This window comes from Streptomyces sp. NPDC050485, assembly GCF_044458185.1.
GTDB lineage: Bacteria > Actinomycetota > Actinomycetes > Streptomycetales > Streptomycetaceae > Streptomyces.
On record NZ_JBITHR010000003.1, the window covers coordinates 109,891 to 166,715 of the forward strand.

Annotated in this window: 52 protein-coding genes (1 of these 52 running past the window's edge); 15 read left to right on the plus strand and 37 right to left on the minus strand. The window is 70.6% G+C overall.

Translation table 11 applies throughout. The features are described 5' to 3' along the window. On the minus strand, positions 1–260 hold the beginning of the coding sequence (locus tag ACIBK6_RS07110; protein ID WP_399049508.1) for a TetR/AcrR family transcriptional regulator. Its footprint begins 331 nt before the window's first position; the window shows 260 of its 591 coding nt (coding positions 1–260); the start codon lies at positions 258–260; the stop codon falls past the left edge of the window. Positions 261–387: 127 nt separating this feature from the next. Here ACIBK6_RS07110 and ACIBK6_RS07115 point away from each other — a divergent pair, with 127 nt between their 5' ends. Then, on the plus strand, positions 388–1,827 hold the full coding sequence (locus ACIBK6_RS07115) for an MFS transporter (protein WP_399049510.1): 1,440 nt from the start codon (positions 388–390) through the stop codon (positions 1,825–1,827). Between the two features lie 105 nt (positions 1,828–1,932). On the opposite strand, the gene ACIBK6_RS07120 is transcribed toward ACIBK6_RS07115, so the two are convergent. The 5 genes from ACIBK6_RS07120 to ACIBK6_RS07140 form a co-directional block, all read right to left on the minus strand. Beyond that, entirely contained in the window at positions 1,933–3,510 is a 1,578-nt protein-coding gene (locus tag ACIBK6_RS07120; protein ID WP_399049512.1) for a TROVE domain-containing protein, read from the minus strand. A 414-nt stretch (positions 3,511–3,924) separates the two neighbouring features. Beyond that, positions 3,925–5,388: a hypothetical protein gene (locus ACIBK6_RS07125; protein ID WP_399049513.1), complete on the minus strand. Its 1,464-nt coding sequence runs from the start codon at positions 5,386–5,388 to the stop codon at positions 3,925–3,927. Between the two features lie 275 nt (positions 5,389–5,663). Beyond that, entirely contained in the window at positions 5,664–6,392 is a 729-nt protein-coding gene (locus ACIBK6_RS07130) for an antibiotic biosynthesis monooxygenase (protein ID WP_399049514.1), read from the minus strand. A gap of 69 nt (positions 6,393–6,461) precedes the next feature. Further along, on the minus strand, positions 6,462–6,800 hold the full coding sequence (locus ACIBK6_RS07135; protein ID WP_399049516.1) for a MarR family winged helix-turn-helix transcriptional regulator: 339 nt from the start codon (positions 6,798–6,800) through the stop codon (positions 6,462–6,464). 168 nt (positions 6,801–6,968) lie between these two features. Further along, entirely contained in the window at positions 6,969–7,703 is a 735-nt protein-coding gene (locus tag ACIBK6_RS07140; protein ID WP_399049517.1) for an SDR family NAD(P)-dependent oxidoreductase, read from the minus strand. Between the two features lie 123 nt (positions 7,704–7,826). Here ACIBK6_RS07140 and ACIBK6_RS07145 point away from each other — a divergent pair, with 123 nt between their 5' ends. Together ACIBK6_RS07145 and dapA are read left to right on the plus strand one after the other, a co-directional pair. Next, entirely contained in the window at positions 7,827–9,383 is a 1,557-nt protein-coding gene (locus ACIBK6_RS07145) for a N,N-dimethylformamidase beta subunit family domain-containing protein (RefSeq protein ID WP_399049518.1), read from the plus strand. 104 nt (positions 9,384–9,487) lie between these two features. Then, positions 9,488–10,369 carry a 4-hydroxy-tetrahydrodipicolinate synthase gene (dapA, locus tag ACIBK6_RS07150; RefSeq protein ID WP_399049520.1) on the plus strand — a complete coding sequence of 294 codons (882 nt, stop codon included), beginning with the start codon at positions 9,488–9,490 and terminating at the stop codon, positions 10,367–10,369. A gap of 135 nt (positions 10,370–10,504) precedes the next feature. Here dapA and dapD read toward each other — a convergent pair whose 3' ends face one another. From dapD to ACIBK6_RS07165, 3 genes are all read right to left on the minus strand, one after another. After that, positions 10,505–11,500: a 2,3,4,5-tetrahydropyridine-2,6-dicarboxylate N-succinyltransferase gene (gene dapD / locus ACIBK6_RS07155; RefSeq protein WP_399049521.1), complete on the minus strand. Its 996-nt coding sequence runs from the start codon at positions 11,498–11,500 to the stop codon at positions 10,505–10,507. 90 nt (positions 11,501–11,590) lie between these two features. Then, positions 11,591–11,914: a DMT family transporter gene (locus ACIBK6_RS07160; RefSeq protein WP_399049523.1), complete on the minus strand. Its 324-nt coding sequence runs from the start codon at positions 11,912–11,914 to the stop codon at positions 11,591–11,593. A 65-nt stretch (positions 11,915–11,979) separates the two neighbouring features. Continuing rightward, positions 11,980–12,516: a TetR/AcrR family transcriptional regulator gene (locus tag ACIBK6_RS07165; protein ID WP_399049525.1), complete on the minus strand. Its 537-nt coding sequence runs from the start codon at positions 12,514–12,516 to the stop codon at positions 11,980–11,982. A 212-nt stretch (positions 12,517–12,728) separates the two neighbouring features. Between ACIBK6_RS07165 and ACIBK6_RS07170 the strand changes: the two genes are divergently transcribed. After that, a complete protein-coding gene (locus ACIBK6_RS07170) occupies positions 12,729–13,751 on the plus strand; it encodes a hypothetical protein (protein WP_399049527.1) in 1,023 nt (340 codons plus the stop codon). A 97-nt stretch (positions 13,752–13,848) separates the two neighbouring features. Here ACIBK6_RS07170 and ACIBK6_RS07175 read toward each other — a convergent pair whose 3' ends face one another. The 8 genes from ACIBK6_RS07175 to ACIBK6_RS07210 form a co-directional block, all read right to left on the minus strand. Beyond that, positions 13,849–14,187: a metal-sulfur cluster assembly factor gene (locus tag ACIBK6_RS07175; RefSeq protein WP_399049529.1), complete on the minus strand. Its 339-nt coding sequence runs from the start codon at positions 14,185–14,187 to the stop codon at positions 13,849–13,851. Next, positions 14,184–14,648 carry a Fe-S cluster assembly sulfur transfer protein SufU gene (gene sufU / locus ACIBK6_RS07180; protein WP_399049531.1) on the minus strand — a complete coding sequence of 155 codons (465 nt, stop codon included), beginning with the start codon at positions 14,646–14,648 and terminating at the stop codon, positions 14,184–14,186. Before sufU ends, ACIBK6_RS07175 begins: the two co-directional genes overlap by 4 nt. Before the next feature lie 100 nt (positions 14,649–14,748). Continuing rightward, a complete protein-coding gene (locus ACIBK6_RS07185) occupies positions 14,749–16,005 on the minus strand; it encodes a cysteine desulfurase (protein ID WP_399049532.1) in 1,257 nt (418 codons plus the stop codon). Beyond that, the gene (gene sufC / locus ACIBK6_RS07190) at positions 16,002–16,766 is read right to left on the minus strand and encodes a Fe-S cluster assembly ATPase SufC (protein WP_399049534.1); all 765 of its coding nucleotides are present in this window, start codon (positions 16,764–16,766) and stop codon (positions 16,002–16,004) included. The genes ACIBK6_RS07185 and sufC overlap by 4 nt, the downstream gene beginning before the upstream one ends. Before the next feature lie 7 nt (positions 16,767–16,773). Then, on the minus strand, positions 16,774–17,091 hold the full coding sequence (locus ACIBK6_RS07195) for a bifunctional 3-phenylpropionate/cinnamic acid dioxygenase ferredoxin subunit (RefSeq protein WP_399049535.1): 318 nt from the start codon (positions 17,089–17,091) through the stop codon (positions 16,774–16,776). Beyond that, a complete protein-coding gene (sufD, locus tag ACIBK6_RS07200; protein ID WP_399049536.1) occupies positions 17,091–18,272 on the minus strand; it encodes a Fe-S cluster assembly protein SufD in 1,182 nt (393 codons plus the stop codon). Before sufD ends, ACIBK6_RS07195 begins: the two co-directional genes overlap by 1 nt. 62 nt (positions 18,273–18,334) lie before the next feature. After that, entirely contained in the window at positions 18,335–19,756 is a 1,422-nt protein-coding gene (gene sufB, locus ACIBK6_RS07205; RefSeq protein WP_399049537.1) for a Fe-S cluster assembly protein SufB, read from the minus strand. Next, the gene (locus tag ACIBK6_RS07210; RefSeq protein ID WP_399049539.1) at positions 19,753–20,496 is read right to left on the minus strand and encodes a helix-turn-helix transcriptional regulator; all 744 of its coding nucleotides are present in this window, start codon (positions 20,494–20,496) and stop codon (positions 19,753–19,755) included. Before ACIBK6_RS07210 ends, sufB begins: the two co-directional genes overlap by 4 nt. Before the next feature lie 172 nt (positions 20,497–20,668). Here ACIBK6_RS07210 and ACIBK6_RS07215 point away from each other — a divergent pair, with 172 nt between their 5' ends. Continuing rightward, on the plus strand, positions 20,669–21,481 hold the full coding sequence (locus tag ACIBK6_RS07215; protein WP_399049541.1) for an aminoglycoside N(3)-acetyltransferase: 813 nt from the start codon (positions 20,669–20,671) through the stop codon (positions 21,479–21,481). 65 nt (positions 21,482–21,546) lie between these two features. On the opposite strand, the gene ACIBK6_RS07220 is transcribed toward ACIBK6_RS07215, so the two are convergent. Next, the gene (locus tag ACIBK6_RS07220; RefSeq protein ID WP_399049543.1) at positions 21,547–21,684 is read right to left on the minus strand and encodes a hypothetical protein; all 138 of its coding nucleotides are present in this window, start codon (positions 21,682–21,684) and stop codon (positions 21,547–21,549) included. Between the two features lie 80 nt (positions 21,685–21,764). On the opposite strand from ACIBK6_RS07220, the gene ACIBK6_RS07225 reads away from it, so the two are divergent. The 3 genes from ACIBK6_RS07225 (at position 21,765) to ACIBK6_RS07235 (ending at position 24,557) form a co-directional block, all read left to right on the plus strand. Beyond that, complete coding sequence (locus ACIBK6_RS07225; RefSeq protein ID WP_399049544.1) at positions 21,765–22,691, plus strand: ABC transporter ATP-binding protein; 927 nt, start codon at positions 21,765–21,767, stop codon at positions 22,689–22,691. Then, positions 22,688–23,455: an ABC transporter permease gene (locus ACIBK6_RS07230; RefSeq protein WP_399049546.1), complete on the plus strand. Its 768-nt coding sequence runs from the start codon at positions 22,688–22,690 to the stop codon at positions 23,453–23,455. Before ACIBK6_RS07225 ends, ACIBK6_RS07230 begins: the two co-directional genes overlap by 4 nt. 94 nt (positions 23,456–23,549) lie before the next feature. Then, complete coding sequence (locus ACIBK6_RS07235) at positions 23,550–24,557, plus strand: heme A synthase (RefSeq protein ID WP_399049548.1); 1,008 nt, start codon at positions 23,550–23,552, stop codon at positions 24,555–24,557. Here ACIBK6_RS07235 and ACIBK6_RS07240 read toward each other — a convergent pair. From ACIBK6_RS07240 to ACIBK6_RS07250, 3 genes are all read right to left on the minus strand, one after another. After that, positions 24,554–25,630, minus strand: coding sequence for an amidohydrolase (locus ACIBK6_RS07240; protein ID WP_399049550.1), 1,077 nt, complete (start codon positions 25,628–25,630; stop codon positions 24,554–24,556). The two genes, ACIBK6_RS07235 and ACIBK6_RS07240, sit on opposite strands and share 4 nt — an antisense overlap. Before the next feature lie 119 nt (positions 25,631–25,749). After that, a complete protein-coding gene (locus ACIBK6_RS07245; RefSeq protein WP_399049551.1) occupies positions 25,750–26,091 on the minus strand; it encodes a hypothetical protein in 342 nt (113 codons plus the stop codon). 89 nt (positions 26,092–26,180) lie between these two features. Further along, entirely contained in the window at positions 26,181–27,134 is a 954-nt protein-coding gene (locus ACIBK6_RS07250; protein ID WP_399049553.1) for a heme o synthase, read from the minus strand. A 307-nt stretch (positions 27,135–27,441) separates the two neighbouring features. Here ACIBK6_RS07250 and tkt point away from each other — a divergent pair, with 307 nt between their 5' ends. The 5 genes from tkt to pgl are packed head-to-tail and all read left to right on the plus strand — an operon-like array spanning position 27,442 to position 34,008. Beyond that, positions 27,442–29,529: a transketolase gene (tkt, locus tag ACIBK6_RS07255; protein WP_399049554.1), complete on the plus strand. Its 2,088-nt coding sequence runs from the start codon at positions 27,442–27,444 to the stop codon at positions 29,527–29,529. A 35-nt stretch (positions 29,530–29,564) separates the two neighbouring features. Beyond that, positions 29,565–30,683, plus strand: coding sequence for a transaldolase (gene tal / locus ACIBK6_RS07260; protein ID WP_399049556.1), 1,119 nt, complete (start codon positions 29,565–29,567; stop codon positions 30,681–30,683). Positions 30,684–30,686: 3 nt separating this feature from the next. Then, positions 30,687–32,210, plus strand: a complete 1,524-nt coding sequence (gene zwf, locus ACIBK6_RS07265; RefSeq protein WP_399049557.1) for a glucose-6-phosphate dehydrogenase — start codon at positions 30,687–30,689, stop codon at positions 32,208–32,210. Next, the gene (gene opcA / locus ACIBK6_RS07270; protein WP_399049558.1) at positions 32,207–33,229 is read left to right on the plus strand and encodes a glucose-6-phosphate dehydrogenase assembly protein OpcA; all 1,023 of its coding nucleotides are present in this window, start codon (positions 32,207–32,209) and stop codon (positions 33,227–33,229) included. Before zwf ends, opcA begins: the two co-directional genes overlap by 4 nt. Beyond that, entirely contained in the window at positions 33,226–34,008 is a 783-nt protein-coding gene (gene pgl, locus ACIBK6_RS07275) for a 6-phosphogluconolactonase (RefSeq protein ID WP_399049559.1), read from the plus strand. Before opcA ends, pgl begins: the two co-directional genes overlap by 4 nt. Before the next feature lie 67 nt (positions 34,009–34,075). Here the strand turns inward: pgl and pgi are convergent, their stop codons facing one another. The 14 genes from pgi to ACIBK6_RS07345 form a co-directional block, all read right to left on the minus strand. Continuing rightward, the gene (gene pgi, locus ACIBK6_RS07280; RefSeq protein ID WP_399050155.1) at positions 34,076–35,728 is read right to left on the minus strand and encodes a glucose-6-phosphate isomerase; all 1,653 of its coding nucleotides are present in this window, start codon (positions 35,726–35,728) and stop codon (positions 34,076–34,078) included. Between the two features lie 66 nt (positions 35,729–35,794). Continuing rightward, positions 35,795–37,021, minus strand: a complete 1,227-nt coding sequence (locus ACIBK6_RS07285) for an MFS transporter (protein WP_399049560.1) — start codon at positions 37,019–37,021, stop codon at positions 35,795–35,797. Between the two features lie 166 nt (positions 37,022–37,187). Beyond that, positions 37,188–37,523 carry an RNA polymerase-binding protein RbpA gene (locus tag ACIBK6_RS07290; RefSeq protein WP_003976875.1) on the minus strand — a complete coding sequence of 112 codons (336 nt, stop codon included), beginning with the start codon at positions 37,521–37,523 and terminating at the stop codon, positions 37,188–37,190. A gap of 113 nt (positions 37,524–37,636) precedes the next feature. Beyond that, positions 37,637–37,870 (minus strand): preprotein translocase subunit SecG, encoded by a 234-nt coding sequence (secG, locus tag ACIBK6_RS07295; protein ID WP_399049562.1) that lies wholly within the window; start codon positions 37,868–37,870, stop codon positions 37,637–37,639. A gap of 110 nt (positions 37,871–37,980) precedes the next feature. Then, positions 37,981–38,757 (minus strand): triose-phosphate isomerase, encoded by a 777-nt coding sequence (tpiA, locus tag ACIBK6_RS07300; protein ID WP_399049563.1) that lies wholly within the window; start codon positions 38,755–38,757, stop codon positions 37,981–37,983. A gap of 6 nt (positions 38,758–38,763) precedes the next feature. Then, positions 38,764–39,975, minus strand: a complete 1,212-nt coding sequence (locus ACIBK6_RS07305) for a phosphoglycerate kinase (protein WP_399049565.1) — start codon at positions 39,973–39,975, stop codon at positions 38,764–38,766. Between the two features lie 116 nt (positions 39,976–40,091). Beyond that, complete coding sequence (gap, locus tag ACIBK6_RS07310; protein WP_399049567.1) at positions 40,092–41,096, minus strand: type I glyceraldehyde-3-phosphate dehydrogenase; 1,005 nt, start codon at positions 41,094–41,096, stop codon at positions 40,092–40,094. A gap of 209 nt (positions 41,097–41,305) precedes the next feature. Continuing rightward, entirely contained in the window at positions 41,306–44,254 is a 2,949-nt protein-coding gene (locus ACIBK6_RS07315; RefSeq protein WP_399049569.1) for a M14 family zinc carboxypeptidase, read from the minus strand. Positions 44,255–44,418: 164 nt separating this feature from the next. After that, entirely contained in the window at positions 44,419–45,408 is a 990-nt protein-coding gene (gene whiA, locus ACIBK6_RS07320; protein ID WP_100574436.1) for a DNA-binding protein WhiA, read from the minus strand. After that, positions 45,399–46,421, minus strand: coding sequence for a uridine diphosphate-N-acetylglucosamine-binding protein YvcK (yvcK, locus tag ACIBK6_RS07325; protein ID WP_399049571.1), 1,023 nt, complete (start codon positions 46,419–46,421; stop codon positions 45,399–45,401). The genes whiA and yvcK overlap by 10 nt, the downstream gene beginning before the upstream one ends. Further along, positions 46,418–47,362, minus strand: a complete 945-nt coding sequence (gene rapZ, locus ACIBK6_RS07330) for an RNase adapter RapZ (RefSeq protein WP_399049573.1) — start codon at positions 47,360–47,362, stop codon at positions 46,418–46,420. Before rapZ ends, yvcK begins: the two co-directional genes overlap by 4 nt. Then, a complete protein-coding gene (uvrC, locus tag ACIBK6_RS07335) occupies positions 47,359–49,380 on the minus strand; it encodes an excinuclease ABC subunit UvrC (protein WP_399049574.1) in 2,022 nt (673 codons plus the stop codon). The genes rapZ and uvrC overlap by 4 nt, the downstream gene beginning before the upstream one ends. A 109-nt stretch (positions 49,381–49,489) precedes the next feature. Then, on the minus strand, positions 49,490–50,314 hold the full coding sequence (locus ACIBK6_RS07340; RefSeq protein ID WP_399050157.1) for a hypothetical protein: 825 nt from the start codon (positions 50,312–50,314) through the stop codon (positions 49,490–49,492). 5 nt (positions 50,315–50,319) lie between these two features. Continuing rightward, positions 50,320–50,931 carry a papain-like cysteine protease family protein gene (locus ACIBK6_RS07345; protein ID WP_399049575.1) on the minus strand — a complete coding sequence of 204 codons (612 nt, stop codon included), beginning with the start codon at positions 50,929–50,931 and terminating at the stop codon, positions 50,320–50,322. A gap of 238 nt (positions 50,932–51,169) precedes the next feature. On the opposite strand from ACIBK6_RS07345, the gene ACIBK6_RS07350 reads away from it, so the two are divergent. Further along, entirely contained in the window at positions 51,170–52,093 is a 924-nt protein-coding gene (locus ACIBK6_RS07350; protein ID WP_399049576.1) for a hypothetical protein, read from the plus strand. A gap of 4 nt (positions 52,094–52,097) precedes the next feature. On the opposite strand, the gene ACIBK6_RS07355 is transcribed toward ACIBK6_RS07350, so the two are convergent. Then, positions 52,098–52,526, minus strand: a complete 429-nt coding sequence (locus ACIBK6_RS07355; protein WP_399049577.1) for a Rieske (2Fe-2S) protein — start codon at positions 52,524–52,526, stop codon at positions 52,098–52,100. A 172-nt stretch (positions 52,527–52,698) separates the two neighbouring features. Here ACIBK6_RS07355 and ACIBK6_RS07360 point away from each other — a divergent pair, with 172 nt between their 5' ends. Next, entirely contained in the window at positions 52,699–53,601 is a 903-nt protein-coding gene (locus ACIBK6_RS07360; protein ID WP_399049578.1) for a carbohydrate kinase, read from the plus strand. A gap of 221 nt (positions 53,602–53,822) precedes the next feature. Here ACIBK6_RS07360 and uvrA read toward each other — a convergent pair whose 3' ends face one another. Next, a complete protein-coding gene (gene uvrA / locus ACIBK6_RS07365) occupies positions 53,823–56,813 on the minus strand; it encodes an excinuclease ABC subunit UvrA (protein ID WP_399049579.1) in 2,991 nt (996 codons plus the stop codon). Between the last annotated feature and the right edge of the window lie 12 nt (positions 56,814–56,825).

The window sequence follows — 56,825 nt, forward strand, 5'->3', positions numbered from 1 at the left end:
CCCGCGCCCAACTCGTCGGCGCGGGCGGCGATTTCCTCGATGCTGTCGACGTAGACGCCTTCGAGCAGGGCCTGCCGGTTCGGGAAGTGCCGGTAGAGCGTGCCGGATCCGACGCCCGCCCGCTTGGCGATGTCGTCGAGCGAGGCCTGTTCACCGTGTTCCGCGAAGGCGATCGCGGCCTCTTTCAGGATGGCCTCGTAGTTGCGCCGGGCGTCCGCCCTCATCGGCTTGGCCGCAGCACCCGCTCCCATCTGCGCCATTCCTTTACTCCTTGCCAACCGGGGACTGTCTCCGTATCTTACCTGACATCAAGCGGAGACACTCCCCGGTTTGCGGGCGGTTCATGCTGCCCACAACCAACCGGGGTATTCCTACCGGGAGTTGAATATGCCGACCACGCCCGCCGCCCCTTCCACCGCACCCCCCGGCCAGGCGCCCGCCGGGGCGCGGCGGACCGGGCGCCCCGGCGCCGTACTCGCCGTCATCGTCACCGCCTACCTGATGGTCGGCGTCGACTCCACCGTCGTGAACGTCGCCCTGCCCGACATCCAGCGCGATCTGCACTTCGGCCCCGCCGCGCTGTCCTGGGTGCTCAACGCCTACACCCTCACCTTCGGCGGACTACTGCTGCTCGGCGGCCGGATCGGCGACATCGCGGGGCGCCGCCGCACCCTCACCGTCGGCGTCACCGTCTTCGCCCTCGCCTCCCTGCTCGGCGGAGTCGCGGGCGACAGCGGCTGGCTGCTCGCGGCCCGCGCGCTCCAGGGCGTCGGCTCGGCGCTCACCGCCCCCAGCACGCTCGCCCTGATCACCACCAACTTCGAGGAGGGCCCGCGCCGCAACCACGCCCTCTCGATCTACACCTCGGTCGCCTCCATCGGCGCGTCCCTCGGCCTGGTGCTCGGCGGCGCGCTCACGGCCTGGGCCTCCTGGCGCTGGGCCCTGCTGATCAATGTGCCGATCGGCGCCGCCGTGGCCCTCGCGCTGCCCCGCTTCGTCCGCGAGACCCCGCGCCGCGCGGGCCACTTCGACGCGGCCGGAGCGGTCACCGGCACCGCCGGAATGACCGCCCTCGTGTACGCCTTCGTACGCGTCGCCGAAAGCGGCTGGAGCGATACGCTCGCCCAACTCTCCTTCGCAGCGGCCGGGTTGCTCCTCGCGCTCTTCGTGTACGTCGAGTCGCGGGCCCGCCAGCCCATCGCCCCGCTGAGGCTCTTCGCCGACCGCAACCGCGCGGGTGCCTACCTCGACATCCTGCTGCTGCCCGCGGGGATGTTCGGCGCGTTCTTCTTCCTCACCCAGTACGTCCAACACGTGCTCGGCTACGGCCCGTTGGAGGCGGGGCTCTCCTTCCTGCCGCTCACCGTCGCGATGTTCACCGTGCTGCGGTTCGTGCCCGGACTGCTCCAGCGCCACGGCCCGAAGCCGGTGCTCGTCACCGGGATGACCCTGATCACCGTCGCCGCCCTCTGGCTCACCCGGCTCAGCCCCACCGGCTCGTACGCCACCGGGCTGCTCGGTCCGATGCTGGTGCTCGGGACCGGGGTGGGCCTGAGCTTCATGCCGCTCAACGCGACGATCCTGACCGGGGTCACCCCGGACCAGGCCGGTGCCGCGTCCGGACTGCTCCAGACCCTTCAGTGGCTGGGCGGCACGCTGGGCCTCTCGGTCCTGGTGACGGTCTCGGGCACAGCCACCCGGCACTCGGCCGGCAGCCCGGCGGAGCAGCTGACGCTGGGGGCGACGAGTGCGTTCGGCGTGGGGGCGGGGATAGCGCTCGCCGCGGTGCTGGTGGCCGCGGTGGTGATCCGGGGGCGGCGACGGTAGAGCCTGCGGCGCTATTTCCCCACCCCGCCCCTTCCCGAACTGGGGGCTCTGCCCCCAGACCCCCGCTCCTCAAACGCCGGAGGGGCTTGACTCTGCCGGGCAGCGCTATCCCTGCGCCCAGGGCCAGCGTGCGTCCCGGCCCGCCTCCAGCAGGGGGATCATGCGGAACGCCGCGTCCGTCAGGCCCGCGAAGACGTGCCGGTTCGCGGCGCCCGACGGGCCGTGGCCGACCCGGTGGCCGGCCAGGTTCCAGGTGTAGACGGGCACCTCGGCCGGAACCAGCGCGGTCGGGTCGCCGCCGTACGACGTCTGTTCGTCCGTCACGATCAGCACCCGGTCGTGGCCCCGGTAGTGCCCCCGCACCGCCTCGGCGGTGTTCGTGCCGCCCAGATCGCCGAAGCGGCCCAGGATCTTCAGGACGGACTCCCCCGCCCGGTACTTCACCGGCGCGCTGCCCGTGCCGAACTCCACGAGGTCCGCGTCGGCGGCCCGCAGCGCCAGCGCCGTACCGAAGATCGCGGCGGCGTCCGCCCGGTTGAGCTGGGAACGCTCCGACAGCGGCGACCACATCGAGCCCGAACGGTCCACCAGGACCAGCGTCCGGCCACCGAGCGCGGGCACGTTGGCCAGCGAGTGGCCGAGCGCCTGCTCCAGCGGGTACGCCCAGCGCAGCGACGGCGCGTGGCGGTACGCGGCGAGGTAGCGGAAGGGGAACTGCCGTGATGCCGCGACGACTTCGGGGTCGGAGATCCTCGCGGCCACCTCCGCCGCCACCTCGTCCGAGACACCCGCCTCGTCGAAGTTGCGGAGGTTGCGCAGCAGCGCCATCGCGCCCATCGACGGGATGACCGCCTCCCACGCCGCCCTGTCCATCGGCCCCTGCAGCCAGCCCGCGAGCGCCTCCCAGGTCAGACCCGCCGCGGCGAGCCGCTCCGCGCCGTCGGGGGCGAGGACGACGGCCCGGCGCTCCGCGACGGGCAGTGCCATCAGCGCCCGGTGGGCTGTCAGCACCCGGTCCCCGGCCGGCGGCACCGCGGTGTCGGGGTTGTGCCGACGGTCGAGCGCGTACCGGAACAGTTCGCCCTGCCACGGCTTGGCCGGGTCGGGCGCGGCGTGCACCAGGTTGAGGATGTCGCCGAAGCGGTAGCCCTTCGACGGGGTGTCGTACTTGAGCAGCGACTTCCCGCTGTAGAGGCGGCGTACGGCATCGGCGATGCCCCGCTTCACGGGCTTGGGGACGGCGCGGCCGTACGTCGACGTCCAGTATCCGAGCAGTTCGCCCGGCTCGTCGGGGCGCAGCAGCACCGAGGCGACGACCTGCCGGTTGGCCGGGCCGTCCGAAGTGCCCGCGTCCAGACGTGCCTTGACGTACTCGGCGGCGCCGACGATCGAGGCGGTACGCAGTCCGCCCTCCCCGCGCAGCCAGCCGAGCAGTCCGGCGGTCCACTCCGGATCCTCGACGGCCAGTTTGCGCACCAGCGCCGCGAACCGGTCGTCGCGCGCCGCGCCGGTCTCGTAAAAGGTCTGCTGGGCAACGAAGTTGGCGACGGCAAGGACGAAGAGTTCCGACTTGGCGTCCCGCAGCCGGCCCGCGCCGCCCTCGTGCGTGCGGGCGGTGCGGCCGGTGGACGCCACCGGCGAAGTGGTGTGCGCGCGGGTGGCGCGCAGGTTGAACCGAGCCATGGTGAATGGCCTCCCGAGATCGAATTCGGCGACGGCGGATTTCATGCGAAGAAGTAGCCGCGGCCTGCGCACCGGGAGGTGCACAAACGGATGAAGTGTGGTGTCCGGAGAACTGGGCGGCGGAACCGACGTGTTGGTGCTCTGCCACTGAGCTACACCGGTACGAGCACCGGCGGCGGGATTCGAACCCGCGACCTCCCCATTAACAGTGGAAGTAGGTCCTGCCTGCGCACCTGGACAAGAACGACCTTAGGCGGACGGCCTGACGGCGCGCCAAGTATTTTCGGCGCGGGGTCAGGGCAGGCAAAAGGCCGCCCGGAGGCAACAGCCTCCGGGCGGCCTGGAAACGCAGGCGTGGAATTCAGCCGCGCGATTCAGGGCACGCGGGAATCAGGCTGCTTCAGCCGCGGACATTCACGCGCGCGAGCGGGCCTTGAAGGCCGCCTTGCGGGCCTCCTTGGCCGTGGCCTTGTCCGGGTGCAGCCGCCCCATCGCCTCCAGGACGTCCGCGGTCGCGGGGTGCGCCACCCGCCAGGCCGCGTCGAAGAACCCGCTGTGCTGGCCGACCAGGCCCTCCACGAGCTCCTGGAGTTCCTCCAGATCGCCCTCCACCGCGAGCTGTGCGGCGATCGTGTCGATGGCCAGCCAGAAGATCATCTCCTCGGACGGCGGCGGCACGTCCGGGGCGCCGCGCTCGGCGAGCCAGACCCGGGCGAGGCCGCCCAGCTCGGGGTCGGGCAGCACCTCGCGGACGGCGGGTTCGGCCAAGGCACCGGTCAGAGCGAGGGCCTGCTGGCAGTGCAGCCGGCGCAGCGGTCCGCCCGCGTCGCCGCCCCGGGCCGCGGCGAGCAACTCCCCTGCCGCTTCGGCCGGTTCGCGGCGGGCCAGCCACTGCTCGGTCTCGGCGCGGGCGGCGAGCTCGGGGAAGTAGGCGATGCCGTCGAGCAGCGCGTCCGCGCCCTTGTCGGCCAGGTCGCCGACGGCCGGAGCGTCCACGCCCGCCTCCAGCATCCGGGCGCGCACGCCGTAGAGGCCGAGCGGGGTCAGCCGGACCATTCCGTACCGGGAGACGTCCTCGTCCTCGACCGGTGGCGCGGGCTCGTCGCCCTCCTCGGCCATCAGGGCCTCGTCCACGGGCTCGTACTCGACCAGACCGATCGGCTCAAGCAGCCGGAACTGGTCGTCGAGCCGCATCATCGCGTCGGAGACCTGCTCCAGGATGTCGTCCGTGGGCTCGCCCATGTCGTCGGGGACGATCATCGAGGCGGCGAGCGCGGGCAGCGGCACGGGCCCTTCGGGGGTGCCCGACTCGGTCATGCTCAGGACGTACAGATTGCCCAGGACGCCCTCCAGGAAGTCGGCCTCCTCCTCCGGGTTCCACTCCAGGCGCTCGAAGTCGATCTCGCCGTCCTCGCCGACCAGGTCGGCGAAGTCGTCGATGACCGGAGCGGTGGCGTCCGCGAAGACCACGTCGAAGGCGTCGAGCCAGATGGCGAGGACGTCCTGCGGCGATCCGGAGGTGAGCACGGCGAGGTTCTCGCCGGCGGAGGCGGTGCCTTCGCCGTCTGCGTCCTCTGCGTCCCCTTCACCCGGTCCCCCGGCGTCCTCGATCTCGACCAGGCCGGTGTCGACCGCGACCCGCCAGGCCTCGCTCGCGTAGGCCGGACCGTCCTGGTCGTCGCCGAGGCCGAGCTCGGCGGCGGCCGCGGGCAGCTGCTCCTCGACGAGTTCGCCGCCGGCCCCGACCCGCGTTTCGGGCCCGGCCCAGCGGGCGAGCCGTACGGCGCGGGCGAGCAGCGGGGCGGACAGTGCGTCCCGTGCCAGCTCCGCCTCGGAGTTCAGCCGTACCGGCGGCAGGATGGGGCGGTCTCCGGACATCTGGGGGTACTCCTCGGCCGTACGGTCTGGGCGCTCTGGTCGCGCTGGGTCAGCGATGGTTGAGCGGAACCCAGCGTAGACGCTGTGGGCGGGGTCGCGTCGCGCCCGGTTCCGCGCACCCGTCGCCCGCTCGCGCGCCGGGGTGCGCCCGGCACGGGGCGCCCCCGGTGGTTCACCCATCCGTCGGGCTCCGTCCACCGGCACATCGTGACAACTCCCGTGCGCAGAGCAGAGATGACCACGACCCGCAGATCATCCGCTTGCGCCCGTAGCGGCTACCGGTCGGCCGGGGTGAGGCTCAGCGCCGGAACGTAACGCGCCAGCCGGCTGGTCTTCAGCCCCTCATAGGTGCGCACCCGGTTCCACTGGGGCGTCGGCGAGCCGATGCCCGCGCCGGGTGCGGCCAGGGCGTCGATGTGGGCCCGCTCGCTCTCCCACAGGGCGTAGTTGAGGACGCGGGTGCCGTCCACGCTGGTGTGGAAGTGGGCGGCGATCCCGCCCTGGGGAGGCGTCGGGTCGCTGTCCAGGGCCTCGAAGACGGTGTCCACCCAGGCCCGCTGCCGCTCGGGGTCCGGCCCTTCGAACTCCACGTCCACCACGACGACACAGCCCGGCACCCGCCTCTCGCCCTCGGTCCGCATCCCGCTGCGGTGGAGCTCGTACGAGGTGAGCCCCTCCCGCACGATGCCGGGCACGGCCGCGTCGATCTCGGCGACCCGCTCGTCCCGGGAGCCGCGGAGCAGAAAGTCCTGGTAGACCCGCTCGTCCGTCCACTGCGAGTAGTGCAGCAGGCTGCTGCCGTCGGTGCCGGTGTGGACGCTGTAGGAGAGCAGTCCGGCAGCCGGCCAGTCCCGGGCGCCCCACGCCCTGGCGATGGCCTCGACGGCGGCCTGCTGCAGCTCGGGGGTGCCGACCCGCCAGGTACTGATCTTCACCACGCCGGAGGCCGAACGGGCCGGGTCGGGAAGGGAGTTGAACTGCACGCGGGTGGACGTGGCCGTCATGGCGGGCTCCTCGGTATGCGGTGCGCTGCTTGCGATGACCACATCCTCAGACGTCAAGCCCGCTTGAGGTCAAGCGCTCCCGGCGCCCCGGATCGCGGCGACCGCCCGGCCGAGCAGCGAGCGCAGCAACTCCCGTTCCTGGACGGTGAATTCACCGGCGATGCGGCGCTCGATGGCGACCGCCCGCTCGTCGGCGGCGGCCAGCGCCGTGCGGCCCGGGCCGGTGAGCCGGGTCTCCAGGACGTTGCGGTGCCAGGGGTGCGGGGTGCGCTCGACCAGGCAGCGCTCTTCTAGGTTCTTCAGTACGACGTTCATGGCCTGCGGGGTGACCAGGCAGGACCGGGCCAGCGCGGCCGCCGAGATGCCGGGCGCGCCGGACAGCGCGAAGAGCGCGGCGTACTGCGGCACGGTGAGCCCGGCCACCTTGACCGCCGCGCTCTTCGCGGCGATCAGCTCCTGCTCGGCGCGCTTGATGTCGAGGAGCGCCGGTCGGCGACGCCGAACGCCGCGTCGTCCTGGTCGTACGCCCGGAGCGCACCACCTCGCAGTGAACCCCGGGCGCCGTCGCCACTGCCGTCACACGAGGTTGCCGCCGCCGTCCACGAACACGACTTCGCCCGTGATGTACGGGGCGTTGACGAGGTGGACGATCTCGTCGGCCACGTCATCGGCGGTGCCGGTGCGCTTCAGCGGGACCGCGTTCTCCACGTGGCGCTTGGTGTCGGCGAAGCCGTCGACTCCCTCGTACCACGGGGTCTCGATGAAGCCGGGGGCCACCGCGTTGACGCGGGTCTCCGGTCCGAGCGTCTTGGCGAGCAGCCGGGTCAGGTGGTTCACGGCCGCCTTGGAGACGGCGTACGGGATGGAGCTGCCGTTCGGGCGGATGCCCGCCTGGGAGGACACGTTGACCACGGCGCCCGCGCCGCTCGCCTTCAGGTGCGGGGCGGCCGCCGTGATGGTCTGCCAGAGGCCGAGCACATTGACGTCGAAGATGTCCCGCCACACCTCGGGGCTCGCGGCCGCGAGGTCGTCGTGCGGGATGAACCGGGTGGTACCGGCGCTGTTGACCAGGATGTCGAGCCGCCCGAAGGTCTCGATGACGGCCCCGACCAGCCGCTCGGCCTCGCCGTCCACCGAGACGTCCGCCCGGATGTAGACGGCGCCGGGCAGTTCCGCGGCCAGCTTCTCGCCCGCCTCGGGCGACCGGGAGTTGACCACCACCCGGACGCCGGACGCCGCGAGCCGGCGGGCGGTGGCGGCGCCGATGCCCGAAGAAGAGCCGGTCACCAGCGCAACACGTGCTTCGCTCATACTGCTGTTCCCCACATGCGGTGTTCAGCCGCGCCCGTCGGCGATCATGCCACAGGGCATATCGCGGCCGACTCCCGCACACTGGACCCTGTCAGGGACCGATCAGCAGAGCGGAGTTGTGCGATGGACCGCGCGGCCTTCAGTCGCAGGGCGTTCCTCGGTACGGCGGGGGCCGTCGTCGCCGCGGGCGCGGCGGGGTGCTCCGCCGGCGAGGGGACCGGCAAGGACGGGCCCGCGGCTGCCGACCACGGCTCCTCGAAGCCGCCCGCGAAGGAGAACGACCGGCCCGGCGACGCCGGCTGGCGGCTCAAGGGGCGCGGCGCCGAGCACGAGGTCGAGGGCTACCCGGACCGTACGAGCGTGGCGCCCGGAGAGACCTTCCGGCTGCACGTGCACACCACCGCCAAGACCTTCCGCGCCGAGGCGTTCCGGATGGGCTGGTACGGGGGCGCGCTGGCCCGCAAGGTGTGGGAGTCGGGCTCGGTCAAGGGCACCCGGCAGCCCGCCGCCAAGGTCGAGCCGGGCACGTACACCGTGACCGCCGACTGGTCGGCGAGCACCGAGGTCACCACCAAGGACTGGCCCGAGGGCTCCTATCTGATCCGGCTCACCGCCGACACTGGCGGCCAGCGCTACGTCCCGGTCACCGTCAGGTCGGCCACCACCAAGGGCCGGGTGGTGATCGTCAACGCGGTCGCGACCTGGCAGGCGTACAACGAATGGGGCGGTTACAGCCTCTACAACGGGCCGAGCGGCGACGACGCGGACCGCTCGCGCGCGGTGAGCTGCGACCGCCCCTACCACCGCGACGGCGACGGCCTCTTCCTCACCTACGAGCAGCCCGTCGTCGCGCTCGCCGAGAAGATGGGCCTGGCGCCCGCGTACGTCACCACCATGGACATCGAGCGCGACGCCCAGCTCCTGAACGGCGCGAGTGCCGTGCTGTCGCTCGGCCATGACGAGTACTGGACGCAGTCGATGCGCGAGCGGGTCACGGCCGTCCGCGACCGGGGCACCAACATCGCCTTCCTCGGCGCGAACGCCTGCTTCCGGCGCATCCGTCTGGAGAAGACGGGCCTCGGCGACCACCGGCTGATCGTCTGCTACAAGAACGACTGGGCCAAGGACCCGGGCCGCCGCGAGGGCGAGCCGCCGACCACCAACTTCCGCGAGCCCCCGCACGCCCAGCCGGAGAACTCCCTGACCGGCACGTTGTACGAGTCCAACCCGACCACCGCCGACTACGTGGTCACCTCGCCCGGCCACTGGCTGTTCGAGGGCACCGGTGTCAAGCGGGGCTCGGCGTTCCCGGGTCTGGTCGGCACGGAGTACGACCGCGCCAACGGCGAGGAGACCACGCCCCGGCCGATCGAGGTGATCTCGCACTCCCCGCTGACCTGCCGAGGGGTCCACTCGTACGCCAACTCGGCCTACTACACGGTGAGTTCGGGCGCGGGCGTCTTCAACACCGGCACCATGCGCTGGGTCCAGTCGACCATCGGCGACGGCGGCCACGGCATCGACGCCACCACGGCGAAGTTCACTTCGCGGGTGACGGAGAACCTGCTGCGGGTCTTCGCGGCGGGCCCGGCCGGGCGCACCCACCCGGCCAAGGACAACCTGGACACCTTCCATCCGTACGCGGGCGACCCGACGTGGTCGAAACGCAACCTCTGGTAGCGGACTGGGGCGCGGGCGTCGGGGGCGCGACATTTCAGCGGCACTATCGCCCACCCCCACAAACTCTAAGTAGACGTTAACTCTCCCCCGGGCGAAACTGCCGTATGACGACATCACGCCCACCCCGCCCGTTCGGGCGCGCGCTCTGCGCCATGGTCACACCGTTCACCGCTTCGTACGAGCTCGACCTCGTGGCCGCCCAGCAGCTCGCCGCGCACCTGGTCGACAACGGGTGCGACGGCCTGGTCCTGAACGGCACCACCGGGGAGTCGCCGACCACCTCGGACGAGGAGAAGACCGCACTGGTACGGGCCGTCGTAGAGGCGGTCGGCGACCGTGCCGCGATCGTGGCGGGCGTGGGCAGCGCGTCGACCGCGCACACCGTCGCCCTGGCCCGCGCGGCCGAACAAGCGGGCGCGGACGGCCTGTTGGTGGTGACCCCGTACTACAGCCGGCCGCCGCAGGAAGCCGTGGCGGCGCACTTCCGCACGGTGGCCGACGCGACGGGCCTGCCGGTGATGCTGTACGACATCCCGGGCCGCACGGGCACCCGCATCGAGGTCGACACGATGCTCCGGCTCGCCGCCCACGAGCGCATCGTCGCGGTGAAGGACTGCGCGTACGACCTGCTCGGCTCCACCAAGGTCATCGGCCGCACCTCACTGGCGTACTACTCGGGGTGCGAGGAGCTGAACCTTCCGCTGTACGCGGTGGGCGGGGCGGGGTATGTGAGCACGGTGGCGAACGTGGCGCCGGGGGCGCTGCGGGCGGTCCTGGACGCGTACGACGCGGGCGCCCCCGCCGAGGCCGCCCGCCTCAACCAACTGACCGTCCCGCTCACGGAGTTGATGATGGCATCCGGGTTGCCGGGGGCGGTGACGGCGAAGGCGCTGCTGGGGCATGCGGTGCGGGAGCCGTTGCTGCGGGCGGGGCGGAAGGAGGCGGACCACCTGCGCGGGGCGCTGGAGGCTCTGCTCAGGAATTAGCCCCGCCCCGCCCCTTACCGAAACCCTCCGGGGGTGAGTGGGGCGGGTGCGGCCGGTGGTCCTGGGGCTCTGCCCCAGACCCCGCTCCTCAAGCCCCGGAGTGACTTGAACGGGTTCTGGGGGCGACCCCGGTGACTAGTTGTGGCTGTGCAGGATCTCGTTCAGGCCGCCCCACACCGCGTTGTTCGGACGCGCTTCCACCGTGCCGGTCACCGAGTTCCGGCGGAACAGGATGTTGGACGCGCCGGACAGCTCGCGGGCCTTGACGATCTGGCCGTCGGGCATCGTCACGCGCGTACCCGCCGTGACGTAGAGCCCGGCCTCGACCACGCACTCGTCGCCGAGCGCGATGCCCACGCCCGCCTCTGCGCCCACCAGGCACCGCTCGCCGATGACGATGCGGACGTTGCCGCCGCCGGACAGCGTGCCCATCGTGGACGCGCCGCCGCCGATGTCGGAGCCGTCGCCGACGACGACACCGGCCGAGATGCGGCCCTCGACCATCGACGTGCCGAGCGTGCCCGCGTTGAAGTTCACGAAGCCCTCGTGCATGACCGTGGTGCCCTCGGCGAGGTGCGCGCCGAGGCGCACCCGGTCGGCGTCGGCGATGCGGACGCCCTTGGGCGCGACGTAGTCCGTCATGCGCGGGAACTTGTCGACCGAGGTGACCTGGAGGTGCAGGCCCTCGGCGCGGGCGTTCAGACGGACGGTCTCCACGGAGTCCACGGCGACCGGACCGAGCGAGGTCCAGGCGACGTTGGAGAGCAGCCCGAAGAGGCCGTCGAGGTTCTGGCCGTGCGGCTTGACGAGCCGGTGCGAGAGCAGGTGCAGCCGCAGGTAGGCGTCGTGCGCGTCCAGGGGCTTGTCTTCGAGCGAGGTGATGACCGTACGGACGGCGACGACCTCGACCCCACGGCGCTCGTCCGGGCCGACGGCCTTGAGCGCGGCGGCGCCGAGGAGTTCGGCGGCGCGCTCGGCGGAGAGGCGCTCGGTGCCGGCCGGGCCGGGCTCGGCGACGGTCACGAGCTCGGGGGCGGGGAACCAGGTGTCCAGGATGGTGCCGTCGGCGGCGATGGTGGCGAGTCCGGCGGCCGCGGCGCCGGTCGTAGCAGTAGCAGTCGTGTCGGTCATGACCAAAACCTAACCGGCCGCGCCCCGCCGCGGCGAACCGGTCTCACCTCCCGGTCCCGTGTCCGCCCGACCGGCTGACCTGCGCGGCGTTCAGTGCGCGGCGCCCCCTACGTTGAGCAGGACCACTCCGCCGATGACGAGGGCGATCCCGGCGAGCTTGGCGGCGGTCATCGCCTCGCCCATGAAGACCATGCCCACGGCCGCGATGACGGCCGTCCCGACGCCCGACCAGATCGCGTACGCGGTGCCCACGGACAGGGACTTCAGCGTGAGCGACAGCAGGTAGAAGGCGAGCAGGTAGCCGGTGGCGGTGATCAGCGAGGGCCAGAGCCGGGTGAATCCCTCGCTGTACTTCAGCGCGGACGTGGCGATGATCTCCGAGCCGATGGCGCAGCCGAGCAGGACATAGGGCATGTGTACCAGCGTACCCAAGGATGCGTACGGCCGTACACAACGGCTGTCCCAAGACCTGCCAAGACCTACCGCAGCAGTCGGCCGAGCAGATCGCGCGCGTACTCCTCGTCGTACGCGCCGCCGGTGAGGAGCGACTGGAGGCAGATGCCGTCCATCGCGGCGACCAGTCCGCGCGCGGTGACCGGATCGGTGTGGCGGGCGAGCAGTTCGGCGACGGAGTCGGTCCACTCCGCGGCGACCGGGCGCAGCGCGGGGCGGCGCAGGGCGGCGAGGTAGAGCTCGTACTCCAGCTCGGCGCGCGCCCGGTCCCCGGTCAGCCACTCGCCCATCAGCCGGGCCAGTTCGACGGCCAGGTCCGCGCCGGGTTCACCGAGCCGCGCGCAGTCGCGGACGGCCGCCGCGAAACCCTCGTTGGCCTGGCGCAGCGCCGCTACGAGGAGTTCGTCAAGTGTCTTGAAATGGTACGTGGTCGAGCCCAGCGGCACATCGGCCTCGGCGGCGGCGCTGCGGTGGCTGAGACCGGCGATGCCGCGCTCGGCGACCACCCGGAACGCCGCGTCGATGATGCGCCGACGCCGGTCGGGGTCGTAGCGGCGGGCCATCAGCGGCCTCCGGGGGGTCCGGCCTGGTCACAGAGCATGCCCCCGACCGTACCCGCAGCGGGTGCGGGCTACCGTATGCCGATCGATCAGGGGACGGGACGTACGCGCGACGTACGGGAAGTGCGAGGTTTGCAGTGACGCAGGACATGGGGTGGGGCCCCGGTGCCCAGGGCGGGCCGCCGGGATGGGGGCCCGCCTGGGGAGCGGGCTGGATGCCGCTCCCGCCTAAACCGGGCGTGATCCCGCTGAGTCCGCTGCAGGTCGGCGACGTACTGAGTGGCGCGTTCTCGGCGCTCGGCCGCTACTGGAAGCAGCTCTTCGGCGTGGCCCTGATCGCGTACGGGGCCGCCGCCCTGGTCGTGGTCTCGGCGGGCGCGGGCGCGGTGGCCGCCGTCCACGATCACCTCGATCCGGTCTTCAATCCCCCGTACGGGGAACACCCGGTGCGCTCCGACTGGGAGCCGGTGCTCGTCGCCGGGTGCCTCGTCGCCCTCGTCGCGATGGTGATGTGGCTCGTCTCGGCTGCGCTGATGTACACGGCGGCGCCGGTCGTGCTCCAGGAGGCGGTGCTCGGGCGGCGCACGACGTTCGGCGCGGTGTGGCGCAGGACCTGGTCCCGCTTCCCGGCGGTGCTCGGCGCACTGGCGCTCTCGTGGCTGGCCGGTCTTGGCGCGATGGTCCTGTTCATCGCGCTGTTCATGTCCCTGATACTGACGGACTTCGGCCACGCCGATCCGCCGGCCGCGCTGATCGTGCCGTTCGTGCTCGGCATCCTGGCGCTGATCCCGGTAGGCGTCTGGCTGTGGGTGCGCTTCAGCTTCGCGCCGTCCGCCGTGGTCCTGGAGAACCAGCGGCCCGTCGAGGCGCTGCGCCGCTCGGTCCGGCTGGTCCGGGGCGTCTGGTGGCGGACCTGCGGCATCCTGCTGCTTGTCGGCATGATCAGCGGGATGATGGGCTACGTCGTCCAACTCCCGTTCACCTACGGCGGGATCCTCGCGGCCATGCCGCTGGCGCTGTCGCACTCCACCGGCAGCAGGATCACGGCCGTGGTCGTCGTCGTGGTCCTGTACACGATCGGCATGGCGGTCAGCCAGTTCCTGTCGACCGTCGTGCCCCAGCTCGCCGCCGGCCTGCTCTACGTCGACCAACGCATCCGCCGCGAGAACCTGGCCCCCGCACTGGCCGAAGCAGCCGGCGTCCCGGCGGCGGGAGCACCGCCGGTGGGCGCCTGGTAGCGCAAGGCCGATCCCGCGAAAAACGGCCATGCCCTCCCCCTGCTCACAGAGCTTTGGGGGAGGGCATGGCCGTCAACCGGAGTCGAACGGGTCGGGCTCAGACGTTGAAGCCCAGCGCGCGCAGCTGCTCGCGGCCGTCGTCCGTGATCTTGTCGGGGCCCCACGGCGGCATCCAGACCCAGTTGATCTTCAGCTCGTTGGCGATGCCGTCGGTCGCGGCCTTCGCCTGGTCCTCGATCACATCGGTCAGCGGGCAGGCCGCCGACGTCAGGGTCATGTCCAGCGTGACGACGTTGGAGTCGTCGATGTGGATGCCGTAGATGAGGCCGAGGTTGACGACGTCGATGCCCAGCTCGGGGTCGACCACGTCGTACAGCGCCTCGCGGATCTCTTCTTCGGTCGCCGGCTTGATCGCCGCCTCCGCGTTCTCGGTCATGCCGTCTTCCTTTCGGCGACCTCGCCCAGAGCCTGGGCGGTCGCGTCCTTCCACGCCATCCAGCTCAGCAGAGCACACTTCACACGGGCGGGGTACTTGGAGACGCCGGCGAAAGCCACCGCGTCCTCCAGGATCTCCTCCATCGCGTCGTCCGGCTCCAGCTGGCCCTTGGACTGCATCAGCTCCAGGAAGGTCTCCTGGATCTTCCGGGCCTCGGCCAGCTCCTTACCCACGAGCAGCTCGTTCAGCACGGAGGCGCTCGCCTGGCTGATCGAGCAGCCCTGCCCCTCGTACGACACGTCCTCGATGCGCGAACCCGCGTACTTCACGCGCAGGGTGATCTCGTCACCGCACGTCGGGTTCACGTGGTGCACCTCGGCGTCACCGTCCCGCAAGCCCCGGCCGTGCGGGTGCTTGTAGTGGTCCAGGATGACGTCCTGGTACATCGAATCAAGCTTCACAACGATTAACCTCGCGTCCTGATGTCCGTTGTGTCACGTGCCCTACCGGCCGGGGATCCGGGGGTTGTCCCGCGGGAAGACACAGCACGTCTCGACTCCCCTAGCCGAAGAAGTTCCGTACGTGCTCCAGACCGTCCACCAGGGCGTCGACCTCGGCGGGCGTGGAGTACAGATAGAAAGACGCTCGCGTGGTCGCAGGAATTCCGTAGCGCAGGCAGACCGGGCGCGCGCAGTGGTGGCCGACCCGGACCGCGATGCCCTGCTCGTCCAGGACCTGGCCCACGTCGTGCGGGTGGATGTCGCCGAGCACGAAGGAGATCGCGGCGCCGCGGTCCTCGGCCGTGGTGGGGCCGATGATCCGCAGGTCCGGCACCTCCAGGAGGCGCTTGACCGCGTACTCGGTGATCGCGTGCTCATGCGCGGCGATCTTGTCCATGCCGATCGCCGAGAGGTAGTCCACCGCCGCGCCCAGGCCCACGGCCTGCGCGATCGGGGGCGTGCCCGCCTCGAACTTGTGCGGCGCCGGAGCGTACGTGGAGGAGTGCATCGAGACCGTCTCGATCATCTCGCCGCCGCCCAGGAACGGCGGCAGGTCCTCCAGGAGCTCCTGGCGGCCCCACAGCACGCCGATGCCGGTCGGGGCGCACATCTTGTGACCGGTGAAGGCCACGAAGTCGGCCTGCAGCGCCTGCACGTCCAGCGGCATGTGCGGGGCGGCCTGCGAGGCGTCGATGCAGACCAGCGCGCCGACCTGCTGCGCGCGGCGGACGATCGCCTCGACCGGGTTCTGGGTGCCGAGCAGGTTGGAGACCAGCGTGAAGGAGACGATCTTCGTCTTCTCGGTGATGATCTCGTTGATGTTCGACAGGTCGAGCCGGCCGTCGTCGGTCAGGCCGAACCACTTCAGCTTCGCGCCCGTGCGCTGCGAGAGCAGCTGCCAGGGCACGATGTTGGAGTGGTGCTCCATCTCCGTGATGACGATCTCGGTGTCGCTGTCCACGCGGTAGGGCTCGTCGGCCCAACCCAGCATGTTGGCAACGAGGTTGAGCGACTCCGAGGCGTTCTTGGTGAAGATGACCTCGTCGCGGCTCGGCGCGTTGATGAACGCGGCGACCTTGTCCCGGGCGCCCTCGTACAGCGCCGTGGCCTCCTCGGCGACCAGGTACACGCCACGGTGGACGTTGGCGTTGTGCTGCTCGTAGTACTCGTTGAGCGCGTCGAGCACCTGGCGCGGCTTCTGCGAAGTCGCCGCGCTGTCGAGGTAGACGATCTTCTTCCCGTCGTGGACCACACGGTCCAGCAAGGGGAAGTCCTTGCGGATCGCCTCGGTGTCGAGGAGGCCCGGCAGCTGCGTCACTCGGAAGCGCCACCCTTCGTGTACGACTCGTAGCCCTCGGCCTCGAGCTTGTCGGCGAGCTCGGCGCCGCCGGACTCGACGATGCGGCCGGCCGAGAAGACGTGGACGTAGTCGGGCTTGATGTAGCGCAGGATGCGCGTGTAGTGGGTCACCAGGAGGGTGCCGACCTCGCCGTTCTCACGGACGCGGTTGATGCCCTCGGAGACCTGGCGCAGCGCGTCCACGTCAAGGCCGGAGTCGGTCTCGTCCAGGATCGCGATCTTCGGCTTGAGGAGCTCCAGCTGGAGGATCTCGTGGCGCTTCTTCTCACCGCCGGAGAAGCCCTCGTTCACGTTGCGCTCGGCGAAGGCCGGGTCCATCTGGAGCTGCTCCATCGCGGACTTGACCTCCTTCACCCAGGTGCGCAGCTTGGGGGCCTCGCCGCGGATCGCCGTCGCCGACGTGCGCAGGAAGTTGGAGACCGAGACGCCGGGGACCTCGACCGGGTACTGCATGGCGAGGAACACGCCGGCGCGGGCGCGCTCGTCGACGGTCATCGCCAGGACGTCCTCGCCGTCGAGGGTGACGGTGCCGCTGGTGATCGTGTACTTGGGGTGACCGGCCAGCGAGTACGCGAGGGTGGACTTGCCGGAGCCGTTGGGGCCCATGATGGCGTGGGTCTCGCCCTGCTTCACGATCAGGTCGACGCCCTTGAGGATCTCACGGGGGCCGTTCTCGGCCTCGACGGAGACGTGCAGGTCGCGGATTTCAAGCGTTGCCATGGGGAACTCAGGACTCCTGGGTGACGGAGACGAGCACATCGTCCCCTTCGATCTTGACGGGGTATACGGGGACGGGGCGCGTCGCGGGAAGGCCGGACGGCTTGCCGGTGCGCAGGTCGAAGCTGGAGCCGTGCAGCCAGCACTCGATGGCGCAGTCCTCGACCTCACCTTCCGAGAGGGAGACGTTCGCGTGCGAGCAGATGTCGTTGATCGCGAACACCTCGCCCTCGGTGCGGACGAGGGACACCGGCGTGCCGTCGATCTCCACCCGCTTGGGGGTGTCGCTCTCCAGCTCGCTCAGCGCACAGGCTTTGACGAAGGCCATCAGACGGAAGCCTCCAGCTCCGTCTCGATCTTGGCGAGCAGCCGCTCTTCGACGTCCGGCAGGCCGATCTGCTGGACCAGCTCCGCGAAGAAGCCGCGGACGACCAGGCGGCGGGCCTCGTTCGCCGGGATGCCGCGGGACATCAGATAGAAGAGCTGCTCGTCGTCAAAGCGGCCGGTGGCCGAGGCGTGACCGGCGCCGACGATCTCGCCGGTCTCGATCTCCAGGTTCGGCACCGAGTCGACGCGGGCACCGTCGGTCAGAACCAGGTTGCGGTTCATCTCGTACGTGTCGGTGCCTTCGGCCGCGGCCTGGATGAGCACGTCACCGATCCACACGGCGTGCGCGTTCTCGCCCTGGAGGGCGCCCTTGTACACGGCGTTGGACTTGCAGTGCGGGGTGTTGTGGTCGACAAAGAGGCGGTGCTCCTGGTGCTGGCCCTTGTCGGTGAAGTACAGGCCGAAGAGCTCGGCCTCGCCGCCGGTGCCCGCGTAGGCGACCCGCGGGTGCAGGCGTACGAGATCGCCGCCGAAGGTGATCACGAACGACTTGAAACCGGCGTCCCGGCCGATCAGCGCGTTGTGCTGGCCGACGTGGACGGCCTTGTCGTCCCAGTCCTGGACGGAGACGACGGTGAGCTTGGCACCGTCGCCCAGGATGTAGTCGACGTTGGCGGCGAGCACCGCGTCACCGGTGTGGTCGATGACCACGACGGCTTCGGCGAACGCGGCGAGCTCCACGACCAGGTGGCCGTAGGCGACGCCGCCCTCGCCGTGCACCGCGATGCGGATCGGCTCGGTGAGCACCGTGTCCTTGGGGACGGTCACGACGGAGGCCTTCTCGAAGGACGAGTACGCCTGGGCTGCCACCCGGTCCACCGGCGTGCCGGCCCTGCCGAGCCGGGCGTCGTCGCGCCCGACGGTCTCCACGACGACGCCCTCGGGCGCGTCGACGGCGACCTTCACACCGTCACCGGTCGCGACGGCGGTGCCGTCGTGCAGCCCGCGCAGCCGCTCGAGCGGCGTGAAGCGCCACTCCTCCTCGCGGCCGTGCGGGACCGGGAAGTCGGCCGCGTCGAAGGACGGGGGGGCGCTCATGCGGGTGGCGACGGTGGACTCGGCGGCCACCGCGATCGACCCGGCGGTGGTGGAGCCCACCGGAATGTTCTGAGCCTCAGCCATGGCTGTCGTAGTGCTCTCTTCCTAGATCAGAATCTGCTCAACTGCCGGACGGGGGACGGTCGTTATCCGACCGAGCCCTCCATCTGCAGCTCGATCAGCCGGTTGAGCTCCAGGGCGTACTCCATGGGCAGCTCCTTGGCGATCGGCTCGACGAAGCCGCGCACGATCATGGCCATGGCCTCGAACTCGGTCAGACCGCGGCTCATCAGGTAGAAGAGCTGGTCGTCGGAGACCTTGGAGACGGTGGCCTCGTGGCCCATGGACACGTCGTCCTCGCGGACGTCCACGTAGGGGTAGGTGTCCGAGCGGGAGATCGTGTCGACCAGGAGCGCGTCGCACAGCACGTTGGACTTGGAGCCGTGCGCGCCCTCGCCGATCTCGACCAGGCCGCGGTAGGAGGTGCGGCCGCCGCCGCGCGCCACCGACTTGGAGACGATGTTGGAGGAGGTGTTCGGCGCCATGTGGACCATCTTGGAGCCGGCGTCCTGGTGCTGGCCCTCGCCCGCGAACGCGATGGAGAGCGTCTCGCCCTTGGCGTGCTCGCCCATCAGGTAGACGGCCGGGTACTTCATGGTGACCTTGGAACCGATGTTGCCGTCGATCCACTCCATGGTCGCGCCCTCGTACGCCACGGCGCGCTTGGTGACCAGGTTGTAGACGTTGTTCGACCAGTTCTGGATCGTCGTGTAGCGGCAGCGGCCGCCCTTCTTGACGATGATCTCGACGACGGCGCTGTGCAGCGAGTCCGAGGAGTAGATCGGGGCGGTGCAGCCCTCGACGTAGTGGACGTAGGCGTCCTCGTCGACGATGATCAGCGTCCGCTCGAACTGGCCCATGTTCTCCGTGTTGATGCGGAAGTAGGCCTGCAGCGGGATGTCGACGCGGACACCCTTCGGCACGTAGATGAACGAGCCGCCGGACCACACCGCGGTGTTCAGCGAGGCGAACTTGTTGTCGCCGACCGGGATGACGGTGCCGAAGTACTCCTGGAAGAGCTCCGGGTGCTCCTTCAGCGCGGTGTCGGTGTCGAGGAAGATGACGCCCTGCTCCTCCAGGTCCTCACGGATCTGGTGGTAGACGACCTCGGACTCGTACTGGGCCGCGACACCGGCGACGAGGCGCTGCTTCTCCGCCTCGGGGATGCCGAGCTTGTCGTACGTGTTCTTGATGTCCTCGGGCAGGTCCTCCCAGGACTCCGCCTGCTTCTCCGTGGAGCGCACGAAGTACTTGATGTTGTCGAAGTCGATGCCCGAGAGGTCGGAGCCCCAGTTCGGCATGGGCTTCTTGTCGAAGAGCCGCAGACCCTTGAGGCGCAGCTTCAGCATCCACTCGGGCTCGTTCTTCTTTTCCGAGATGTCGCGTACGACAGCCTCGGAGAGACCGCGCTTGGCCGCGGCACCCGCCGCGTCGGAGTCGGCCCAGCCGTATTCGTACGTGCCCAGGCCTTCGAGCTCAGGGTGGGCAGTCTCCGTGGGGAGAGTCATGCGGGGTTCCTCCCGGCCGTGCTTGCTGATGCTTGCTGATGTGTGGTCTGTGGTGGCGCGCCGTGCGGGATGAACGTGGTGCACACGCCGTCGCCGTGGGCGATCGTGGCCAGACGTTGCACATGTGTTCCCAGGAGGCGGGAGAAGAACTCCGTCTCCGCCTCGCACAGCTGCGGGTACCGCTCGGCGGCGTGGGCCACCGGGCAGTGGTGCTGGCAGAGCTGCTCGCCGACCGGTGCGCTGCGTGCTGTAGCAGCGTACCCGTCGGCACTCAAGGCCCTGGCCAGGGCTTCGGTGCGCTCCTCGGGCCGCGCGGCCTCGATGGCGTTCCGGTACGTCCCCGCCTGAGCCTCTATGCGGGCCCGGGCGAACGCGGCGACGGCTTCCTCGCCTGCCGCGCCGCCGCCGACGGACTGCTCGATCCAGTGCAGCGCGTCCACGGCGAGCTTGTCGTAGGACTGCTCGAAGGCGTCCCGGCCGCAGTCGGTGAGCGCGAAGGCCTTGGCCGGCCGGCCGCGGGTCCGGGCCCCGTAGACGCGCTGTTCGCGGGGGGCGACGACCTCGTCGGCCACGAGCGCGTCGAGGTGGCGGCGGACGGCGGCCTGGGTGAGGCCGAGGCGCTTCGCGAGGTCCGCGACGGTCGAGGGCCCGTGGTCCAGGATGGACCGCGCGACCCGGTTGCGGGTGGACCGCTCACCGGTCGCGAGTTCCTCCTGGGGAGCCTCGCCGATGTTTTTCACAACACCATTGTTGCGTAATTCCTCGGGGCCTGACAACCCACGTCCGGATCGCGAGCGGTGCGGTGCATCACTTAGGCATACCTAATCTGACCTGCGGAAACGATCATTGATCGATCAGGTCCCGGCTAATTCGGTGGCCCCCGGAAACGGCCCCGGGGCAGACTCCCGTGCTATGCCCATACCCCCTGTGACCGGCCCTTTGTGCACCCGCGACTCCCTCGCCGCCGACCTGGCCGGCCTGGGCGTGCGGCGCGGCGAGACCCTCCTGGTGCACTCGTCCCTGAGTTCGCTCGGCTGGGTCTGCGGAGGCCCGGTCGCGGTGGTCCAGGCGCTCCTCGACGCACTGGGCGAAACGGGAACGCTCGTGGTCCCCACCCACACCGGGGAGAACTCCGACCCCGCCGGCTGGGTCAACCCTCCGGTGCCCGAGGAGTGGTGGGAGGCCATCCGGGCAACGACCCCGGGGTACGACCCGCTGATCACCCCGACCCTGGGCATGGGAGTCGTCCCGGAGACCGTACGCACCTGGCCGGGAGCCCTGCGCAGCGCGCACCCTCAGACCTCCTTCGCGGCCATCGGGCCGGGCGCGGCCCGCGTCACCGCGGGGCACGCCCTGGACTGCCGCCTCGGCGAGCGCAGCCCGCTGGCCCGCCTGGAGGAGGCATCGGCCCGGGTCCTCCTGCTGGGGGCGGGCTACGACTCCTGCACGTCGTTCCACCTCGCGGAGTACCGGATTCCGGCGCCGGTGGTGGAGGAGTCGTTCGCGGTGACCACACCGCAGGGCGGACGACGCCGGATGACGGTCCGGGAAACCTCGATCACGAGTGAGCGCTTCGACGAACTCGGGGCGGACTTCGAGCGGGACCGCGCGGTGGTGCGCGGCACCGTGGGCGCGGCGGCGTCCCGGCTGTTCCCGGTGCGGGACGCGGTCGCCTACGCGCAGACGTGGCTGGCCACGCACCGCTCCCGCGAGGAGTGGGCCTGACGCTCACGGCCCGGGCGGAGTGGGCCTGACCGCTCAGCGCCGACCGCGCAGAGTGGCCTGATCGCTCAGGGCCGGCCCGCGCCGCTGGTGAACCAGTACGTTCCGGCCACCAGCACCCCGGCGAACATCACGATCGGCAGGGCGATCGGGAAGACCGCCCCTTCGACCGCCCCTTCGACGTCAGGGGCCGCGAACGATCGCAACTGTCCGAAAAAGTCAGCAGTCGAGGGACCCGGGCCCCCGCGCCACCGGGACCTGTGGCCCCTGCCTAGACTTGCCCGTCATGAAGAGCGAGCCTGTCGTCCAGGTCACCGGCCTGGTCAAGCGGTACGGACCCAAGACCGCTGTGGACGGCCTCGACCTCACGGTCGGCGGGGGCACCGTGACCGCCGTCCTCGGCCCCAACGGGGCCGGCAAGACCACCACCATCGAGACCTGCGAGGGCTATCGCAGGCCGGACGCGGGCACCGTCCGCGTCCTCGGGCTCGACCCGGTCGCCGACGCCCAGCGGCTCAAGCCGCGGATCGGGGTGATGCTCCAGTCCGGCGGCGTCTACTCCGGCGCCCGCGCCGACGAGATGCTCCGCCACATGGCGAAGCTGCACGCGCATCCGCTGGACGTGGACGCGCTCATCGAGCGCCTCGGCCTCGGCAGCTGTGGACGCACCACCTACCGCAGGCTCTCCGGCGGCCAGCAGCAGCGCCTCGCGCTGGCGATGGCCGTCGTCGGCCGCCCCGAACTGGTCTTCCTGGACGAGCCGACCGCCGGCCTCGACCCGCAGGCCCGCCGCGCCACCTGGGACCTGGTGCGCGAGCTGCGCACCGACGGCGTGTCCACCGTGCTGACCACGCACTTCATGGACGAGGCCGAAGAGCTCGCCGACGACGTCGCGATCATCGACGCGGGCCGGGTCGTCGCCCAGGGCTCCCCCGAGCAGCTCTGCAAGGGCGGCGCCGAGAACACCCTCCGCTTCACCGGCCGCCCCGGCCTCGACCTCGGCTCGCTGCTCAAGGCCCTGCCCGACGGCACCGCCGCGGCCGAGCTCACCCCGGGCGCGTACCGCATCACCGGCACCATCGACCCCCAGCTGCTCGCCACCGTCACCTCCTGGTGCGCCCAGCACGGCGTGATGCCGGACGGCATCTCGGTCGAGCGCCACACCCTTGAGGATGTCTTCCTCGAACTGACCGGCAAGGAGCTGCGTTCATGAGCGCCGGCACGTACGCACCCGAGCCGGGAGCGGCTCCGCTCGGGCGGATGATCGGGGCGCAGACCGCGCTGGAGACGCGGATGCTGCTGCGCAACGGCGAGCAGCTGCTGCTCACGGTGATCATTCCGAGTCTGCTGCTCGTCCTCTTCTCCACCGTCGACATCATCGACACCGGCGGCGGCAAGTCCGTCGACTTCCTCGCGCCGGGCATCCTCGCGCTCGCCGTGATGTCCACCGCGTTCACCGGCCAGGCCATCGCGACCGGTTTCGAGCGGCGGTACGGAGTGCTCAAGCGGCTCGGCGCCTCACCGCTGCCGCGCTGGGCGCTGATGACCTCCAAGACGCTGGCCGTGCTTGTCACCGAGGTGCTCCAGGTCGTCCTGCTGGCCGTGATCGCGTACGCGCTCGGCTGGTCCCCGCACGGCAATCCGCTCGCCGTGCTCCTGCTGCTCGTGCTCGGCACCGCCGCGTTCTCCGGGCTCGGGCTGCTCATGGCCGGCACCCTGAAGGCGGAGGCGACGCTGGCCGCCGCCAACCTCGTCTTCCTGCTGCTGCTCGTCGGCGGCGGGGTGATCGTGCCGATGGGCAAGTTCCCCGGCGGCGTGCAGAACGCGCTCGGGCTGCTGCCCGTCTCGGCCCTGTCCGACGGCCTGCGCGAGGTGCTCCAGCATGGTGCGTCGATGCCGTGGGGCGATGCCGGGATCCTCGCCGTGTGGGCGGTGCTGGGCCTGGGCGCGGCCGCGAAGTTCTTCCGCTGGGAGTGAGTCCGGGAGCGTACGGGAGTGACTTTGCTCCCGTCCCGGCCGGGCGGACCCCCCTCGTGAAAACATGCACAAACGGGCGCCTACGATAGGGCGCATGCCGAAATGGACCCGGGCCGACCTGGCCGAAGCGGCGCGCAATCCGCTCGCCTACATCGCTGAGCGCTGGACGCCGACCCAGCGGATCGTGGAACGCGCGGCCCTCAGCGCCGTCGTCATGGGTGTCGTCATCGTCGTGACCGGCGGTGCCGTACGGCTCACCGGTTCCGGGCTCGGCTGCCCGACCTGGCCCAAGTGCACCGACCAGAGCCTGACGGCGACCAGCCAGATGGGCTTCCACGGGGCCATCGAGTTCGGCAACCGCATGCTGACGTACGTGCTGTGCGCGGCGGTCGGCTGGGCGATCATCGCGGCGCGCTCGGCCGAGCCCTGGCGACGCGGCGTCACCCGGCTCGGCTGGGTGCAGTTCTGGGTGGTCATGGGCAACGCGGTGCTCGGCGGCATCGTGGTCCTGGTCGGCCTCAATCCGTACACGGTGGCCGCCCACTACCTGCTCACCAGCGCACTGATCGCGGTCGCCGTGGTGACCTGGCAGCGCACCCGCGAGGGCGACGGCGCGCCAAGGCCCTTGGTGGGCAAGGCGGTTGTGCAGCTCACCTGGCTCCTGGTGGGCGCGGCGGGCGCGCTGATCGCGGTCGGCACCATCGTCACCGGGGCCGGCCGGCACGCGGGCGACACCAGCGAGGTGTACCGCATCCCGATCGACTGGACGATGATCACGCAGCTGCACGCCGACCTCGCGTGGGTCGTGGTGGCGCTGACCGTCGCGCTCTGGTTCGTCCTGAAGGCCGTCGACGCACCGGCCGGGCCCCGCGACCGGGCCCGTGATCTGTTCCTGGTCCTGATGGGGCAGGGCGTGATCGGCTACGTCCAGTACTTCACGAAGACGCCCGAGATCCTGGTCGGCCTGCACATGTTCGGCTCCTGCCTGGTGTGGATCGCGGTGCTGCGCGTCCTGCTCGCGCTGCGCGAGCGCCCGGAGACCTCGGCCGAGCTGCCCACCCGGCCGGACGCCGCGCTGACCGGCGCCGGAAACACCGTCTAACCCGACAGCCCGTAGACGCGGCGGGCGTTGCCCGCCGCGATCATCCCGGCGACCCGCTGGGCGTCGCTGCGCGACCACGCGCCGTCGCCCACCCAGCCGCCGAGCACCCGCCCCAGCGCCTCACTGAACAACCGCGCGCCCACCACGTGCAGTTCGGGCAGCCCGCGCGCGCCGCTGGAGTAGAGCAGCTTCCCGAACGGGGCGAGCTCCATGATCTCCGCGAGTACGGCCGCGGCCCCCGCCCCGGTGCGCACCAGGGCCGGCCCGACATCGGCGTACACATGCGGGTGGACGCTGGCCAGATGGGCGGCCTGGCGGTGGTACGGGTAGCCGTGCAGCAGCACCAGATCGGTGCCGAGCCCGGCCGTCGCGGTCGCGAATCCGCCGAGCGGCATCGGGTCCGCCATCCCCACCCGGAGCTGGAGCGGCCGACCGGACGCGACCGCGCTCCACAGCAGGTGGCGCAGCAGTACGGGATCCTCCAGGCGCCCGTGTGTGCGCCGGCCCGCCAGCCATCTCCCGGCCGCCCCGCGCACCTCCCCCGGGCCCGGCGGCTCCGGGTCGAGTCCTTCGCATACGCCCGCGACCGACGCGAAGGCGACGGCGGAGGCGGCCGCGGTGTGCACGGCCTCGGCGAGGTTGGCGAGGAAGGACTCGACGGTCCCGGAGGTGTCGGCGACCTGCTCGGCGAGGAGTTCGAGGCGGACGATCTCATGGGCGTCGGCCGCGCCGGCGGCGGCGATCTCGTGCGGGGCGGTGAGGTCTCCGGGCGGTCCGGTGTCCACCAGATAAGTGGAGATTCCGGAGCCCCGCAGGAGGCGCCGGCCCGACTCCAGTACGCCGAGCTCGCGGCGGCGGGCCAGATAGCGGGCCGGCGGGCAGTGCGGTTCGAGGCCCAGGAGCGGGGGGCACCAGCGGCGTACGGCGAAGCCGGTCTGGGTGTCGAAGAACGTGGTGCCGGGCGCGGGCAGGGCCCCGGTGCGGCCAAGCGCGGTCTCGAAGGTGCCGAGGCCGAGCTCCGTGCGCAGGACCCCGTGGCAGTACTGGTCCACCAGGGTCGGGGTGTCGATCATCCGGGGCTCCCTGCGATGGACGCGCTTCCACCACTCCTAACGGGTGAGCCCCGGATCGGTGTTGCTCAGAGCCCGGGTCCAAGCCCCGCCCGGGCCCGCGGTGTCCGGCACACCGGCTCTCAGCTGTTCTTCGGACCGCCGAGCTGGATGCCGGCCATGCGGGTCCACTCGTACGGGCCGGTCTTCACCTTGCCCGCGAACTCGCCGTCGAAGTCCTCGTGGACGGTGATCCCGGACTTCTCGACGGCGCTGAGCGCGACGGCGTGGCTCGGGGCCACCAGGTCGCCCCAGCCGCCGTCCTCGCCGACGAGCACGATGCGGGCGCCCTTCTGTCCGAGGTACGCGATCTGCCCCTCGGCGCCGCCGTGCTCCTTGGCGAAGGAGCCGATCTGCCGGGCCAGTTTGGCCGCGCGCCGTTCGGCCCTGGCGGCCTGCTTCTCGTCAACCTGGGTGTCTGCCATGCCGCGATGCTACTAGCGGGTAGCTCCCGGTGCGACCGGAGGGGCCAGTGGCTTGCGCCACTGGCCCCTCCGGTCGGAAAGCGAGGTGCTCAGCGCAGGAACGGGTCCACCGCGACGGCCACGAACAGCAGCGACACGTACGTGATCGACCAGTGGAAGAGCCGCATTTCCTTCAGCTTGGTGCCCGTCGCCTCGGACTTGGCGCGGGACTGGAGCGCGTGCGCCTCCCACAGCCACCAGCCGCCGGAGAGCAGCGCGACCGCCGTGTAGAACCAGCCGGTGTAGCCGAGCGGGGTGAGCAGCAGCGAGACGGCGACCATCACCCAGCTGTAGAGGACGACATGGCGGGCCACGACCTTGTTGGAGGCGACGACCGGCAGCATCGGCACGCCGACCCGCGCGTAGTCCTCCTTGACCTTCATCGACAGCGGGTAGTAGTGCGGCGGCGTCCAGAAGAACATCACGAGGAAGAGGATGATCGGCGCCCACGACATGGAGTTCGTGACCGAGGACCAGCCGATGAGCACCGGCAGGCAGCCCGCGATGCCGCCCCACACGATGTTCTGCGAGGTCCGGCGCTTGAGGATCATCGTGTACACGACGACGTAGAAGAGGAGCGCACCCAGCGACAGGGCCGCCGAGAACCAGTTGACCAGGAGGCCGAACCACAGCGTCGAGATGACGCCGAGCGAGATGCCGAAGACCAGGCACTCGCGCGGCGAGACCATGCCGGTCACGAGCGGGCGCTGCGAGGTGCGGTCCATCAAGGCGTCGATGTCGCGGTCGATGTACATGTTCAGCGCGTTCGCGCCGCCCGCGGAGAGGTAGCCGCCAAGAGTGGTGGCGAACACCAGCCACAGCGGAGGAACGCCCTGCTCGGCCAGGAACATCACCGGAATGGTGGTGATGAGGAGCAGCTCGATGATCCGCGGCTTGGTCAGCATCACGAAGGCCTTGACGCGGGCCCCGAATGGCCGATGGCCCCCCGGGCTGGGAGTCAAGAGGACCCCTGCGGGTCGGGACTCGACGGCCGTCACGCACACCCCTGACAAAGAATTCCAGCAAGTCCCCGGTGATCCCGGACGTTCACCGGACGTGAAGGCCCGGTAAAGACTTGCGCGTACCACGCCACTGTAGACGTTGCCCATACGCCGCCATCCCCGGGGGTGGGGTCGTGTTGGGGGCATCTCGCCAGGAGGCGAATTCCGCCGCCCCCCGGCACGCTGGAGGTGTCTGTCCCAACGGGCAGACAGTCGAAAAAGTGAGCGTTCCGGCAGGGGTAGGCTCGACAGCGCCCGGTGCGCCCTCAGTCACCGGGATTCGACATGTGGAGAGGAGCCCTGACTCAGGGTGAGCACCAAGCCGACCACCACAGACCTCGAGTGGACCGAGCTGGACCAGCGGGCCGTTGACACCGGCCGCGTACTGGCAGCGGATGCTGTACAGAAGGTCGGCAACGGCCATCCCGGTACGGCGATGAGCCTGTCCCCGGCCGCGTACACCCTCTTCCAGAAGGTGATGCGGCACGACCCGGCGGACGCCGACTGGGTCGGGCGCGACCGGTTCGTGCTCTCCGCGGGCCACTCGTCCCTGACCCTCTACGTCCAGCTGTACCTGGCCGGTTTCGGCCTGGAGCTGGAGGACCTGGAGTCGTTCCGGACCTGGGGTTCCAGGACCCCCGGGCACCCGGAGTACGGCCACACCACCGGTGTCGAGACGACGACCGGCCCGCTGGGCCAGGGTGTCGCCAACGCCGTGGGCATGGCCATGGCCGCCCGCTACGAGCGCGGCCTGTTCGACCCGGAGGCCGTCATCGGCACCTCCCCGTTCGACCACTTCGTGTACGCGGTCGCCGGCGACGGCTGCCTCCAGGAGGGCATCTCCGCCGAGGCGTCCTCGCTGGCCGGCCACCAGAAGCTCGGCAACCTGGTCCTTTTGTGGGACGACAACCACATCTCGATCGAGGGTGACACGGAGACCGCGGTCTCCGAGGACACCATGAAGCGGTACGAGGCGTACGGCTGGCACGTCCAGCGCGTGGCGCCCAAGCCGGACGGCGACCTGGACCCCGAGGCGCTGTACAACGCGATCGAGGCCGCGAAGGCGGTGACCGACAAGCCGTCGTTCATCGCGATGCGCTCGATCATCGCCTGGCCCGCGCCGCACGCCCAGAACACCGAGGCCGCGCACGGCTCGGCGCTCGGCGCCGACGAGGTGGCCGCCACCAAGCGCGTCCTCGGCTTCGACCCGGAGAAGTCCTTCCAGGTGAGCGACGAGGTTCTCGCGCACACCCGCGAGGCGCTCGACCGCGGCCGGGAGGCCAAGGCCGAGTGGGAGAAGTCCTTCGCCGCGTGGCGCACCGCCAACCCGGAGCGCGCCGACCGGTTCGACCGCATCAACGCGGGCGAGCTGCCCGAGGGCTGGGAGTCCCACCTTCCGGTCTTCGAGACCGGCAAGGGCGTCGCCACGCGTGCCGCCTCGGGCAAGGTCTTGGCGGCGCTCGGCCCGGTCATCCCGGAGCTGTGGGGCGGCTCGGCCGACCTCGCGGGTTCCAACAACACGACGATCGACAAGAACTCGTCGTTCCTGCCGGCCGACAACCCGCTGCCGGAGGCCGACCCGTACGGCCGCACGGTGCACTTCGGCATCCGCGAGCACTCCATGGCCGCGGAGATGAACGGCATCGCGCTGCACGGCCACACCCGCATCTACGGCGGCACCTTCCTGGTGTTCTCCGACTACATGCGCAACGCCGTACGCCTGTCCGCGCTGATGCACCTGCCGGTGACGTACGTGTGGACGCACGACTCCATCGGTCTGGGCGAGGACGGCCCCACCCACCAGCCGGTCGAGCACCTGGCCGCGCTGCGCGCGATCCCCGGCCTCAACGTGGTCCGCCCCGCGGACGCCAACGAGACGGCCATCGCCTGGCGCGAGATCCTCAAGCGCTACACCAAGGTGTTCGGCAAGGGGGCCCCGCACGGCCTCGTGCTGACCCGCCAGGGCGTGCCGACGTACGAGGCCAACGAGGGCGCCGCCAAGGGCGGTTACGTGCTCTTCGAGGCCGAAGGCGGCGAGGCTCGGGTCGTGCTCATCGGCACCGGCTCCGAGGTCCAGCTCGCCGTCGGCGCGCGCGAGCAGCTGCAGGCCGCCGGCATTCCGACCCGGGTGGTCTCGATGCCGTCCGTCGAGTGGTTCGAGGAGCAGGACCAGGCGTACAAGGACAGCGTCCTGCCGCCGTCGGTCAAGGCGCGGGTCGCGGTCGAGGCCGGTATCGGTCTGACCTGGCACCGCTACGTGGGCGACGCCGGCCGGATCGTGTCGCTGGAGCACTTCGGCGCTTCGGCCGACGGCAAGGTCCTCTTCCAGGAGTTCGGCTTCACTGCCGACCACGTGGCCGCCGCGGCCCGGGAATCTCTCGAAGCCGCTGCGCGCTGACGCCGGTATACGAACTAGTAGGAGATGCAATTCTCATGACAGACGCACTCAAGCGCCTCTCCGACGAAGGCGTCGCGATCTGGCTCGACGACCTGTCGCGCAAGCGGATCACGTCCGGCAACCTGGCCGAGCTGATCGACCAGTCGCACGTGGTGGGCGTCACGACCAACCCGTCGATCTTCCAGAAGGCGATCTCGTCCGGTGACGGTTACGAGCAGCAGCTCGCCGACCTCGCCGCCCGCAAGGTCACCGTCGAAGAAGCCATCCGCATGATCACGACGGCTGACGTGAGGGACGCCGCCGACATCCTGCGCCCGGTCTTCGATGCGACGGAGGGCCAGGACGGCCGGGTCTCCATCGAGGTCGACCCGCGCCTGGCGCACAACACCCGCGCCACGGTCGCCGAGGCCAAGCAGCTGGCCTGGCTGGTGGACCGGCCGAACACGCTCATCAAGATCCCGGCCACCAAGGCGGGTCTGCCGGCGATCACCGAGACCATCGGTCTCGGTATCAGCGTCAACGTCACGCTGATCTTCTCGCTCAAGCGCTACCGCGAGGTCATGGACGCCTACCTGGCCGGTCTGGAGAAGGCCAGGGAGCGCGGCCTGGACCTCTCGAAGATCCACTCCGTGGCGTCCTTCTTCGTGTCCCGCGTGGACACCGAGATCGACAAGCGGATCGACGCGCTCGGCACCGACGAGGCCAAGGCCGCCCGCGGCAAGGCCGGTCTCGCCAACGCCCGGCTCGCCTACGAGGCGTACGAGGAGGTCTTCTCCTCGGACCGCTGGAACGCCCTGGACAAGGCGCACGCCAACAAGCAGCGCCCGCTGTGGGCGTCCACCGGCGTCAAGGACAAGGCGTACAAGGACACCCTGTACGTCGACGACCTGGTGGCTCCGAACACGGTGAACACCATGCCGGAGGCCACCCTGGAGGCGACCGCCGACCACGGGCAGATCACCGGCGACACGGTGACCGGCACGTACGAGCAGTCCCGCGCCGAGCTCGCCGCCGTCGAGAAGCTGGGGATCTCCTACGACGAGGTCGTGCAGCTGCTTGAGGACGAGGGCGTCGAGAAGTTCGAGTCCGCCTGGAACGACCTGCTCAAGTCCACCGAGGCGGAGCTCAAGCGCCTCGCACCCGCGGAGGCGTAAACCTTGTCAAGCAGCAATCCGCTGCGTGACGCCGCAGACCGACGGCTCCCGCGTATCGCGGGGCCGTCGGGCCTGGTGATCTTCGGCGTCACGGGCGATTTGTCCCGTAAAAAGTTGATGCCCGCCGTCTATGACCTCGCCAACCGGGGTCTGCTGCCGCCGGGCTTTTCCCTGATCGGTTTCGCCCGCCGCGAGTGGCAGGACGAGGACTTCGCGCAGGAGGTCCACGACGCGGTCAAGGCGCACGCCCGTACGCCGTTCCGCGAGGAGGTCTGGCAGCAGCTCATCCAGGGGATGCGTTTCGTCCAGGGCGACTTCGACGATGACGACGCCTTCGAGATGCTGAAGTCGACCATCCAGGAGCTCGACAAGGCGCAGGGCACGGGCGGCAACTTCGCCTTCTACCTGTCGGTGCCGCCGAAGTTCTTCCCCAAGGTCGTCCAGCAGCTCAAGAAGCACGGTCTGGCCGACCAGAAGAACGGCTCCTGGCGCCGCGCCGTCATCGAGAAGCCGTTCGGCCACGACCTGGTCTCCGCCAAGGAGCTCAACCAGGTCGTGCACGAGGTCTTCCCGCCCAACGAGGTCTTCCGGATCGACCACTACCTGGGCAAGGAGACCGTTCAGAACATCCTGGCCCTGCGGTTCGCGAACACCATGTTCGAGCCGCTGTGGAACCGCTCCTACGTCGACCACGTGCAGATCACGATGGCCGAGGACATCGGCATCGGCGGCCGGGCCGGCTACTACGACGGCATCGGCGCGGCCCGTGACGTCATCCAGAACCACCTGCTCCAGCTGATGGCGCTGACCGCGATGGAGGAGCCCGCCTCCTTCGACGCGGACGCGCTCGCGGCGGAGAAGACCAAGGTGCTCGGCGCGGTACGGCTGCCCAAGGACCTCGGCAAGGACACCGTTCGCGCCCAGTACGCGGCCGGGTGGCAGGGCGGCGAGAAGGCCGTCGGCTACCTCCAGGAAGACGGCATCGACCCGAAGTCGAAGACCGACACCTACGCCGCGGTCAAGCTGGAGATCGACAACCGCCGCTGGGCGGGCGTCCCGTTCTACCTGCGCACCGGCAAGCGGCTCGGCCGCCGGGTCACGGAGATCGCGGTGGTCTTCCAGCGCGCCCCGCACTCCCCCTTCGACCACACCGCCACGGAGGAGCTGGGCCAGAACGCCCTGGTCATCCGGGTGCAGCCGGACGAGGGCGTGACCGTGCGGTTCGGCTCCAAGGTGCCGGGCACCTCGATGGAGGTCAGGGACGTCTCCATGGACTTCGCGTACGGCGAGTCCTTCACGGAGTCGAGCCCCGAGGCCTACGAACGCCTCATCCTGGACGTCCTGTTGGGCGACTCCAACCTCTTCCCGCGCGTGGAGGAGGTCGAGCTGTCCTGGAAGATCCTCGACCCGATCGAGCAGTACTGGGACAAGAACGGCAAGCCCGCCCAGTACCCCTCCGGGACCTGGGGACCGGCCGAGGCGGACGAAATGCTCGCACGAGACGGACGGAGCTGGCGTCGGCCATGAAGATCGACCTTACGGACACCACGGCCAGCAAGATCAACAAGGCGCTCGTGCAGGGCCGCCGGGCGATCGGCACCCCCGCCGTCGGCATGGTGCTCACCCTCGTCATCGTCACCGACGAGGAGAACGCCTACGACGCCCTGCGAGCGGCGAGCGACGCCTCGCGCGAGCACCCCTCGCGCACCCTCGTCGTCATCAAGCGCGTCTCGCGCTCGCCCCGCGACCGCACCACCTCCCGGCTCGATGCCGAGGTGCGGGTCGGCGCGGACGCGGGCACCGGCGAGACGGTGGTCCTCCGGCTGTACGGCGAGGTGCTCAACCACGCCCAGTCGGTGGTCCTGCCGCTGCTCCTGCCGGACGCGCCGGTCGTCGTCTGGTGGCCGGTGAGCGCGCCGGTCGACCCGGCGAAGGACCCGCTGGGCGCCCTCGCCCAGCGCCGGGTGACCGACACGTACGCGGCCGAGCAGCCCATCCAGGAGCTGACCGCCCGCGCCGAGGCGTACACCCCCGGCGACACCGACCTGTCGTGGACCCGCATCACGCCGTGGCGTTCGATGCTGGCCGCGGCACTCGACCAGATCGCCTGCAAGGTGACGGCCGTCGAGGTGGAGGGCGAGGAGTTCAACCCGAGCTGCGAACTGCTCGGCATGTGGCTCGCGGACCGGCTGAGCGTGCCGGTCAAGCGCTCCCTGTCGTCGGGCCCCGGCCTCACCGCCGTACGCCTGGAGACGGACGGCGGGCCGATCGTCCTGGACCGCGCCGACGGCTCTCTCGCCACGCTCTCCGTGCAGGGCCAGCCGGACCGCGCGGTGGCGCTGAAGCGCCGCGAGACCTCCGAGCTCATCGCGGAGGAACTGCGCCGCCTCGACCCGGACGACACCTACGCGTCCGCGCTGAAGTACGGCGTCGACCGGCTCGGCGAGGCCGCTGACCCCAAGTCCGTACCGGCCGCCGCGGAGGCGGACGCCAAGCCGGTCCCGGCGAAGAAGGCCGCTCCGGTCAAGAAGGCAGCGGCCAAGTGAGCACGCCGCAGCTCGTCGTCCACCACGACAAGGAGCTGATGGTCCAGGCCGCGGCGGCCCGGCTGATCACGAAGATCGTGGACGCCCAGGCCGCCCGCGGCTCGGCGTCCGTGGTCCTCACGGGCGGCCGCAACGGCAACGGCCTCCTCGCGGCGCTGGCCTCCTCACCGGCCCGGGACGCGATCGACTGGTCGCGGCTTGACCTGTGGTGGGGCGACGAGCGCTTCCTGCCGGAGGGCGACCCGGAGCGCAACGTCACGCAGGCCCGTGCGGCGCTGCTCGACGCGGTGCCGCTGGACCCGAAGCGGGTGCACGCGATGCCGGCCTCGGGCGGAGCGTACGGCGGTGACGCCGATGCGGCGGCGGCCGCCTACGCGGCGGAGCTCGCGGCCGCCTCGGGCCCCGAGGACCACGGGCCGGTGCCGACGTTCGACGTCCTGCTCCTCGGCGTCGGCCCGGACACCCATGTGGCCTCCCTCTTCCCGGAGTTGCCGGCGGTGCGGGAGACCGAGCGGACGGTCGTCGGGGTGCACGGCGCCCCGAAGCCGCCGCCCACCCGGATCTCGCTGACCCTCCCGGCGATCCGGGCGGCCCGTGAGGTGTGGCTGCTCGCGGCGGGCGAGGACAAGGCGCATGCCGCGGCGATAGCCCTGTCGGGCGCGGGCGAGATCCAGGCCCCGGCGGCAGGCGCCTACGGCCGTGCCCGCACCCTGTGGCTGCTGGACTCGGCAGCCGCTTCGCAACTCCCGAGAACGCTGTACCCCCCGGCGTCCGCCTGACGCCGACCGCCTTGGGAACCGGCCCGGTTCACCCCGCACGGGGTGGACCGGGCCGGGGCGTTTTACCTCAACGCCCCCGCAGCGAGCGGTACTTGGCGACCAGGGCCTTGCTGGACACGTCGAGACCCGGCACGTCCGCGCCCTCGGTCAGGGCGGGCTCGACGCGCTTGGCGAGGACCTTGCCGAGCTCGACGCCCCACTGGTCGAAGGAGTCGATGTTCCAGATGGCGCCCTGGACGAACACCTTGTGCTCGTACAGCGCGATCAGCTGGCCGAGGACCGAGGGGGTCAGCTCCTTGGCGAGGATCGTGGTGGTGGGGTGGTTGCCCTTGAACGTCTTGTGCGGCACGAGCTCCTCGGCCACGCCCTCGGCCCGCACCTCGTCCGGCGTCTTGCCGAAGGCCAGCGCCTGCGTCTGGGCGAAGAAGTTGGCCATCAGGAGGTCGTGCTGGGCCACCAGGCCCGGCAGCAGGTCCGCGACCGGCTCGGCGAAACCGATGAAGTCGGCCGGGATGACCTTCGTACCCTGGTGAATCAACTGGTAGTAGGCGTGCTGCCCGTTGGTGCCCGGGGTGCCCCACACCACCGGTCCGGTCTGCCAGTCGACCGGGTTGCCGTCGCGGTCCACGGACTTGCCGTTGGACTCCATGTCCAGCTGCTGGAGGTACGCGGTGAACTTGGACAGGTAGTGGCTGTACGGGAGCACCGCATGCGACTGGGCATCGTGGAACGCGCCGTACCAGACCCCCAACAGGCCGAGCAACAAAGGCGCGTTGGACTCCGCGGGCGCGGTGCGGAAGTGCTCGTCGACCAGGTGGAAGCCGTCGAGCATCTCGCTGAACCGGTCCGGCCCGACGGCGATCATCAGGGAGAGGCCGATGGCCGAGTCGAAGGAGTAGCGGCCGCCGACCCAGTCCCAGAACCCGAACATGTTGTCCGTGTCGATGCCGAACGCCGCGACCTTCTCGGCGTTGGTCGACAGCGCCACGAAGTGCTTGGCGACGGCCTCCTGACCGGCCTTCAGCTCGGTCAGCAGCCAGTCGCGCGCCGAGGTGGCGTTGGTGATGGTCTCGATGGTGGTGAAGGTCTTGGACGCGATGACGAACAGCGTCTCGGCGGCGTCCAGGTCGCGGACGGCCTCGTGGAGGTCGGCGCCGTCGACGTTGGACACGAACCGGACCGTCAACTCCCGGTCGGCGAAGGACTTCAGGACCTCGTACGCCATCGCGGGGCCGAGGTCGGAGCCGCCGATGCCGATGTTGACGACGTTCTTGATGCGCCGACCGGTGTGGCCGGTCCACTCGCCCGAGCGGATCCGCTCGGAGAAGGAGCCCATCTTGTCGAGCACGGCGTGCACGCCCGGCACGACGTTCTCGCCGTCGACCTCGATCACCGCGTCGCGCGGGGCACGCAGCGCGGTGTGCAGGACGGCGCGGTCCTCGGTGGTGTTGATCTTCTCGCCGCGGAACATGGCGTCCCGCAGCCCGGCGACATCGGCGGCCGCGGCCAGCTCGCGCAGCAGCCCGAGGGTCTCGTCGGTCACGAGATGCTTGGAGTAGTCGAGGTAGAGATCGCCGACCTGCAGGGTGTATCCGGTGCCGCGACCGGGTTCGGCGGCGAACAGCTCACGCAGATGGGTGTCGCCCAACTGCTCCCGGTGCTTGCCCAGTGCGATCCACTCGGGCATCTGGTTGAGCCTGGTACGGCTACCTGCGTTCATCTGCGGCATCAGCCCACTTCTTCTCGTACGTGCGTACCTGCCCCGCTGCCTCTCCAACCTAATTGATCAGGCGGGGAGGGCAGGAATCAGAACGCCCACGGCGACCACGAACAAGCCGGACGCGAGCAGGGCCGGTGTGTTGAGGCCCCAGGACGCCGCGGCCACGCCGCCGGCCAGCGCGCCGAGCGGGGCACCCGCGACGGCGAGCGTCCGGAACGCCGCGCTCACCCGTCCCAGCATGGCCTCCGGCGCGCGCTCCTGCATCAGTGTCGTCTGGTTCACGTTCCACACCATCCCCATGAGCCCGAACAGCGCCAGGGCGGCGACCGCCACCCACAGCTCACGGACCGTGCCCATGGCGGCCAGGCAGCCGGTCTGGACGATCCCGGCGATGAGCACGCTCCGTATTCGCCCGGCCCGCTGGGCGAGCCGTTTGGCGAGCAGCCCGCCGGTCACGCTGCCGGCTCCGTACGCCGTGATGGCCGCGGCGTAGCCGCCGTGCCCGGCGTGCAGCCAGCCGGTGACGTGCAGCACCAGGGTGGCGATGAGGGCGCCCATGCCGATGTTGCACACGGTGGTGGCGGCGCACAGTCCGCGCAGCACCCGGTCGCCCCAAAGCTCCCGCAGCCCTTCGGCCATCTCCCCGCGCAGGGTGGACCCGGGCTTCCGCTCCGCCCGCTGGGGCGCCTCGGGCCGCAGCGAGGCGACGAGTGCCGCGGCGAGCACATAGCTGACCGCGTCCACCCCGTACGGCGCCGCGGCTCCGACCGCGAGGAGCGCCGGCACCAGCGGGGCGGCCAGGAAGCCGCCCGCGATCTGCTGCCCGGTCATCACCCGGGCGTTCGCGCCGGCCAGCGCCCCGCGGGGCACCAGCGAGGGCAGCAGAGCGGTCGCCGCGTTGTCGAAGAGGGTCTGGAGGGTGGTGAGCGCGAAGGCCAGCACGATCAGCAGGGCTATCGAGGCGTGCCCCAGGGCGACGGCCAGCGCGAAGGCGGCGACCAGGGCGCCCCGGACCAGATCGACGGCCCACATGGCGCGGCGCTGGTCCACCCGGTCGGCGATCGCCCCGCCGAGCAGTCCGAACAGCAGCCACGGCAGATAGCCGCAGGCCGTGACGAGCACGACGGGGAACGGATCGGCGGTGAGCGTGGTGGCGAGGAGCGGCAGCGCGGCCGTGCGCAGCGCGTCACCGAGACGGCTGACGACGGCGGCCGTCCACAGCCTTCCGAATCCCCCGCGCCAGGCCGGCGCCGTCGCCGCAGCCGTGTTCTCCGCGGCCTGCACTGCTGCCACAACTCCCCCTCGTGATCGGCTGCTTCACAAGGTAGAGGGCACCACTGACAATCGGCTGTGACCTGCGCTTTCATCCTTCGGGCCAGGATCGCGCGCGCCGGAGGGGCCCGGATGCACCGAAGGGCCCCGCAGGCGAACCGAGTTCACCCATTGGGCCCTTCAACTGTCAGATCTCGCCCCGGAGCTTGGCGAGCGCCTCCGCGAGGATCGCCTCGCCGTCCGCGTCGCTGCGCCGTTCCCGTACGTACGCGAGGTGGGTCTTGTACGGCTCGGTGCGCGGCGGGTCCGGCGGGTTGTCCCGGTCCTGTCCTGCGGGGAATCCGCAGCGCGGGCAGTCCCACGTCTCCGGAACCTGTGCGTCACTGGCGAAGCTCGGCTGCGTCTCGTGCCCGTTCGAGCACCAGAAGGAGATGCGGAGGCGCGGCGCGGATTCGCCCCGCTCGGCCTCCCCCATCGGCCCCGCTCCGACCCGGCTTCCCCGGATCGCGTTGCCACTTGCCACGGTCGTAACTCCCTGCGTGATGGTGCTCGAAGATGCCCCAGTCTACGTAAGGCCCAACGCGCGTCCAGTGATTGGAGTTACACCCCACCCCCGAAACGCCGAACGACGACGGCTTACTTGAGCTTCATCAGCAGACCAAGTACGACAATGCACACGAACCACAACAGACCGATCACGACGGTGATCCGGTCGAGGTTGCGCTCGGCGACCGACGAGCCGCCGACGGAGGACTGCATGCCACCGCCGAACATGTCGGAGAGGCCGCCGCCCTTTCCCTTGTGCATCAGCACCAGCAGCATCAGCAGCAGGCTGAAGACGATCAGGGCAATCGAGAACCCGACAATCACGGCTGGACCAACTTCCTAGGACTGATATGACGAGGGGGGCCGGCGGCGTCGTGCTCCACAACACCCCACCGGCCCCCGCAAGGGTACGACGGATCCGCGCTACCGCATACTTACTGGTCGCGGAAGCGGACGATCTTGACGAACTCGTCGGCGTCCAGCGCCGCGCCGCCCACCAGGGCGCCGTCCACATCGGGCTGCGCCATGATCGCGGCGACGTTCCCGGACTTCACCGAGCCGCCGTACTGGATGCGCACCTTGTCGGCGAGCTCCTGCGAGTACAGCTCGGCGAGGCGGCCGCGGATCGCACCGCAGACTTCCTGGGCGTCCTCCGGGGTGGCGACCTCGCCGGTGCCGATGGCCCACACCGGCTCGTACGCGATCACGATGGACTCGGCCTGCTCGGCCGGGATGTCCTTGAGGCCGCCGTCGAGCTGGGCCAGCGTGTACTGGACCTGCTGGCCGGACTTGCGGATGTCCAGGCCCTCGCCGATGCAGAGGATCGGGGTCAGGCCGTGCTGGTAGGCGGCCTTCACCTTGGCGTTGCAGATCTCGTCGCTCTCCGCGTGGTACTGGCGGCGCTCGGAGTGGCCGACGGCGACGTAGGTGCACTTCAGCTTGGACAGCATCGGGCCCGAGATCTCGCCGGTGTAGGCACCGGAGTCGTGCGCCGAGATGTCCTGGGCGCCGTACTTGATCTTGAGCTTGTCGCCGTCGACGAGGGTCTGCACGGAACGCAGGTCGACGAAGGGCGGCAGGACCGCGACCTCGACGGCCTCGTAGTCCTTGTCGGCGAGCGCGAAGGCGAGCTTCTGGACGTGCGCGATGGCCTCGAGGTGGTTGAGGTTCATCTTCCAGTTGCCCGCCATCAGCGGGGTACGGGTGCTCACAGGTGTTCAGTCCTCCAGTGCGGCGAGGCCGGGAAGCGTCTTGCCCTCGAGGTATTCGAGGCTGGCGCCGCCACCGGTCGAGATGTGGCCGAACTTCGACTCGTCGAAGCCCAGGTTGCGGACGGCCGCGGCGGAGTCGCCGCCGCCGACGACGGTGAAGCCCTTGCTGTCGAGCAGGGCCTGCGCGATGGCGGTGGTGCCACCGGCGTAGTCGGGGTGCTCGGCGACGCCGACCGGGCCGTTCCAGAAGACGGTCTCGGCGTCGGTGATCTTCGAGGCGAACAGCTCGCGGGACCTGGGGCCGATGTCCAGGCCCTCCTTCTCCGCGGGGATCTTGTCCGCCTCGACGGTGTCGAAGTCGGCCGGGGCCTTGGTCTTCAGGTCGGGGAAGTCCTTGGAGACCAGCACGTCGACCGGGAGCACCAGCTCGACGCCGGTCTCCTCGGCGCGCTTCATGTACTCCTTGACGACCGGGATCTGGTCCTCCTGAAGGAGGGAGATGCCGACCTCGTACCCCTTGGCCTTCAGGAAGGTGTACGCCATGCCGCCGCCGATGAGCAGGCGGTCGGCCTTGCCGAGCAGTTCGTCGATGACGGCGAGCTTGTCGGAGACCTTGGCGCCGCCGAGGACCACGGTGTAGGGGCGCTTGACGTCCTCGGTGAGCTTCTTGAGGACGCCGACCTCGGTGGCGATGAGGTATCCCGCGTAGTGCGGAAGGCGCGCCGGGAGGTCGAAGACCGAGGCGTGCCTGCGGTGTACGGCGCCGAAGCCGTCACCCACGTACACATCGGCGAGGGCGGCGAGCTGGTCGGCGAACTCGCTGCGCTCGGTGTCGTCCTTGGCCGTCTCACCGGCGTTGAAACGCAGGTTCTCGATGACCGCGACCTGGCCGGGCTGGAGCCCGTTGACCGCGTCGTGGGCGGCGGGGCCGACCGTGTCCTGCGCGAACGCGACCGGCGCGCCGAGGAGTTCGGCGAGCCGCTCGGCGGCGGGCAGCAGCGAGAACTGCGGGTCCGGGGCGCCCTTGGGGCGGCCGAGGTGGGAGGCCACGACGACCTTGGCGTCGGCGGCGACGAGCGCCTTGACGGTGGGCAGCACGGCGCGGATGCGGCCGTCGTCGGTGATGAGGCCGTCTGCCAGCGGCACGTTGAGGTCGGCGCGGACGAATACCCGCTTGCCCGCGACCCCTTCGGCGAGAAGTTCGTCGATCGTCTTCATTACGGGGACTCCTTGGAGGTACGTGACGGGGGGTCTGGACAGGCGACAGGGCCCGTACAGCGCTTCGTTGCGCTGCCCGAGCCCTGTAGCTCACATCAGGTGCCTACCGGACCGTGTCAGAGCTGGCCGCCGACGAAGACGGTCAGGTCGACGAGGCGGTTGGAGTAGCCCCACTCGTTGTCGTACCAGCCCAGGACCTTGACGGTCTTGGCGTCGACCATCGTCAGCTGGGAGTCGAAGGTGCACGACGCCGGCTCGCTGACGATGTCGGAGGAGACGATCGGGTCCTCGGTGTAGTAGAGGATGCCCTTCAGCTCGCCTTCCGCGGCCTTCTGGAAAGCGGCGTTGACCTCGTCCTTGGTGACCTCGCGGGTCAGCTCGATCACCAGGTCGGTGATGGAGCCGGTGGGGACCGGGACGCGCATGGCCATGCCGTCGAGCTTGCCCTTGAGCTGCGGGAGGACCAGAGCGGTGGCCTTCGCGGCGCCGGTCGTGGTCGGGATGATGTTCTCGGCGGCGGCCCGCGCGCGGCGCAGGTCCGAGTGCGGGAAGTCCAGGATCCGCTGGTCGTTGGTGTACGCGTGGACCGTCGTCATGAAGCCCTTGACGATGCCGAAGCTCTCGTCGAGCACCTTGGCCATCGGCGCCACGCAGTTGGTGGTGCAGGAGGCGTTGGAGATGACGTGGTGGTTGGCCGCGTCGTACTTGTCCTGGTTGACGCCCATCACGATGGTGATGTCCTCGTCCTTGGCCGGAGCCGAGATGAGGACCTTCTTCGCGCCGCCGGCGATGTGCTTCTCGGCGTCGGCCTTCTTGGTGAAGATGCCGGTCGACTCGATGACGATGTCGACGCCCAGCTGACCCCAGGGGATGTCGGCCGGGTTGCGCTCGGAGAGCACCTTGATGGTGTGGCCGTCGACCGTGATGGTGTCGGCGGTGTGCGTGACCTCGGCCTTGAGACGACCCAGAATGGTGTCGTACTTCAGCAGATGAGCGGTGGTCGCGGTGTCACCCAGGTCGTTGACAGCCACGATCTCGATGTCAGCACCCTGCTCCAGCAGCGCGCGGAAGTAGTTGCGCCCGATGCGGCCAAAGCCGTTGATGCCTACGCGGATCGTCACGAACCGATCTCCTCGTTAGGTACGCCGGGTTTCGACGCCGGCGAGTTGTATGGGATGTCCCCGACCGCTTACGACCCTACCTCCCCGGGGACGCCGGGGTGACATCGAGCGCGTCCGGATGGTTCCGAAATGGGGTCCGGAGCGGCCCGGAGGCCCGTACCTACTTGCGGGTACGGGCCTCTAGGGACTTTCGGCCCCATTACGCGGCGTCAGCGGTGCAGTGCGCTGAGCGCCTTGGCGATGACCTGCTTGCGGTCGGCGGCCGCGGGCACGTTCTCCAGGCCGAAGCCGAGGAGGACGGTGCTGCGCGTGGTGATCGCCGCCGAGGAGTGGAACAGCGCCTGGGAGCGGGCCCAGTCGCCGCTGTTGCCGGGGCTGCCGGCCGGCGGTCCCGGCACGCTCCAGGGGCCGAGCGAGGTCTCGAAGCCCTCGGCTCCCTGCGGGGTGCCGCCGACGACGAGCCTGGTGTCGTCGACGAAGGCGCCGAGGCCTCCGGTGCCCGAGTCGGAGACATAGGAGACGGCGACTTCGACCTGCTTGCCCGCATAGGCGCTGAGGTCGACGGAGACCTGCTGCCAGCCGTTGGAGGAGCCGGTGAAACGGTTCCAGCCGCCGGTGCTGCCGGTCGCCTTGCAGGCGGGCGAGCCGAGCGTGAGGTAGTGCTTGAGGAAGGGGTGCGACTGGAGCAGGAAGCCCTGTTCGCACTGGCTGGGGACGCTGGTGGTGCTGCCCCCGTTGGCGTCCGGCAGGGTCGTCCAGTCGTCCTGGCCGACGGTGTGGGCCTCGATGACGACCTGGTCGTAGCCGGGTTCGGTGTCGTAGCTGAGCTGGAAGTCGAGGCTCGGCTTGGCGGCTGCGGCCGTCTGCGCCAGGTCGACGGTGCGGGCCAGCCTCATATAGGCGTTGTCCTGGTGCTTCGCCGCGGCGAACCAGGAGCCCTCGGCGGGCTCGAACGGGGTGCGGACACCGGGGTAGTCACCGGCGGCGACGCTCTTGAACTGCGGGAACTGCCGCGGATTGAGCGTGTCGGACGTGACGGTGTACGTACCGGCCGCGGTCAGCGGGCTGCCGGGTGCGGAAGCCAGCGAGGCCTTCGCGCCCGCGAGCCGTCCGGTTCCCGCGAAGGCCGGCGGGGCCTTGATCCCGGCCTTGTTGTAGGCGCCGAGGTAGTACTGCGAGAAGTCGTCGGACAGGTTGCCGCCGCCGAGGTCGACGCTGCCGCCCGCCTGCTCGCCCGCGTCGAGGAGCTTGCCGCCCTCGTTGACGAAGTCGCGTACGGCGAAGGTGGTGGCGGCCGTGGGCTGGTGGCTTCCGGTGTACCAGACGACGTTCTTGAAGTGGCTGAGCACGCCGAGCGCGCTCGGGGTGCCCTGGGTGGCGACGTCCCAGACGGCGGCCTTCTTGCCGTTGTCGGCGAGCGCCTTGGTGTAGAGCGCGGCGTTCTTCGCCGGGGCGCTGCCGCCCTCGTCGGCGAGCACCAGGGTGTCCGCCTTTGGCCGGTCGGCCACGGTGTACGTGAACGGCTTGCTCGACGTCGGTCTGCCCTCGGCGGTGCGCCCGGTGTACCAGACCTCGACCTTGTCACCGGCGTTGGCGTCCTCGACCTTGGCGCGGTACTGGTCGAAGCGGATGTTGTCGTGCCCGCCGAAGACCCCGCCGCCCTTCCAGGGCTCCAGCTCCCCGGTCCGCGTACGGCCGCCGTTGATGCGGTAGTTGAGCCTCTTGTCGCGCACCGACTTGCGTACGGTGACGGCCACTTCCTGGTCGTCGTCACGCGTGTACGAGGTGGCGAAGGTGTCCGGGGTGAAGTCGGGCGCGTCGATGCCGACCGAGGAGGAGGGCCGGTCGGGGTGGGCGGTGGTCTCGGCGACGGAGAGCGCGAAGGGGATGTTCTTCTCGAACTCGCCCTGGATCAGCTTCTCGCTGTCGGGGAAGTTGAAGTCGGAGGGGCAGTCGGCCGCGTTCCACTCGTCGTTGGGGTCCACGTTCGAGGCGGTGGTGCAGGTCGACATTTCCGGGGTGAACATCATCGTGCCGTTGACGTTCGCCGCGTGGCCGTCGGCCTCGCCGTTGGTGGTGTAGAGCGCGGAGGAGACCTCGGAGAGGTAGCCGGGGATGGCCGGCTTGTCGGGGGTGCCCGCGAGCGACTTGTAGATGACGTCGTCGGGGGTCGGCGTGGCGACCTGCCAGCCCACTCCGTACAGCAGCAGTTCGGCCGCGGAGTGGTAGTTGATGGCGTAGTTGAAGTGGATCCGCTTCTCGAAGGAGTCCAGCGCCTTGGTCTCGGGCTCGCTGCCCGCGCTCGGGCCGCGGTAGGTCTCGTTCGCCGGATCGGGGGACGAACCCTCGTTGTCGTAGCCCCACTTGTAGGGGAAGTTGCGGTTGGGGTCGACGCCGTCGCCGACGGTTATCTTGCCGTCGCCGTTGTTGTCGCGGAGGTTCTTGCGCCACAGCCGGTGGCCCGGGGTGAACGTGAAGTCGTAGCCGTCCGGGTTGGCGGAGATCACGAACCACAGCTCGGTGGAGTCCACGATCTTGGTGATCCGCGGGTCCTTGCCGTAGTTGTCGAGGTAGTAGTGCATCAGCCGCCGGGTCATTTCCGGGGTGATCCACTCGCGGGCGTGCTGGTTGGACAGGTACAGCATGGCGGGCTTCGAGCCGTCCTTGGACTTCTTCGCGCCCTTGGTGAGCTTGACGGCGAGGATGTCCTGGCCCTGGACGGTCTTGCCGATCGACTCGACCTTGGTGAGCTCCGGGTTGGCCTTCCCGGTGTCGAGGATCTCCTGCTTCAGCCCGTTCTTGCCGCTGTACGGCCGGAACACCCCGTCGCCCGCGGCCTTGAGGCGGTTCTGGGTCTGGGCGGAGACCTTGTGCTCGGTGAGCTCGACGCCCTTGCTCCGCAGCGCGGCGGCCTGCGTCTTGGTGAGGTACAGCTCGACGCCGGCCGAGCCCTTGGCGGGCAGCTCGGGGCCCAGTTCCTGGGCGTCGGCGCCGGCCTCCAGGAGCAGCGGCAGTTGGGCGCGGCTGACCTTGGCGTTCCAGACGACGATGGACTCGCCGTCGGCCGAGCCCTGACTGGCCTGGGCGAGCGGTGCCGCCACCAGTCCGGCCGTCAGGAGTGATGCAGCGGCGAGGATCGCTCTCGCTCTGCGTCTCATAAGCCCCCCTTGCTGTTGTCTGCCACGAAAGTGAACAGACGCCAGGCTCATGACTCTTCATGATCATGTCAATACCGCCCCGGTTCCCGGCAGCGCGTACCCGAAACGGAACCGGCGCCCACCAAGTGGGCGCCGGATACGGCGAGTTGAGGACGGGGCCGGGGTCAGCCGACCAGGCCGTCCGCCATCTCCTCCGTCAGATTGGACTCGGTCCCGGGGATCCCCAGGTCCTGGGCCCGCTTGTCGGCCATGGCGAGCAGGCGGCGGATCCGGCCCGCGACCGCGTCCTTGGTCAGCGGCGGGTCCGCGAGCGCGCCCAGCTCCTCCAGGGACGCCTGCTTGTGCTCCATGCGCAGCCGGCCCGCCGCCGCGAGGTGCTCCGGGACCTCCTCGCCGAGGATCTCCAGGGCGCGCTGCACGCGGGCCCCGGCGGCGACCGCGGCCCGAGCCGAGCGGCGCAGGTTGGCGTCGTCGAAGTTGGCCAGGCGGTTCGCGGTGGCGCGGACCTCGCGGCGCATCCGCCGCTCCTCCCAGGCGAGCACCGACTCGTGCGCGCCGAGGCGGGTGAGCAGCGCGCCGATCGCGTCGCCGTCCCGGACGACCACCCGGTCCACACCGCGGACCTCGCGGGCCTTCGCCGCGATCTGGAGGCGCCGGGCCGCGCCGACCAGCGCGAGGGCCGCCTCCGGGCCCGGGCAGGTCACCTCGAGGGACGAGGAGCGGCCCGGCTCGGTCAGCGAGCCGTGCGCCAGGAACGCGCCGCGCCAGGCGGCCTCGGCGTCACAGGTGGCCCCCGAGACCACCTGGGGCGGCAGGCCGCGGATGGGACGGCCGCGGCCGTCGACGAGCCCGGTCTGGCGGGCCAGCTGATCGCCGCCCGCCACGACCCGTACGACGAAGCGCGAGCCTCTGCGCAGGCCGCCCGGAGCCATCACGATCAGCTCGGAGCTGTGCCCGAAGATCTCCAGAATGTCCCGCTTCAGCCGGCGTGCCGCCATCGCGGTGTCCAGCTCCGCCTCGATCACAATGCGGCCGCTCACCAGGTGCAGCCCGCCCGCGAACCGAAGAATCGCCGAGACCTCCGCCTTCCTGCAGCAGGTCCGGGTGACGGGCAGCCGGGAAATTTCGTCCTTCACCGCCGGCGTCATCGCCATGGGCCGATCCTTCCATGCATCCGAAAAATACGGTCGTACGCGGCGGCCAACAGCTCCGGATCGTGCTTCGGAGAACCGTCGGGCCTGGCCACCGGCGCCAGCTCGACCTCGGCTCCGAGCCTTTTGGCGGCATCGGTCAGGCTCCCCCGGTCGGGCACGGCGGCCGCATCGGCCAGCACCACGTCGAAGGCGAGTTTAGGGGCGTGTCGTCCCAAAACCTCCAAATGACGCTGCGGAGAGAAGCCATCGGTTTCACCCGGTTGTGGCGCGAGGTTCAGCGAGAGGACCTTGCGGGCCTTGGTCTCGGTGAGCGCGTCGAGCAGTTCGGGCACCATCAGATGCGGGATCACGGAGGAGAACCAGGAGCCCGGGCCGAGCACCACCCAGTCCGCGTCGAGGACCGCGGCGACCGCTTCGGGGACGGCCGGCGGGTCGTGCGGCACCAGCTGTACGGAGAGCACCTCGCCGGGCGTGAGCGCCACGGTGGCCTGGCCGCGCACGGTGTCCACATCGTCGGGGCGGCCGGGATCGTGGCCCCGTACGAGGGCCTCCAGCTCCAGCGGGACGGCCGACATCGGCAGCACCCGGCCCTGGGCGCCGAGCAGCTTGCCCACCAGGTCCAGGGCCTGCACATGGTCGCCGAGCTGCTCCCACAGGGCCACGATCAGCAGATTGCCCACCGCGTGCTCGTGCAGCTCGCCCTTGGACTGGAAGCGGTGCTGGATGACCCGGGACCAGGTCTGGCCCCAGTCGTCGTCGCCGCACAGGGCCGCCAGGGCCTTGCGCAGGTCGCCGGGGGGCAGCACGCCGAGCTCGTCGCGGAGCCGGCCGCTGGAGCCGCCGTCGTCGGCCACGGTGACGACGGCGGTCAGGTCGCCGGTGATCCGGCGCAGTGCGGCGAGCGAGGCCGACAGGCCCATGCCGCCGCCGAGCGCGACGACCTTGGGCTGGGCGCCCCGCTTGCGGCCGGTGCGCAGCACCGGGCCGACGGTACGCCGGCGGTACACCTTCACTCGCGCCCCATGTCCCGGTGTACGACGACGGTCTCGATCCCCTCGGAGGCGAGGCGGGCGGCAAGCTTCTCGGACATGGCGACCGAGCGGTGCTTGCCGCCGGTGCAGCCCACCGCGATCGTCACGTACCGCTTGCCCTCGCGGCGGTAGCCCGTGGCGATCAGCTGGAGCAGCTCGCTGTACTGGTCGAGGAACTCCTTGGCGCCCGGCTGGTTGAAGACGTAGCCCGACACCTCCTCGTTCAGACCGGTGAACGGACGCAGCTCCGGCACCCAGTGCGGGTTGGGCAGGAAGCGGCAGTCGACCACCAAGTCGGCGTCGACCGGCAGGCCGTACTTGTAGCCGAACGACATCACGGTGGCGCGCAGCTCCGGCTCCTCGTCGCCCGCGAACTGGGCGTCCATCTTGGCGCGCAGCTCGTGGACGTTGAGGCTGGAGGTGTCGATCACCAAGTCGGCGTCGCCGCGCAGTTCGCGCAGCAGGTCGCGCTCGGCGGCGATGCCGTCGACGATCCGGCCGTCGCCCTGGAGCGGGTGCGGGCGGCGCACCGACTCGAAGCGGCGCACCAGCGCGTCGTCGGAGGACTCCAGGAAGACGATCCGCCGGGTGACCTCCTTCGCGTCGAGGTCGGCGAGCGACTCGCGGAGGTTGTCGAAGAACCTCCGGCCGCGCACGTCCACGACGACCGCGATGCGGGCCACATTGCCCTGGGACCGGGCGCCGAGCTCCACCATGGTGGGGATCAGCGCGGGCGGCAGGTTGTCGACCACGAACCAGCCGAGGTCCTCCAGGCACTTGGCGGCGGTGCTGCGCCCGGCGCCGGACATACCGGAGATGATCACCAGCTCGGGGATGGCCGCATCGGCCCCGCCGGCCTCGATCGTCGTGCCCGTACTCACGTCTACTCCCGCTTCTCGGTCTTCTTCGTGGTGCTCAGTCATGTCGTGCTGCCCCCGTCGTCCTCTTCAATGATCTCTCCTGTCGCCGTGTTCACGGCGGGCGCGGCCGGGGCCGCTTCGGCGAGGGCCGCGGCAACGGTCTCGGCCGTCTTGCGGCCTATGCCGGGCACCTCGCAGATCTGGTCGATTGTCGCCGACCGGAGCTTCTTCACCGAGCCGAAATGCTTGATCAGGGCTTGTTTGCGGGAGTCGCCGAGGCCGGGCACCGCGTCCAGCGGCCCCGCCTTGAAGCGCTTCGTCCGCTTGGCCCGCTGATAGGTGATGGCGAACCGGTGGGCCTCGTCACGCACCCGCTGCAGGAGGTACAGGCCCTCGCTGGAGCGCGGCAGCACCACGGGGTCGTCCTCCTCGGGCACCCAGACCTCTTCGAGCCGCTTGGCGAGCCCGCACACCGCGATGTCGTCGATCCCGAGCTCGTCGAGCGCCCGCTTGGCGGCGGCCACCTGCGGCTGCCCGCCGTCGACGACCAGGAGCTGCGGCGGGTAGGCGAAGCGCTTGGGACGGCCGTCCTCCTCCTGGAGGGCGGACACCTCACCGGACACCCCGCCGTTCTCCTCGCCGTCCTCCCGGCCCTCCTCCTCGCCCCACTCCCCCGTGCGCACCTTCTCGGCCAGATAGCGCTTGAAGCGGCGGCTGATCACCTCGTGCATGGACCGGACGTCGTCCTGGCCCTCGAAGCCCTTGATCTGGAAGCGCCGGTACTCGCTCTTGCGCGCCAGGCCGTCCTCGAAGACCACCATGGACGCCACGACGTCGTCGCCCTGGAGGTGCGAGATGTCGAAGCACTCGATGCGCAGCGGCGCGCTGTCCAGCTCCAGGGCGGCGGCGATCTCCTCAAGGGCCCGCGAGCGCGTGGTGAGGTCCGACGCGCGCTTCGTCTTGTGCAGGGTCAGGGCCTGCTGGGCGTTGCGGGCGACGGTGGTCATCAGGTCCTTCTTGTCGCCGCGCTGCGGGATGCGCAGCGAGACGTTGGAGCCGCGCCTGCTGGCGAGCCAGCCGCTGACCGCCTCCGCGTCCTCGGGCAGCGCCGGGACCAGGACCTCCTTCGGTACGGAGTCGCCGGTCTCCTCCCCGTACAGCTGCTGGAGCGCGTGCTCGACCAGGCCCGCGGTGTCGACGGCCTCCACCTTGTCGGTGACCCAGCCGCGCTGGCCCCGCACCCGGCCGCCGCGGACGTGGAAGATCTGCACGGCGGCTTCCAGCTCGTCCTCGGCGAGCGCGATCAGGTCGGCGTCGGTGGCGTCGTTGAAGACGATCGCGTTCTTCTCCAGGGCCTTCTTGAGCGCCTCTATGTCGTCGCGCAGCCGCGCCGCCCGCTCGTACTCCATCTCCTCGGCCGCCGCCTTCATCTGCTGCTCGATGCGGCGCAGGTACGCGCCGGTGCGGCCGGCCATGAAGTCGCAGAAGTCCTCGGCCAGTTCGCGGTGTTCCTCGGGGGTGACGCGGCCGACGCAGGGGGCCGCGCACTTGCCGATGTAGCCGAGCAGACAGGGGCGGCCGATCTGGGCGGAACGCTTGAACACGCCCGCCGAGCAGGTGCGTACCGGAAAGACGCGGAGCATCAGGTCGACGGTCTCGCGGATCGCCCAGGCGTGCCCGTACGGACCGAAGTAGCGCACGCCCTTCTTCTTGGCGCCGCGCATGACCTGGACGCGCGGGAACTCCTCGTTCATCGTCACCGCGAGGTACGGATAGCTCTTGTCGTCGCGGTACTTGACATTGAAGCGGGGGTCGAACTCCTTGATCCAGGAGTATTCGAGCTGGAGCGCCTCGACCTCGGTGGCGACGACCGTCCACTCCACGGAGGCCGCCGTGGTGACCATCGTGGCCGTGCGGGGGTGCAGGCTCGTCAACGGCTGGAAGTAGTTGGCGAGCCGCTGGCGCAGGGACTTCGCCTTCCCGACGTAGATCACCCGGCGGTGCTCGTCGCGGAATTTGTAGACCCCCGGCGAGTCGGGGATCTGTCCCGGCTTGGGGCGGTAGCTGGAGGGGTCTGCCATGGCCACCACCCTACTGGCGGGGGCTGACAACGCGGCCTCTCCCCTGGGGGCGGGCGGTGAACGCTCCGGTGCGGGGGCACGCCGTCGGGCCCCCGCACCGGAGCGTGTGCTACGCCTGCCCGGCCGGGCGGCGGCGCCTGCGCAGCGCCGCCGTGCCGGTGAGACCGAGCGCCAGGAGCGCGCCCGCGCCGGCCACGGTGGAGACCACCGTCAGGGAGCTGTCGTCGTGGCGGGCCGCCACGGCCGCGGCCTGGGCGGCCTGGTCCCTGCTCTCCTGGGCCGTCTCGTTGTAGCCGCCGGCCTTGCCCGACCCGTCGTACGCCGAGCCGGGCAGCTTGTCGCCGTACGCCTTGGCGACCCGCTTCTGGTAGGCGGCCAGCGTGGTGCCGTTGGCGCCGATCGCCTTGACGGCGTCCTTGTCGAGCGGCAGCACCTTGCTGCCCTTCTGGACGTACCAGGCGTTGATCTGCGGCTCCTGGAACACGGTGCCGCCGGGGAGTTTCGCGGCGCCCGACGCGGCGTAGCGGGACTCGTCGTCGCCGGTGGCTATGTTGACCACCTTCCAGGAGGAGCCCTGCTGAACCGTCCACAGGGAGGCCTTCTGGCCGTCCGAGGAGACGGCGGTGGAGGCGAGGTACTCCAGCTGTGCGACGGGGGCGCCCGCCTTCCCGGCAACGAACTGCGGGGAGAGCGTGTAGACGGGCACCGCGTCGCCCTCGATGTGCGGGGCGGCGGCCTTGAGTGCGACCTTGCCGTCCCGGGCGAAGAAGCGGGACAGCGTGTCGAGGGTGGCCGGAGCGGTCGCGGCCTGGCGGGCCGCGGCCTTCGACTGCGCGGAGGCGGCGGGCGCCTGGTCGGCCGCGGCGTACGGCGCGGCGAGGGCGACGAGCGCGGCGGCGACGGCGGCCGCGGGGGCGAGGCGGGTCGGTTTCATCGTCGTCACGCCCCTATCCGGTACAGCGAGTGGGTCCAGGAGAAGGAGTTGTTGTTGACGTACCAGTCGTGCGAGCCCCAGTTGTAGCGGTTGTTGGAGGGCCACGGATCGCCCCAGTACACCCAGCTGTTGGCGTCGTCGTAGCCGTACAGCACGTTCATGTGCCCGCCGCCGCTCGACCACTGGATGCGGGTCTCGATCGGACGGTTGTTGTTGATCTCCGTCTGCACGGTCGAGTAGCGCAGCCAACCGGTCACGTACGAGCCCGAGTTGATGCCCGCCCAGTCCAGGGCGTTCTGCACATTACCCAGGTCCGCCTGCCAGTTGGGGCAGTCGTAGCCCTGTGTCCGGCCGAAGGCGGCGTTGCAGAACTGGTTCTGGCTGTAGTTGCGGCCGAACCAGGTGGCGATGGTGTCTCCGCTCGCGGCCCAGCACCAATTGTCCTTCTGCTGGGCCTGCATGGTGATGTTGAGCTGCCGGGAGCTCGCCGCGGCGGCTGCGGCGGGCACTGCCTTGTCGTTGTGCGGGGCTGCTGCAGTGGCCGTTGCCGTGGGGGCGGCAAACAGGGCGGCCACCACGAGGGTGAGGGCCGACAGCCGTCTCTTTCGGTTGCGCATCGCGTTCCTCCCATGGCGGGGTGGGGGGTTGGGGATGGTGGAGGATCGCGTCCGGACGCTTGCGGTTGAGCATCGGCCGTTGTCGGGAACTGGTCAACGCGCTTCAATGCGGAGTGGGACGCGGGTGTGAACAAGGTGGCCGGAGTGTGAACAACTCCTTCCCCGCCACCAGGTTGTGCGGCGCTGCCGCCACCGCGCGCCCACCCCCCACCGTGAACGTTCACTGAGGAGTCCCCTCATGCTCCACACCGAGGCCGATCTGACGCAGGCGCTGCGCACCGGCCCGTTCCACCTGGCGCTGCGCGCCGCCCTCGCCGTACGCGGCCTGCCCCTCCAGCGCGTCCAGCACCATCTCGCCGGCCGCGGCATCAAAGTCGGGGTGACCAGCCTGAGTTACTGGCAGCAGGGGGCGCGGCGGCCGCAGCGCCCCGAGTCGCTGCGCGCGGTGCGCGGCCTCGAAGAGGTGCTCGGCCTTCCCGCGCACTCCCTGCTGCGGCTCCTGGACGACGCCTCCGCGGCCGAGGCGGAACGGCCCGCCGGCCGCTCCTACCGCTCGCTCCTCGAGGCGTCGGGCGTGGTGGAGCACCTCATCGCCGGGCTGGAGTCCCCGGTGGACGGCGGCCTGCACACCGTCGGCCACCACGAACGGGTCCGCATCGGAGCGGCCCGGGAACTGCGCGGCCGCGACTCGCAGCACGTCGTACGGGCCCACCGCGACGGCGTCGACCGCTATCTGGCCATACACCGCGGGGACGCCGGCTGCGATCCGGCCCGGGTGGAGGTGCGGGCGGGCGAGAACTGCCGCACCGGCCGCGTCCGCTGGGACGCCGGGACCGGGGTGCTGGTCGCCGAGCTGCTCTTCGACACCCGGCTGCGGGCCGGAGAAACGTATCTCTTCGGCTACGGCTTCGAGGACGGCACCGGCGGGCCGGGCCGGGAGTACGTGCGCGGCTTCAGCTTCGCGGGCGGCCAGTACGTCCTTCAGGTGCGGTTCGACGAGGCGGCCCTGCCGGCCCGCTGCCACCGCTTCGCCCAGACCTCGACGGGCGCCACCCGCTCCGGCCGCAGCGACCTCACCCTCAGCGGGCGGCACCGGACGGTGCACCTGGTGGAGCAGGGGGTGCGGCCGGGGATCCTGGGGATCGACTGGGAGTGGGAGTGAGCCGCTACGCGTCCGGCCCCGCGACGAGCTCGCCGTTCTTCAGCTTCACCGGCACCGAGGGCAGCGGCACGGTGGCCGGGCCCTGCACCGGCTGGCCGGTCATCACGTTGAAGCGGCTGCCGTGGCAGGGGCAGTTCGCGTGGCCGTCCACGATCTTCTCCAGGAGGCAGCCGGCGTGCGTGCACTGGGCACTGAACGCCTTGTACTCGCCCTTGGCCGGGCAGGCCACCATGACCCGCTGCTCGCGGTAGAGCTTGGCGCCGCCCACCGGGACCGCGTCGGGCGAGCCCAGCGGCTCGGGCGCGGTCGGGGTGGGCGTCTCGGCGTGACCCAGCTTGGACTCGGTGGAGCAGGCGGCCGCGCCGATCCCCGCCACTCCGGCGAGGGCGGCGCCTTTCAGCACGGTGCGGCGGGCGGCGGGCTGGCCGGTCATGGGTTCTCCACTGATCACTGGTCTCGGTCGGTCGTCCGCGCGGCCGACCCGGTCGGCGCACACCCGACTCGGGGGTTGCGGAACCGACGATACCGGCGCAGATCGCGCACCCTTCGAGGGGGCCCTTCGAGGGGGCTGCCCGGACCGCCCGCGATGGGTTACGTTCTGGGCCGTGATCGTCGTCGCCGGAGAGTCCCTCATCGACCTGGTGCCGCAGCAGCCGGGGGAACCGCTGGGGCCGCTGGCGCCACGGCCCGGCGGCGGCCCGTACAACACCGCGGTCGCCCTCGGCCGGCTCGGCGCACGGGCCGCCTTCTGCTCCCGGGTGTCCACGGACGGCTTCGGCGAGGCCCTGCTCGGCGGGCTGCGCTCGGCCGGGGTCGACACGTCCCTGGTGCAGCGCGGCCCGGAGCCGACGACGCTCGCGGTGGCCACGCTCGGCGCGGACGGCTCCGCGGGCTACGGCTTCTACGCGGACGGCACCGCCGACCGGCTCTTCGAGCTGCCCCCTCAACTGCCGCCCTCCGTCAGCGCGTTGGCGTTCGGCACCTGCTCGCTGGTGCTCGAACCCGGGGCGAGCGCGTACGAGGCGCTGCTGCGCAGGGAGTCCGCCCGCGGTGTCCTCACCCTGCTCGACCCCAACATCCGGCCGGGCCTGATCCCGGACGCCGGGGCCTACCGGGCGCGGTTCAGGAGCTGGCTGCCGTACGTCTCGCTCCTGAAGCTCTCCGAGGAGGACGCCGCCTGGCTGGGCGGAACCGTCGAGGAATGGCTTGCGGCGGGGCCGCGCGCGGTGGTCCTGACCCGGGGCGCGGCGGGGCTGACCGTACGCACCGCCGAGGGTGCGGAGCACTCCGCACCCGGCGAGCGGGTCGACGTGGTGGACACGATCGGCGCGGGCGACACGGTGAACGCGGCGCTGCTGCAACGCCTCGCAGCCGCCCCCCTGGCAACGGCCGACTGGCCGGACATTCTGCGCTACGCGGCGAGAGCAGCGGCCCTGACCTGCGCCAGAGAGGGCGCCCAGCCGCCCCTGGCGACGGAGCTGGCGGCGGTCTCCGACGTCGCGACATGAAGCATCTGCGGCCCAACTGGGCCCCGCACACAGCGGCACAGCGCGGCCCCGCACCTCCCTCACCCCTGCGGCACGATCAAGCCCCTCATGGGGGTCCCCCTGGCCCTTGAGGCCTTGGGGGAGCTTGAGGAGCCGGGGCGGAGCCCCGTGCCCACCGAGCCGCACGTCCCCTCCCCCACCCGCCCCCGGAGGGTTTCGGGAAGGGGCGGGGTGGGGAAGACTCAGGCCTTCGGCGCCCGGGCCGCCTTCTTCGCGGGCGCAGCCTTCGCCGCGGCTGCCGAAGCCACCGCCTTCTTGGCCGGGGCCGCCTTCTTGGCCGGAGCCTTCTTCGCCGTCTTGCGCACCGGCGACGGCGCCGCGTCACTGATCCGGTCGGCCCCCAGGATGTCCCGCAGGAACTTGCCGGTGTGGCTGGTCGGCACCGAGGCGACCTGCTCGGGCGTGCCCTCGGCGATGACCAGACCGCCGCCGTTGCCGCCCTCGGGGCCCATGTCGACCACCCAGTCCGCGGTCTTGATGACGTCCAGGTTGTGCTCGATGACGATCACCGAGTTGCCCTTGTCGACCAGTCCCGAGAGCACCTTGATCAGCTTCGAGATGTCCTCGAAGTGGAGACCGGTGGTGGGCTCGTCCAGGACGTACACCGTGCGTCCCGTGGAGCGCTTCTGGAGCTCGGAGGCGAGCTTCACGCGCTGGGCCTCACCGCCCGACAGCGTGGGCGCGGACTGCCCGAGCCGGACGTAGCCGAGCCCGACCTCGTTGAGCGTCCTGAGGTGCCGGGCGATGGTCGGGACGGCCTCGAAGAACTCCAGGCCCTCCTCGATCGGCATGTCCAGGACCTCGGCGATGGACTTGCCCTTGTAGTGGACCTCCAGGGTCTCCCGGTTGTAGCGCGCCCCGTGGCAGACCTCGCAGGGGACGTACACGTCCGGCAGGAAGTTCATCTCGATCTTGATGGTGCCGTCGCCCGAGCAGTTCTCGCAGCGGCCGCCCTTGACGTTGAAGGAGAAGCGGCCGGGCAGATAACCCCGGACCTTGGCCTCCATCGTCTCGGCGAACAGCTTGCGGACGTGGTCGAAGACTCCGGTGTACGTCGCCGGGTTGGACCGCGGGGTGCGGCCGATGGGCGACTGGTCGACGTGCACCACCTTGTCGACCAGGTCGTCGCCCGCGACCCGGGTGTGCCGGCCGGGCACGCTGCGCGCGCCGTTCAACTCCCGGGCCAGGTGCGTGTAGAGGATGTCGTTGACCAGCGTCGACTTTCCGGAGCCGGAGACTCCGGTGACGGCGGTCAGGACGCCCAGGGGGAACGAGACGTCGATGTCGCGGAGGTTGTTCTCCTTCGCGCCGTGCACGGTGAGCCGGCGCGTCGGGTCCATGGGGCGCCGGATGTCGGGCAGCGGGATCGACTTCTTGCCCGCCAGGTACTGCCCGGTCATCGACTCCTTGTTGGCGAGGAGCTGCTTCAACGGCCCGCTGTGGACGACCTTTCCGCCGTGCTCACCGGCGCCGGGGCCGATGTCGACCACCCAGTCGGCCACCTTGATGGTGTCCTCGTCGTGCTCGACCACGATCAGGGTGTTGCCCATGTCGCGAAGGCGTACCAGGGTCTCGATCAGGCGGTGGTTGTCGCGCTGGTGCAGGCCGATCGAGGGCTCGTCCAGGACGTACAGCACACCGACCAGGCCGGAGCCGATCTGGGTGGCGAGCCGGATGCGCTGGGCCTCGCCGCCGGAGAGCGTGCCGGCCGCGCGGTTGAGCGAGAGGTAGTCGAGGCCGACGTCGACCAGGAACTTCAGCCGCTCGTTGACCTCCTTCAGGACCCGCTCCGCGATCTTCTTGTCGCGGTCGTTGAGCCTCAGCTCGGCCAGGAAGTCCGCGCAGTCGCTGATCGACATCGCGGCGACCTCGGCGATGGACCTCTCCATCACGGTGACCGCGAGGACCAAGGGCTTCAGGCGCGTGCCCTCGCAGGTGGGGCAGGGCACCTGGCGCATATACCCCTCGAAGCGCTCGCGGGCGCCGTCGCTCTCCGCCTCGGAGTGGCGCCGCTTGACGAACGGCACCGCGCCCTCGAAGGAGGTGGTGTACGCGCGCTCGCGGCCGTACCGGTTGCGGTAGCGGACCTCGATCTGGGTCTTGTGGCCGTGGAGCAGCGCCTTCTTGGCGCGCTGCGGAAGACCGGCCCAGGGGATGTCGGTGCGGAAGCCCAGCTCGTCGGCGAGCGCGCCGACCAGGCGGGCGAAGTAGTCCTTGGTGTGGCCGAGCGACCACGGCGAGACCGCTCCCTCGTCGAGGGACTTCTCCTCGTCCGGAATGATCAGGTCGGGGTCGACCTCCATGCGGGTGCCGATGCCGGTGCAGTCGGGGCAGGCGCCGAACGGCGAGTTGAAGGAGAAGGAGCGCGGCTCCAGCTCTTCGAAGGAGAGGTCGTCGTACGGGCAGTAGAGGTGCTCGGAGTACATCCGCTCACGCTCGGGGTCGTCGGCCGGGAGGTCGACGAAGTCGAGGACGACCATGCCGCCGGCGAGGCCGAGTGCGGTCTCCACGGAGTCGGTGAGCCTGCGCTTGGCCGACTCCTTCACCGTGAGGCGGTCGATGACCACCTCGATGGTGTGCTTCTCCTGCTTCTTCAGCTTGGGCGGCTCGGCGAGCTGGATGGTCTCGCCGTCGACCCGGGCCCGGCTGTAGCCCTTGGTCTGGAGGTCGGCGAAGAGGTCCACGAACTCGCCCTTGCGCTCGCGGACCAGCGGCGAGAGGACCTGGAAGCGGCTGCCCTCGGGCAGTTCGAGGACCTTGTCCACGATGGCCTGCGGCGACTGGCGGGAGATCGGCCGGCCGCACTCGGGGCAGTGCGGCTTGCCGATGCGCGCGAAGAGCAGACGCAGGTAGTCGTAGACCTCGGTGATGGTGCCGACCGTCGAGCGCGGGTTGCGCGAGGTCGACTTCTGGTCGATGGAGACCGCGGGCGACAGACCTTCGATGAAGTCGACGTCGGGCTTGTCCATCTGGCCGAGGAACTGGCGGGCGTACGACGAGAGCGACTCGACGTACCGGCGCTGCCCCTCGGCGAAGATCGTGTCGAACGCGAGGGAGGACTTGCCCGACCCCGAGAGCCCGGTGAAGACGATGAGGGAGTCGCGCGGGAGGTCGAGCGAGACGTTCTTGAGATTGTGCTCGCGCGCGCCACGGACGATGAGACGATCGGCCACGCCGGTCCGCAC

Bases quoted from the DNA above. Each gene is read 5' to 3' on its own strand.
- ACIBK6_RS07115 (WP_399049510.1), top strand. From the start codon at position 388: ATGCCGACCACGCCCGCCGCCCCTTCCACCGCACCCCCCGGCCAGGCG.
- ACIBK6_RS07120 (WP_399049512.1), bottom strand. From the start codon at position 3,510: ATGGCTCGGTTCAACCTGCGCGCCACCCGCGCGCACACCACTTCGCCG.
- ACIBK6_RS07125 (WP_399049513.1), bottom strand. From the start codon at position 5,388: ATGTCCGGAGACCGCCCCATCCTGCCGCCGGTACGGCTGAACTCCGAG.
- ACIBK6_RS07130 (WP_399049514.1), bottom strand. From the start codon at position 6,392: ATGACGGCCACGTCCACCCGCGTGCAGTTCAACTCCCTTCCCGACCCG.
- ACIBK6_RS07140 (WP_399049517.1), bottom strand. From the start codon at position 7,703: ATGAGCGAAGCACGTGTTGCGCTGGTGACCGGCTCTTCTTCGGGCATC.
- ACIBK6_RS07145 (WP_399049518.1), top strand. From the start codon at position 7,827: ATGGACCGCGCGGCCTTCAGTCGCAGGGCGTTCCTCGGTACGGCGGGG.
- dapA (WP_399049520.1), top strand. From the start codon at position 9,488: ATGACGACATCACGCCCACCCCGCCCGTTCGGGCGCGCGCTCTGCGCC.
- dapD (WP_399049521.1), bottom strand. From the start codon at position 11,500: ATGACCGACACGACTGCTACTGCTACGACCGGCGCCGCGGCCGCCGGA.
- ACIBK6_RS07160 (WP_399049523.1), bottom strand. From the start codon at position 11,914: ATGCCCTATGTCCTGCTCGGCTGCGCCATCGGCTCGGAGATCATCGCC.
- ACIBK6_RS07165 (WP_399049525.1), bottom strand. From the start codon at position 12,516: ATGGCCCGCCGCTACGACCCCGACCGGCGTCGGCGCATCATCGACGCG.
- ACIBK6_RS07170 (WP_399049527.1), top strand. From the start codon at position 12,729: ATGCCGCTCCCGCCTAAACCGGGCGTGATCCCGCTGAGTCCGCTGCAG.
- ACIBK6_RS07175 (WP_399049529.1), bottom strand. From the start codon at position 14,187: ATGACCGAGAACGCGGAGGCGGCGATCAAGCCGGCGACCGAAGAAGAG.
- sufC (WP_399049534.1), bottom strand. From the start codon at position 16,766: ATGGCAACGCTTGAAATCCGCGACCTGCACGTCTCCGTCGAGGCCGAG.
- ACIBK6_RS07195 (WP_399049535.1), bottom strand. From the start codon at position 17,091: ATGGCCTTCGTCAAAGCCTGTGCGCTGAGCGAGCTGGAGAGCGACACC.
- sufD (WP_399049536.1), bottom strand. From the start codon at position 18,272: ATGGCTGAGGCTCAGAACATTCCGGTGGGCTCCACCACCGCCGGGTCG.
- sufB (WP_399049537.1), bottom strand. From the start codon at position 19,756: ATGACTCTCCCCACGGAGACTGCCCACCCTGAGCTCGAAGGCCTGGGC.
- ACIBK6_RS07215 (WP_399049541.1), top strand. From the start codon at position 20,669: ATGCCCATACCCCCTGTGACCGGCCCTTTGTGCACCCGCGACTCCCTC.
- ACIBK6_RS07225 (WP_399049544.1), top strand. From the start codon at position 21,765: ATGAAGAGCGAGCCTGTCGTCCAGGTCACCGGCCTGGTCAAGCGGTAC.
- ACIBK6_RS07230 (WP_399049546.1), top strand. From the start codon at position 22,688: ATGAGCGCCGGCACGTACGCACCCGAGCCGGGAGCGGCTCCGCTCGGG.
- ACIBK6_RS07235 (WP_399049548.1), top strand. From the start codon at position 23,550: ATGCCGAAATGGACCCGGGCCGACCTGGCCGAAGCGGCGCGCAATCCG.
- ACIBK6_RS07240 (WP_399049550.1), bottom strand. From the start codon at position 25,630: ATGATCGACACCCCGACCCTGGTGGACCAGTACTGCCACGGGGTCCTG.
- ACIBK6_RS07245 (WP_399049551.1), bottom strand. From the start codon at position 26,091: ATGGCAGACACCCAGGTTGACGAGAAGCAGGCCGCCAGGGCCGAACGG.
- tal (WP_399049556.1), top strand. From the start codon at position 29,565: ATGACAGACGCACTCAAGCGCCTCTCCGACGAAGGCGTCGCGATCTGG.
- opcA (WP_399049558.1), top strand. From the start codon at position 32,207: ATGAAGATCGACCTTACGGACACCACGGCCAGCAAGATCAACAAGGCG.
- pgi (WP_399050155.1), bottom strand. From the start codon at position 35,728: ATGAACGCAGGTAGCCGTACCAGGCTCAACCAGATGCCCGAGTGGATC.
- ACIBK6_RS07305 (WP_399049565.1), bottom strand. From the start codon at position 39,975: ATGAAGACGATCGACGAACTTCTCGCCGAAGGGGTCGCGGGCAAGCGG.
- ACIBK6_RS07315 (WP_399049569.1), bottom strand. From the start codon at position 44,254: ATGAGACGCAGAGCGAGAGCGATCCTCGCCGCTGCATCACTCCTGACG.
- whiA (WP_100574436.1), bottom strand. From the start codon at position 45,408: ATGGCGATGACGCCGGCGGTGAAGGACGAAATTTCCCGGCTGCCCGTC.
- rapZ (WP_399049573.1), bottom strand. From the start codon at position 47,362: ATGACTGAGCACCACGAAGAAGACCGAGAAGCGGGAGTAGACGTGAGT.
- uvrC (WP_399049574.1), bottom strand. From the start codon at position 49,380: ATGGCAGACCCCTCCAGCTACCGCCCCAAGCCGGGACAGATCCCCGAC.
- ACIBK6_RS07340 (WP_399050157.1), bottom strand. From the start codon at position 50,314: ATGAAACCGACCCGCCTCGCCCCCGCGGCCGCCGTCGCCGCCGCGCTC.
- ACIBK6_RS07345 (WP_399049575.1), bottom strand. From the start codon at position 50,931: ATGCGCAACCGAAAGAGACGGCTGTCGGCCCTCACCCTCGTGGTGGCC.
- ACIBK6_RS07350 (WP_399049576.1), top strand. From the start codon at position 51,170: ATGCTCCACACCGAGGCCGATCTGACGCAGGCGCTGCGCACCGGCCCG.
- ACIBK6_RS07355 (WP_399049577.1), bottom strand. From the start codon at position 52,526: ATGACCGGCCAGCCCGCCGCCCGCCGCACCGTGCTGAAAGGCGCCGCC.